Origin of the sequence: Hyphomicrobium sp. (genome assembly GCF_036833075.1) — a bacterium.
GTDB lineage: Bacteria > Pseudomonadota > Alphaproteobacteria > Rhizobiales > Hyphomicrobiaceae > Hyphomicrobium_C.
In genome coordinates, this window is record NZ_DAITQL010000021.1 from 1 (window position 1) to 56,116 (window position 56,116).

The window sequence follows — 56,116 nt, forward strand, 5'->3', positions numbered from 1 at the left end:
TCTACCTGCTGCTCGTTCCCGCCGTCGCCATGCGGCTCTGGGCCGAGGAGCGCAAAAGCGGCACCATCGAGCTCCTGATGACGCTGCCGGTCTCCCCCACCGAGGCCATCCTCGGCAAGTTCGCCGCCGCCTGGGCCTTCATCGGCCTCGCGCTGGCGCTGACGTTCCCGATCTGGATCACCGTCAACGTGCTCGGCAATCCCGACAACGGCGTCATCCTCGCGAGCTACCTCGGAAGCTTCCTCGTCGCCGGCGCCTTCCTCGCCATCGGCGCCTTCATCTCGGCGCTGACCAGGAACCAGGTCATCGCCTTCATCCTGTCGGCCACCGTCTGCTTCCTACTGGTCACGAGCGGCATGGAGCTCGTCCAGAACACGTTGCGCCTCTGGACGCCCCGCATCGTCGCCGATGCCGTATCGAGCATGAGCTTCCTCACCCATTACGAGGAGATCACGCGCGGCGTCCTTCGTCTCGACTCGATCGTCTTCTTCGTCTCCGTCATCGCCTTCGCGCTGTTCGCCAATGCGATCGCCGTCGGCCAGAGGAAATCCGCTTGAGGTCCGCGCAATGACAGAACGCCCCGCCGCCTTCCGCACTCGCGTCGCCTCCGCCTTCTCCGGCCTCGTTTCGCGCGCTTCGCGCCTTTCCCCCGCGCGCCTCGCCTGGGGCGGCCTCGCGCTGGCGGCCGTCACGCTCCTCTCCATCAATCTTATCGCCTCCGAGACGCTCGGAGGCTGGAAAGCCGACCTCACCCAGGACAAGCTCTATTCGATCTCCCCCGGCTCGGTCGCGGTCCTCCGCGCCATGGACGAGCCGATCAAGGCGCGTCTCTATTTCTCGAGCAAGCTCGGCGAGGTCGCCCCCTCCTACGCGCGCTATTTCGACCGCGTGCGCGCGCTGCTCGAGGAGTTCCAGCGCATTTCCGGCGGCAAGCTCGAGCTCGAGATCCTGGATCCCGCACCGTTCTCCGACGCCGAGGATCAGGCCGTCGCGGCCGGCTTGAGCGGGCAGCGCCTCAACGCCGAGGGCGAGATGGGATACTTCGGTCTCGTCGCCGAGAACGCCACCGACAACCGGGAGGTGATCGGCTTCTTCACTCCGAGCCGCGGCAACTTCGTCGAATACGACATCACGAAGCTCATCCACACGCTCTCCGACCCGAAGAAGCCCACCGTCGGCGTCATGACGTCCCTACCGCTCGACGGCGGCCAGAACCCGATGACGCAGCAGCAGACCCCGCCCTGGATCATGATGAGCCAGATCCGCGAGTTCTTTGACGTTGAGAGCATCGAGCAGAGCGCCAAGGAGATTCCCTCGCACATCGACGTGCTGCTCGTCGCCCAGCCGACCCAACTGACGCCGGAGGCCGCCTACGCCATCGACCAGTACGCGCTGAAGGGCGGAAAGCTGCTCGTGATGATCGACCCGATGGCCGAGGCGGCCCAGTTCGAGCTGATGCAGAAGCAGGGCGAGGGCCGCGCCGAGCTCGCGCGGCTCCTGAAAGCCTGGGGCATCGACTTCGACCCCAAGAAGACGGCGGCCGACATTCGCCACGCACGCCGCGTTCAGTTCGGACGCGGCGAGGACGGCATGGTGACGGAGTACGTGGCCTGGCTCAGCCTCGACCAGTCCAATATCGACCAGCGCGACGTTCTCTCGAGCGGCATCGAGACCCTGAACCTCGCCTCCGCCGGCATCCTCTCGCCGGTGGCCGGCGCGACGACCGCGGTGACGCCCATCCTGAGGACCTCGTCCGAGGCCATGGTGGTCGACACCTCCAAGGTCGGCATGGGCGGCGACCCCGTAGCCCTTCTACGCAACTACGTGCCGGGCGGAACGCCGCTGGTTCTCGCCGCGCGCATCGACGGCGAAGCCGGAACCGCGTTCCCGGACGGTACGCCGAAGAAAGGCGACCCGCAGGCCGGGACGACGGACGGCAAGGCCAACGGCACGTCCGCCGGCTCCGCGAAAGAGGAGGCCAAACCCGCAGAGACGCCGCCCACCGGGCAGAAGCCCGGGCCCGGCCACGTCGCTTCGGGCCGCATCAACGCCATCGTCATCGCGGACACCGATCTCATGGCCGACCGCTTTTGGGTCGAGAGCCGCGAGATGCTCGGCCAGCAGTTCGTGATGCCGTCCGCCAGCAACGGCGCCTTCGTCGTCGGTGCGCTCGAGAACCTCTCCGGCAGCGATGCGCTGATCGCGCTCCGCGGACGCGGCATCAAGGACCGCACCTTCACCCTCGTCGAGGACCTGCGCCGCGATGCCGAGCGCAAGTTCCGCGAGAAGGAGGAAGCGCTGACCGCGAGACTCAAGTCCGTCGAGCAGGAGCTCGAGAAACTGCAGACGACGAGCGCAGCCGCCGGCGGCAACGTCATCGTGTCCGATCGGGAGCGCGCGGCCATCGACGCCTTCAAGAACCAGATGCTCGAGACCCGCGGCGAGCTGCGCCAGGTGAAGCGTGCGCTGAGCCAAAGCATCGACCGGCTCGACGGCTGGCTGAAGTTCGCCAACATCGCCCTCGTTCCCCTGCTGATCGCGGCCGGCGGCATCGGCTGGACGGTCTGGCGGTCCCGCCGCACGCCCGGGAAATCGTGACCGCCGAGATCAAGACCGAGAGAGAAGAGCGATGACGCCCAAGCAGTTTGCAGCCCTCGCCACCGTAGCCGCACTCTCCCTGATCGCAGCCATCGCGGTCTATTCCCTCCGCGCGCCGTGGACCGGAGAGGCCCTCGGCACCGGCAAGCTCTTCCCGGCCCTCGCCTCCGAGGCCGCGAGCATCGACCGCATCGTCGTCACCCAGGGCGGCAAGCCGCTGACCATCGAGCGGGACGGAGAGGTGTGGCGCGTGACCAGCCAGGACGGCTACCCGGCGATGAACGAGAAAGTCCGCGCGCTTCTGCTCGCGTTGACGGACGCCAAGCTTCTCGAGCCCAAGACGCGCGTCGCCGACCGCTATGGCCTGCTCGAGGTCGACGACCCGGCCAGCAAGAGCTCCAATGCCCGTCTCATCACGCTCGAGGACGCGGCCGGGCGCACGTTGGGCGAGATCATTGCCGGCAAGCAGAGGACGGGCGCAGCACCCGCCGCCGGGCAAGGCACGGGCGGCACCTATGTGCGCAGGCCGGGCGACGAGCAGAGCTGGCTCGCGAGCACGGCCATCCCGGGAGGGTCCGCGCTCAAGGACTGGGCCAACCCGCGCGTGTTCGAGACCCAGACCGAAAGGATCAAGGACCTCACCGTCGAGGTCCGTGGCGAGCCGCCCTACACGCTGAAGCGCAACGACGACGGCAGCCACGCTCTCGCGGCCATTCCGTCCGGCAAGAAGGTCAAATACGTCAACATGATCGACAACATCGTCGAGGCGGCCTCGTTCCTCGACTTCGAGCGCGTGCGCAAGCAGCCTGCGACGCCGGAGACCGAGGCCGGAACCGTGCGCTTCGAGACCGACGGCGGCCTCAAGATCGCGCTCCACGTGCGGCGCGGCGAGGACGGCGGCACCTGGATCGCCATCGACCCCTCGGGCGAGGGCGACGCGAAGAAAGCCGCCGCCGACATCCGCGCCCGCACGGACGGCTGGGAGTTCGAGGTCCTGCCGTCGAAGGTGGACACGATGCTGAAGAAGGAAGCCGACCTGCTCGAGGACATCGAGGCATCCGCAGGAGGCGCGCCGCACCCCGGCCCCGGCGCTCCGTTCGCAATCCCCACGCCGTAGCGCCCCGGTCGGCGGCGCCCTACAGGCGCCTCAGCGCGCCTTCTCGACCACCCTGGCCCGCTCGCACTTTTCCCACGACGGCCGCGAGAACCGCTCGACGAGGAAGTCGATGAACACGCGCGACTTGGCGGCGAGGAACCGGTTCGGCGCATAGAGCGCGTGGATGGTAAGCTCCTGCGGCGGATAGTCGGGCAGCACGGTCCTGAGCCGCCCCGACACGATGTCGCCGCCGATGATGAAGCTCGGCAGACGGGCGATGCCGATGCCCTTGACCGCCGCGTCGCGCAGCGTATCGCCATTGTTGGAGCTGAGACAGGCCGTCACCGGCACCGAGACGATCGTATCGTTGTCGGTGAGCTGCCAGCGCGGGACGGTGGTCGAATGCCCGTAGTGGAGGCATTTGTGCTGCGAGAGATCGGAGGGGGCTTTCGGCGCCCCGTGGCGGGAGATGTAGTCAGGGCTTGCAGCCAGCATCATGCGGGCCGTCGCGATGCGCCGCGCGATCAGGCTCGAGTCGGCGAGCGTGCCGATGCGCACCGTGATGTCCACGCCCTCCTCGAGCGGATCGATCATTCGGTCGGTCAGCGTCAGCTCGACCTTGAGGTCGCGATAGCGGTCCATGAAGTCGGCAATGGCCGCCCCGAGATAGAGCGTGCCGAACGACATCGGCGCGTTGACCTTGAGCACGCCCTTAGGCTCATCGTGAAGGCGTGAGATCTGCGCCTCCGTCTCCGCGATCTGGGCGAGAATGCCGAGACACCGTTCGTAGTACGCAAGCCCCACCTCGGTCGGCGTGACGCGCCGTGTCGTCCTGTCGAGAAGGCGCGCACCGAGCTCATGCTCGAGCTGGGTGATGGCCTTGCTGATAGCGGAGCGAGTGACGCCGAGACGTCGGGCAGCCTCGGCGAAACTTCCGGTCGCGACCACCTTGGTCAACACGTTCATCGCATCGAGCTTGTCCATGGCGGTCCCGTCCCAACCTCAGAACAGCGTCTTTGAAGTTCGTGCAGGGCGACAACTAAACCGACTTTCATATATTGCACAATAGTTGCCTCACAAGAAATGTCAGTAATCCGCATTAGCGATGGAACGAAACCGCGCGCTATTTATTTTGAACCGCCATTGTCGGGATTGAGCTTATTAGCCGTCGATGGGCCCATGACCGTCACGTACGTGCCCGTAACCAGAACGGTGCGCCGCTCGGTATACGGAAGGGTGTCTGGACACCGGCCTTCGCCGGAGTGACGTTGAGTTTGGACTGCCGCGCCCCGCACCTATAATGGCGGAGCCCCGCTCCGCATGGGCGGGGCGGCTGGGATCCAGGCGCGCCGATTGCGCGCACGGCCGTGCTTCCGCCGAGCCGGAAAGACCCAAGGATCCAAGGTTAGCAAATTGATTTTATGGGAAGTTCTGGTGCTGCCGGCGAGGATTGAACTTGCGACCTCTCCCTTACCAAGGGAGTGCTCTACCACTGAGCTACGGCAGCTTACCCAAGAAAATCGCTTTGATCTCAGCGCAATAGGTTGATGCACCCGCGCGGGCGAAGCGACCGGCACCCGCGCTGCGTTGATCTACCCGACCCGGACGCGGAGAGCAACCTGGCTACGCCGAAAATTCCTTCACCTTCGAAACTCCCGTCACCGGCAATCGTCCGGCGGCGCGTGACCCTTGAAGCGCTGGCCGATCCAGGCCACCGCCGCCGAGGCGCTGTCGCGGCCCGCCCACATGTGCCCACCGCCCGGCATGGTGTGCAGCTTCACGTGCGCGCCGCCCCGGCAGAGAGACGAAACGTAAGCCCGCGTGACGGCGGGCCGAACGAGGTCGTCCGCCGTGCCCTGGGCGATGAAAACGGGCGTACCGGCCGGCAGCGCCCCCGGTGTGTTCCGATCCATGATCGCCCGCAGCTCCGGGGTGCGGACCGGGTCGACCTTCAGGAACGCGTGCGCCAGCGCCTTCTCGTCCTCGCTCTCCTTCATGAAGTCCGCGATGGTCTCGATGCAGTCTCCCGCGAGCGCCTCGAACCTCGGCATCGCCCGTTTTTCCACGAAGCGGTCGAGCGGAAAACCGAACACGCGCGACCAGGACAGCACCGTCATCGACGTCAGCGACCGCCCGCTCGGGGTTTCGCGGTCCGCTTCGAAAAGATCGACGAGCTCGGTGGCTGGCGCGGCGGCGGCCACGCCGACGAGCGTCAGCTCCGGCGCATAGGCCGACGCGCCGAGCCCCGTGAACAGCGCGCCATGTCCACCTTGAGAATGACCCCAGACGGCGAACCGATGCCCCGCTCCCGCGTCCTTGAGTTGCCGCGCCGCCCGCACGGAATCGATGACCGCCCGCGCCGCGCTCACCCCCACGAGATAGGGATGATGGTCCTTGGTGCCGAGCCCGACGTAATCGGTGGCGACGATCACGTAACCGGCGTCGGTCAGATCGTCGATGCCCATGATCGTGCCGGCGAGGTCCGGAATGAGAGTCGGCGCGCATCTGGAAACGACGCCGGTGGTCGGGTGCGCCCAGGCCACCACGTCCCGCGGTTTTGCAGCGGAAGCGGCGGGAAAGAGGACGGCCCCGGTCACGGCAACAGGCCGCTCGTTGTAGTCCGTCGACCGGTAGAGGACGCGATACCCTTTGTAGCCGGAGTTGACGCCGCCCTCGAGCGGCCAGACCCTGAATACCGTCCCGGGTTTGGACCCGGCGAGAAGGGCCGGCTGAACCTCGGTGTCCGCACGCGCCCCTCCGCCTCCCGAAATCACTGCGAGCACAAAAAAATTGACCAGGATCAAGGTCATCGGCCAATGGCGGCGGCATGCGAGATGGATCAAGACGGGCGACCTCCGGACGCGGCGAACGACGTCACCATACTGGAACAGCCGCAGGATATCCGGAAAGCCAAAGCGTGCCGATATCGACTAGACTGCGAAGCGAACCCCCGTCGCGGCCGCAGCGTGGATCATCGAACCGAAAGAGCGAGGCCTCATGTTCAAGCATATCCTGATCGCAACCGATGGCTCGGAGCTCGCGCAGAAAGCCGTCGCACAAGGGTTGGAAATCGCCAAGGGCCTCAGCGCGAAGGTGACGGCCATCAACGTCACCGAGCCCTGGGTCGCCGTCGCCCCGGGTGAAGTCGCCATGGCGTTTCCCATCAAGGAGTACGACGAAAGCGTCGCGGCCAACGCGGCCCAGATCCTCACCGCCGTCGCGGACACGGCCAAGGCGGCGGCCGTCGACTGCACGACGCTGCACGTCAAGGATCAGTTTCCCGCCGAAGGCATCGTCGAGACGGCGGAGAAGCACGGGTGCGACCTCATCGTCATGGCGTCCCACGGACGGCGCGGTCTGATGCGCTTCCTGCTCGGCAGCCAGGCCATCAAGGTGCTGACCCACAGCACGATCCCGGTCCTCATCTGCCGCTGAGCCCGACGCCCGCGGGAGCAAAAGCGCAGCACGGAAGCTCCGCGCCCAATGCCGTCGTCAGGACACCCGAGCCTGCCTCGGGGCTCATGTCCGACGGAAACGCTGAAGCTGCTCCTCGGCCTCCGCGACCATCCGCTGGATGACATCCCGCGCGGGCACGACGTCCGCGATCAGACCGACGGCCTCACCAACGAACGTATTGCTGCCCTCCGGGTCGTCCGCCGCCCAGGCCGCGCGGTACTTGGCAGCCTCCTCATCCGCAACCGACATCAGCTCCGCCTCGCGCCCGTGCCAGCGGGCGATATACGTGTTCTTGAGCACGCGCGCCGTGTAGCGCGGCGGCCAGTCGAGCTTGCGCGCGAGGTCCATGACCTGCGAGCGGATCGTATCGTCGCCATTCGCGGCCAGCGCCGCCGCGTGCATTCTCGGTCCCACGTTGGCCTCTTGCGTGGCCCACAGCCGCGACCCGACGAGAACACCGTCTGCCCCGAGCATGAGCGCCGCCGCGAGCCCGCGGCCGTCCCCGACGCCGCCCGCAGCACAGAGCAAGGTGTCCGGCGCCCGCTGCCGGATGAGGTCCGCCACCTCGGGCACCAGCGTGAACGTCGCCCGGATCTCCCCGTGCCCGCCGGCCTCCGCGCCCTGGGCGACGATCACGTCCGCCCCGCAATCGAGCGCGTGCGCGGCATCGCGCCGGGTCTGCACCTGGCAGATCAAGGCGGCGCCGGCCTCCTTGATCCGCGGGGCAAACGGCGCCGGATCGCCGAACGAGAGGAAAACCGCTTTAGGCCCCCGCTCGAGCACGAGATCCAGAAGTTCCGGCTGCCGCGCAAGCGACCAGGTGATGAACCCGCAGCCGAACGGCGACGAGCCGACCTGCGCCAGTTGCTCGGTGAGCCACGCCCTGTCGCCGTAGCCGCCGCCGATGAGGCCGAGCCCGCCGCTCTCGGACACAGCCGCCGCCAGACGCCCGCCGGCGGCAAACGCCATGGGCGCTGAGACGATCGGATGCGAGATCCCAAATCGCTCGGTGAGACGGGTCGAAAGAGCCATGATGCTGTCCTTGGGCCCTATCCTTGAAGATCGTGATCCGCGACGCGTCCGAATTCCCTCATGCCGCGTCGATCGCCAGCGCTTCCGCGAGCGCCTTGGGGTTTTGCACCAGGTCGGCGAGCGTCCATTGGTCGAGCGACGCCATGAAGGCGCCCAGCGCCTGATTGAGCGCGATCTTCAGCCGGCAGACGTTGGTGATGCGGCACGTGTCGCCCGTTCCGAAGCATTCCACCAGACGGAAATCCTCCTCGACCGCACGCACCACGGCTCCGAGGCGGATCTTCTCCGCCGGCCCCTTGAGCCGCAAGCCGCCGCCGCGCCCCCGCACGGTCTCGACGAACCCGTGCTGTGCCAGCCGATGCACCACTTTCATGAGATGGTTCTCGGAAATACCGTAGGCTCTGGCAATCTCCTGGATGGTCACCAGACGGCCGGGATTCGTTCCGAGATACATGAGCGCACGCATCGAAAAATCGGAAAGCTGGGTGAGCCGCATGAAACCTCCGCCGAAATGCCACATCGGCATACCTTGACCCTGCGCGCCGCGTAAGATGTATTATGAATATATCTTATTTCGCAAGAAGGCATTGCCGCAATGCAGCACGAGCCCCATCCGAAGGCCCCCGGTCTCGCCGCCGGGATCACGGAGCCGATGATCCGGGAGCTGGTCCACGCTTTCTATGCCGAGGTACGGCGCGATCCGATGCTCGGTCCGATCTTCGAGGCGCGCATCGATAACTGGCCCGAACATCTCGATAAGTTGTCAGCCTTCTGGTCCTCGGTGGTGCTGATGACGGGACGCTATAAGGGCCGCCCCATGCCGGTCCACATGGCGATTGCGGAAATCTCGCGCACGCACTTCGAGCGCTGGCTGGCGCTGTTCCGCACAACCGCCAACGCCGTCTGTCCCGGCCCCCCGGCGGCGCTCTTTATCGACCGCGCCGAACGCATCGCCGAATCCCTGCACCTCGGGATCAGCATCCAGCGCGGCGAATGCCCGCCGGGCGCGGCGGTCAAATTCGCCGAGGCCTAACCGGCACCCCTGCTCCACCGAATTGGTCGGCGCATGTTATTGGTACGAAAGTCGAATGCCGTAAAAAAATGGATGTTATGTCATCCTCTTACGGATCGAAATCCGGGATATGAAATTTCGGAAGTTCCCCAAGGAACAGCCACGCTCGCTCAAAGTTTAGGATAACGGCGAGCGCCTTACCCGATTGTCGCGTTTATTAATTAGACTTGATTGTGGCGAGGTGAAAAACTAAATCTCGGCGGAGACGTTGGAGTAATGCGTTATGGCAACCGTTTGCCAGACAGAAAATTTCGACCCAGGCATTGACGGCGGAAAGCCCTCCCAGGCGTCGAGCGATACCGGTCTCGTGCTCCAGACCGTGGCAACAGGCGAGATTCTCTTCCAGCCCGGCAATACGCGCACGCTCTATCGCATCGAGCGCGGAACCGTGTGTCATTACATGCTTTGGGCGGACGGACGCCACGACGTCATCGAGTTCGCATTCCCCGGCGACATCGTCGGCCTCGGCCATCTTGCGCACCACGTGAGCACGGCGCAGGCGATGGTCGATACGGTCGTAAGCCTCGTTCCGGAGGAGGCGTTCTCGGCGGCGCTCGACAGCGACGACCGCCTCTCGTTCCGGCTGGCATCCGCCGTCGAGCGGGAGTTCGACTACCTGCGCGACAGGGCCCTCGCCGCAGAGCCGGCCCCGGCAGCCGCGCGCGTCGCGAATTTCCTTTTGGCGCTCTCCAGCATGAACGGCCCCGAAGGCCGCGATCCGGATCTCATTTCCGACGACATTACCGCGGGCTTTGTCGCACGCCAGCTCGACATGAGCATCGACAAGCTCAGCGCGGCTCTGTTGTGCCTCAAAAGAGAAGGCGCGGTGCGAGACACCCCGGGCGGCCTCAGGATCGTCGATCCGCTGACCCTGCAGAGGCTCGCCGACGCAGCCTGACGAACGCCCGAGACCGGACACGCGAAAGGCCGCGCGGGAGATCGCGTGGCCTTTTTCCGTTTCGCTCATCCTTCCGGTTGAAAAGAGCCGGATCCCCTACCCCATCCGCGGCGAAAACCGCAGCACCGGGGGTCATTACTCGTTGGCGAGGTCCGCCAAGCGCTCGGTATCGAGGAGCATCACCGTCGTTCCGCCCTGCTCGACCTCGATCACGCCCATCTCGCGCAGCTTCGTGAAGGTCCGGCTGACCGTTTCGATCGTGAGCCCGAGCAGATCCGCGATATCGCTGCGGCGCATGGCAAGCTTGATCGCGCCCTCGGTCCCCCCCGCGCCGCGCCGGTAAAGCGCCAGCAGAAACGCCGCCATCCGCTCGACGGCGCTGCGCTGCCCGACCGTGACCAGCAGGCTGCGCGCGGCCGCCAGATCCTGGCAGACGGACTTATAGAGCTTGAGCGCCAGCGAGGCGTCGGTCTCGGCAAGGCTTTCCAGGGCGGAGGCCGACAGGCAGCGCACTCGTGCGGGGCAGGTGGCCTGGGCGCTCATGATGTGCTCGCCGAGCACGCCGAGGCCGATGAAATCTCCCGGATAGGCAAAGTCGATGATGCGACGCCGGCCGTCGAACAGCGTCTTGTAGATGGCGATCACGCCCTCCTCGACCCGATACACATGGCTGCGCTGATCGCCTTCGCAGAACACGTGCTCCTTGGGCTCGAGCCGCCGCTCGGACGCTTGCGTCAGCCGCTCTTCGAGCGACCGGCTCTCGCGGACGTCCTGTCGGGGGCTTTGCGTGCGCTGCGCATGAGGACGGGCCTCAGGGGAATGGGTCGCCAGCATCGTCTCTCCTCGACCGCATGACTGAGCGGTGCGCCTTTGGTGCGATGCCCGGATTTAAGAGGGGTTACGCACCATGCGTATGTAGGGGTCGTGACGATTTGTGAGAGTTTGTAACACTCGGAGGTCCGGTGGGATGGACATGATCCCAATCAAAGGACCCTGGAGCTGCGGCGTTATGGTCAGTCGGACTTGCGAACGAAGGTCCGGCCATGCCTCCCCCACGTGCGACACCCCCCCGGCAGACGATCGACCTCGGCCAAAGGCTTGCGGCGGATCGTCACCTCCAGGCCGAGATCGACAAGGGGTTGGCGAGCCTCGCGGAACACCCTCCGCCCGCCGTCGCCCAGCGCATCGCGCGCGTGCTGAATGTCGTCCTTGAGCCGAGCTGGTCCGAGCACGCCGACTTCCAGGACGAAGCCCTGTTTCCGATTCTCACCAAGAGCAAGGACGCGACGCTGGACACCCGTGCCCTGCTCAATCGGCTGAGCCGCGAGCATGCCGAGATCGGCGAGCGCCATCGCGGGGTTACGATCATCCTGAGCGGTTTCATCGCCGGCCGGATGACGCCCGCCGACGGTGTCGCGGCCACATTGACGGAGGTGGTCGGCCTGAGGGGCCGCCATCACGCGACGGAATCGGCATTGGACGGGATGCTTCCCAATGTCCTCGAGACAGCCGACCGTCACGCCCTCGACCGCTGGGCCGCAACCCGCGACGCGCCGTCGTTTCCCGTCAACCTCATCCTCGATCTCTGGGATTGAGGATGAGGTTGCGGACTCATGATTGGATGGGACATTGATGAGCCAAGACAAGCCAAGGGCCAGGAAAATCGCGCAGCTCGATGCTTATGCATCGGGCAAGCGGTTTGACGCCGCCATTGGCTTGTCTTGGTTCACCCCGTAGGGGCGCGGTCCTTTCGCGCTCCCGGTTCGTCGCGAAAGCTTGCAAACCATGGAGGTTTGCTGCGCTTTCGCTCCTGCCGGCAGCACGAAAGTCCTCGCGTCAATGCCCACCCAATCATGAGTCCGCAACCTAGCACACCGCCGGCGAGCAGACCTCGAGCGAGAACTTCTGGTGCTTGGCCTTGCGCGTGAAGTTGAACTCGCGCCCGTCGAAGCAGGACACGCGGCCGTCGACGCCGACATCGGTGCCGAGCGGAATCTCCTGGTAGGTCAAAACCTCGTTCAAGTCGCACGCTTTCTCGTTCTTGAGCTGATCTCTGAGAATGATCCGCCAGGGCCCTTCGTTGGGCACCGGCGGCTCGTCCTCCGCAAGCGCGGGAGAAAGAACGAACGCGGCAAGAAGGGATATCAGGGCGGCGTTGCGCATGGCGTCGTCGGTCCGAAGGGCGGGATTGCTCTTGAAAACTATGTCGCCGAGCGCCCGATCCCCGCTTTGACCTGGGTCAAACCGAAGGGGACTGGCGCCGCTAGGCTGTGGCTCAAGAGAGGGATGGCATTAACGCGCGGGCGTTCGCGGGGCTGGCAGGAGCGCAAGGCTGCAAAACCTCCACGGTTTGATGGCGCCATCAAACCGCTTGCGCAATACATGAGGCAAGCGCTACGCGATTTCTCTGGCCCTTGACCCGGCTGTCGCCTCTCGATGCTCCGTCTGCCACGAGGTCACGGCCCCGCGCACCACGAAAACAGGAGGGGAAGGCATGACCGGCTATCTCATCGATCTCCTTTTTTCGTTGAAAGGCCGGGCGAGCCGCAGAGAATGGCTGCTCGGCACGGCCGCGATCTCCGCAGCCGCGCTCGTCGGCATCGGTCTCTTCAACGACGGAAGCTTCGATGAGAGCATGAACGCCGCCCCCGAAATCCCGACCATGGCCGCGGTTCTATGGGCGCTCATCTGTCTCTATGCCTTCACGGCACTGAGCGCGAAGCGGCTGAATGCCACCGGCCGCCGGCGCTGGACCGTCGCAGCCCTCGCCGCCCCGGTTTTCCTCCTCATCTGCGGATGGGGCTCCGGCTACTTCCTGGCGCCGTTCGCTTCCGATCCGGATACGCTCGTTTTCTGGACGCTCGTTGCCGCGGCCATCCCCGCGCTTCTGGCGTGCATCCGCAGCCCCGAGACGGCATGAGCCCATGGACCCCAACGGCCTTCTCCTCACCGCCGGTTTTGGTCTCGGGCTCGCGAGCACCCTTCACTGCGCGGGCATGTGTGCGGGCGTGTCCGTCGGATTGCTCCACTTCGGCGCCCCGCGGAGCGCCGCCGAAGGCGCCCGCATCGCGGCGCTGACGCACGCCGGCCGCATCCTGTCCTACACCCTGGCCGGCGCCCTGGTCGGAGCGCTCGGCGCGCCCGCCATCGCCTGGCTCGACCGCGAGATCGCCTTCCGCCTCGTGCAGTGGGCGGGCGCCGTTGCGCTCATGTGGATCGGCCTCTCGACGGCGGGCCTGCTTCCGCCGCTGTCGCTGCTCGACCGTGCCCTCGCGCCCCTGGCCGACCGCCTCGCCCGCACCGCGGTGCCGCGGCTCGGCCGCTATCCGACCGCGCTGATGGGCGGTCTCGCGTGGGGCATGATGCCGTGCGCGATGGTCTACGGCGCACTCTTCACGGCCATGCTCAGCGGATCCGCCGCCGGCGGTGCCTCGGTCATGACGGCGTTCGGCGCCGGGACGCTGCCCGGTCTCCTGGCGGCAACCGCCGGCTTCGGCGCGCTCACCGTCCTGGGATCGCGCCAGAGCATGCGGCGCATCGCCGGAATCTCGATTGGGATACTCGGCTTTATGACGGTCTGGACTCCCCACAGCATAATTGATGCCCTCTGCGCACCCGGCGAGCGCGCGGCGTTGACCCACGCTGGCGGTGCCCCATGATCGGCGGGGAGAGTGATCCAGTCATCGGAGAACGTTTCATGCGCATGGCACGGATTGTCTTGATGTCGATGGCGCTGTCGGCGCCGGCTGCGGTTCACGCCGGGGAGATCGGCAACGCTACGGAAGGTCTCGCCTACGCACGCGCGCATTGCGCCGAATGCCACCGCGTCGAAACCCCGGCCGAGGACACCCTGCCCACCGAGGATGCGCCGGACTTCGTGACGATAGCCAACACGCCCGGCATGACCGAGCGCGCGTTGATCGTCTGGCTGCAGACGTCCCATCCGACCATGCCCAACCTCATCATTCCGGCCGAGGAGCGCGACGATGTCGTCGCTTACATCATGAGCCTCAGGCAGAAATAGCGGACGCGCGCGATGGTGCTTAAGGCCAGATCCCGAGCTCGGACCTCTGTCGCCCTCCTTTGCCTCGTCGCGGCGACGCCGGCCCCGGCAGAGCCCACGGCGATCGACAAGGGCCGTCACGCCCTCGAGTCCCGGTGCAGCCGGTGCCATGCGATCGGCCCGGACGGCACGAGCCCGCACGCCGAGGCTCCACCCTTCCGCGACGTCGTGAAACGATACCCTCCTGAAAGCCTTGAAGAATCCCTCGCCGAAGGCATCACCTCCGGACATGCCGACATGCCGGAGTTCGTCCTTTCGCCGGACGAGATTGCCGGCGTGGTAGCCTACCTCCACACGCTCGAGCAGAAGAACCCTCCCGCGGGCGACTGAGACGCCGCCCCTCGCGTAGGGGCCCCTCCCGGATCGGATGCGCATCCCGGCACGGCACGGCGCCGTCGGAGGAAAACCGAAGCGACTCATGGCCTGCGCGCCCGTGAGATCCTTGTTCGCTTTTCGACGATGATCTAGGCTGCGACCCCATAATCGGATGGGCATTGACGCGAGGACTTTCGCGCGGCCGAGAGGAGCGGAAGCGCAGTAGACCTCTCTTGCTCTGCAAGCTTTCGCGACGAACCGGCAGCGGGAAAGGACCGCGTCCCTCCAGGGTAGCAGGCTCGGCCAAGGGCGGCGTCAAACCGTGTGCGAGGCATGCGTCGCGTCCGACGATTGTCCGGCCCTTGGCGAGCCTTGGCCCAATCGATGCTCCATCGAATAACGAGGCTGCAACCCAAGGCTCAACAGATGAGAGCCCTGGCACGGTCCTCGTCGACCCAGGTGATCATACGGCATGGCCAAGGACGCACCCTCTTCGCACCCGGCTTCGAGCAATGCGGAGCTGGCCCAGGCTCAGGTTTCGGCCTTTCTCGCCATTGCCGCAGACGCCATCATTTCGCTCGACGACAGGCTCCGCATAACCCTGTTCAACGAGGGCGCGGCGACGATGTTCGGCTACCGCCCCTCCGAGATCATGGGCCAGCCGCTCGACATCCTGATCCCCGAGCGCATGCGATCCAGGCACACCCGCCACGTCGCTGATTTCTCCGCTTCACCGATCGCCGCCCGCAAGATGGCCGAGCGCCAGGAGATCTTCGCGCGCCGCAAGGACGGATCGGAGTTTCCGGCCGAAGCCTCCATCGCAAAGCAGATGATCGACGGCCGCAAGTCCTACATGGTCGTTCTGCGCGATGTGACGGACCGCAAGCTCGCCGAGGTGGCCCTCGCCGCCGCCAACACCGAACTCGAGGCGCGCGTCGCCGACCGCACGCGGGCGCTCGAGGCCGAGATCCGCCGCCGCGAGGAAGCGCACGCGGCCCTGATCCAGGCCCAGCGCATGGAGGCGTTCGGCCAGTTGACCGGCGGCGTGGCGCACGACTTCAACAACCTGCTGACCATCATCACAGGAAATCTGGAGCTGCTCGGCGCCGATCCCGAGCTGGGGCCGAAGGCGGCGTTCCTGAAACGCGCCGCCGACGCGGCGGACATGGGCGCCGCGCTGACCAAGCGGCTTCTCACCTTCGCCCGTCGCCGCCGTCTCACGCCGCAGGTTCTGGACGTCAACGAGATGATCCTCAACCTGACCGAGATCCTGCAGCGCTCGCTTGGCGAGCCCATCGCCCTCACCACCATGCTGGCCGGCAACGTTGGCCGCACGCGCGCCGACGCGAGCGAGCTCGAGAATGCCATCCTCAATCTGGCCATCAACGCGCGCGACGCCATGCCGGAAGGCGGAAACCTCGTCATCGAGAGTCGTAACGCGACGGCCAGGGATGCGGGCATTCCCGGCAACGGCGAGTTCGTGCTGATCTCGGTGAGCGATACCGGCCACGGCATGTCGCCGGCGGTGCTCGAACGCGCTTTCGAGCCGTTTTTCACCACCAAGGAGCCTGGACGCGGAACGGGTCTCGGCCTCAGCACGGTCTACGGCTTCGCCGAGCAGTCGGGGGGACACGCGTCCATCGAAAGCGCCCCGGGCCGCGGCACGACCGTCAACCTCTACCTCCCGCGCACGGAGGAAACCACCGAGACCAAAGCCGGCCCCGCCGAAACCGTCCCGCTCTCGAAGAACAGTGAGGTCGTGCTGGTCGTCGAGGACAATCCCGAGGTCCGCGAGCTCACGTTGCAGCGCGTGGAGGGGTTGGGCTACGTCGCCCTCGAAGCCGAGAACGGAGCCGCCGCCATCCGCATCCTGCAATCGGAAGACGACATACAGGTCGTCCTGAGCGACATCGTCATGGCGGGTGGCGTATCGGGCTATGACGTCGCCCACTGGGTCCGCGAGCACGCGCCGCGCATCAGAGTTCTCCTGACCACGGGCTATGCGGCCGAGGAGACGCAGCCCGGCACGGCCGACGTCGCCATTCTGCGCAAGCCCTATAAGCGTGCGGATCTCGCCCTGGCGCTGCATGAAGCGCTGCAGGAGTGAGCGGCGGACGCATCCGCCCCTGCACGTCGCCCCTGCCCTAAACCCGCTTCACGGTGCCCGCAAACACGTAGCCGACCCCCCGCACGGTCTTGACGAGCTGCGGGCGCTCGTTGCCGGGCTCGATCTTCTTGCGCAACCGCGCGACGAGGCCGTCGATCGAGCGGTCCATCGGTGTCCAGTCATGCCCCTTGAGAAGGTCCATCAGCTCGTCGCGCGACAGCACCCGGCCGGGGCGCTGGACCAGGATCTGGAGCAGGTTGAACTCGGCCGTCGTGAGGTCGCAGGGCGTGCCGTCCGGCATCACCACCTCCCGCCGCCGCGTGTCCATGGTCCAGCCCTCGAAGGCATGGCGCGAGCCGTCGCAAGCGGCCGGCTCGAGAGCCATACCCGGGTCACCGGCCTGATAGCGCCTGAGCACGGCCCGCACGCGCGCGACGACCTCCCGCATCAGGAACGGCTTGGCGATGTAATCGTCCGCCCCAAGCTCAAGTCCCACCACGCGATCGATGGGGTCGCCCTTGCCCGTGATCATGACGATCGGGGTATTGCGTTTCGCGCGCAGGTCGCGCGCGAGCTTGAGCCCGTCCTCGCCCCCGAGCTTGAGGTCGAGCGTCAGCAGGCTGATGGGCTGGGCGGCGAGCTGGCTCTCGGCCTCGGCGCCGTTACCGGCCTCGACCACGGAGAAGCCCTCGGCCTCGAGCCCCGTGCGCAACAGCGTGCGCACCCCGGGCTCGTCATCGACGATGAGAATCGTATCGGGCATGGGTCGGAAAGCCTTGGGGACACCGGCAGTTGCCACTTAGCAGCCGTATACCGCACCGCCGCTGTCACATCATGTCACACAATCTCACAATTGCAGCATACGCGGCATACGCCCGGAGGGCTTACTACGACACCAAAGATTGCAATTTCGGCTTGCACCGAGGCTCTCGGGCGGCCGAATGAGGGGCTGTGCCCGGATGAGATCGACACCGCGCGACGATATCGGCCGGAAAAGCGCCAGATCGCCCTCCGCTGCCGATCTCTCGCCAGAGTTGTATGGGGGTGAACCGACGGACGAATCCGTCCGGGACCGCTTCGTCATCGGAATATTCGACCAGCCGCCGGGGGCTTATGCGGTACTGGGGAAGCTGCAGCCCGATTCCTGCGACGTGCTCGTCATGCAGGACGGCGCACCGGGCGAAACGAGGACCGGGACCGTAACGGACGGGCGGTTGACCATCCATTACCTCGAGAGCCCCGGCGCGCTCGCAGCGAAGCTTGCGACGGCATTGGCGAAGTTCGCGCCGTTTGCAGCCCTGACGCTGAACGGGAGGATCCCGCACGGCGGGGAGGGCATCACGCCCGGCCTCCTGCAGAGGCTGTTCCAGAACCTCGTGCATCATCTGGCCGCCGGCGCCGCGGTCGTCATCATTCACGCCCCCGACCCCGAGCGCCAGCGCCAGGTCTCCCGCGCCCTGCTCGAGGCGAAATGCGACGTTCTGCTGACACACGACGTCTTGCAGGCCACGGGATCGCCGCCCGACACGCTCACCGACGACCGCTACGCCAACGGCGCATTAGAGGCGCGCCCCAGCGCAGGCCCCTCGTCGTAACGGCACGGCACACCCGAAAAAACGACGGCCGGCATGGGCGCGATGGTGCAAGTGCGCTATTCCGAAGCCATGGCCCGATCGCGCGAAGGATCCCCGGATGACCGTTCGAAACCTTGAGTTCATGTTCTCGCCGGCCTCCATCGCTCTCGTTGGGGCGAGCGAGAAGAGAGGCAGCGTCGGACGCATCGTCGCTTCGAACTTGAGGACCGGCGGCTTTACGGGCGACATTCAGCTGATCAATCCGCGTCACGCCACGATCGACGGCGTCCCTTGTCATCCATCTGTGGCGGCCCTTCCGCACGCTCCGGATCTCGCGGTCGTCGCCACGCCGCCCGACACGGTCCCGGGGGTGATTGCGGATCTCGCACGCCACGGCACGCGCGCCGCCGTCGTCATCACTGCCGGCCTCGACGCCGATTTGCGCCAGCGCATGCTGGAGGCGGCGCGTCCGGCCTGCCTGCGCGTTCTCGGCCCCAACTGCATCGGCCTCATTCTGCCCCACCTCGGCGTCAATGCGAGCTTCGCCCACTGCATGCCCTCCAAGGGGGACCTCGCCTTCCTCTCCCAGTCCGGTGCGCTGGTGACGGCCGTCATCGACTGGGCGCAAGGCCGCGGAATCGGCTTCTCGAAGGTCGTGTCGATGGGCGAGATGGCCGACGTCGACTTCGGCGACACGCTGGACTATCTCGCCGGCGATCCGGAAAGCCGCGCCATCCTCCTCTATGTCGAGCAGGTGACGCACGCCCAGAAGTTCATGTCGGCCGCCCGCCGCGCGGCCCGCGCCAAGCCGGTCATCGTGCTGAAGTCCGGACGCCACGAGGCCGGCGCCAAGGCGGCCCACTCCCATACCGGCGCGCTCTCAGGCTCCGACGCCGTCTACGATGCCGCCTTTCGCCGCGCGGGCCTCGTCCGCGTGCAGGATCTCGACAGCCTGTTCAAGGCCGCGGAGATGCTCTCCTTCACGCCGCGCCTCGAGGGAGAGCGCCTCGCCATCCTGACCAATGGCGGCGGTGCCGGGGTGCTCGCGGCCGACCGCCTGGAAGATTACGACGGCAAGCTCGCGGAGCTCTCGCCGGAGACGATCGAAGCCCTCGACGCAGCGCTCCCCGCCACGTGGTCGAAAGGCAATCCCATCGACATCATCGGCGACGCCGGTGCCGACCGCTACGAGGCCGCGATGAACGCGCTCCTCAACGACCCCGCCTCCGACGCCGTGCTGGTGATCAACTGTCCGACCGCGCTCGCGTCGAGCGACGAAGGCGCCGCCGCCGTGCTCAAAGCCATCTCCGCCGCGGCGGCGAGGCCGCGCGCCAAACCGGTGCTGACCAACTGGCTCGGCGAAAGCGCGGCCGCGAAGAGCCGGGCGATGTTCACCGAAGCGCGGATTCCGACATTCGAGACGCCGACCGCTGCCATCGACGGCTTCATGCAGCTCGTGCGCTACCGCCGCTCGCAGGACGAGCTGATGCGAACGCCCCCCGCCTGCCCCGGCGAAGTCGTGTTCGACCGCGAGCGGGCGCACGAGATCATGCTGGCCGCGCTGGCCCGCGGCGAAAGCATGCTGACGGAGTTCGAGGCCAAGGCGGTGCTCCAGGCGTACGGCATTCCCGTGGCCCAGACGATCCGCTGCGCCGATCCCGACAGCGTCGCCGCGACCGCCGCCGAGATCCTGAAATCCCACCGCGCCTGCGTGATCAAGATCCATTCCGACGATATCTCGCACAAGTCGGACGTCGGCGGCGTGCGCCTCGGCATCACCAGCGCCGACGAGGCGCGCGAGACGGCGCGCGCCATGGCCGCCGACATCGCGCGGCTGCGGCCCGACGCGCACCTCGAAGGCTGGGTCGTCCAGCCGATGATCGAGCGGCCCGATGCCCATGAGCTCATCGTCGGCATGAGCGAGGATGAGACCTTCGGCCCGACGCTGCTGTTCGGCGCCGGCGGCACGGCGGTCGAGGTGATGAACGACACGGCCCACGCCTTGCCGCCGCTGGATCGCGGGCTCGCCCGCGACATGATGCGCCAGACCCGCATCAACAAGCTGCTCGAAGGCTACCGGAACCGCCCGGCGGCCGATCTCGACGCCATTGCCGACGTGCTTGTGCGCGTCAGCACGCTCATCTCCGATCATCCGGAGCTGCGCGAGCTCGATATCAACCCGCTGCTCGCCGACAATAACGGATGCATCGCGCTAGACGCACGCATGCGCGTCGCCGACCCGAAGGTCGCGCCGCGTCGCCCGATGGCCATCCGCCCTTACCCGACCGCCTGGGAGAAAAGCGTGGTCGTGCCGAAGATCGGCCCCGTGCACGTGCGCCCCATCCGGCCGGAGGACGAGCCCCTCTACGAGCACTTCTTCGCCAATATGTCGCCCGAAGACATGCGCATGCGCTTTTTCACAGCGAAGCCGCACCGCGCCCACCGCTTCGTGGCGCGGTTCACGCAGATCGATTACGCACGCGAGATGGCCTTCGTCGCTCTTTCGGGCGGCGAGTTGCTCGGCGTCTCGCGGCTTGCGGCCGATCCGGACTACACGCGCGCCGAGTACGCCATCCTCGTCCGCTCCGATCTCAAGGGGAAGGGCCTCGGCTGGATGCTCATGCAGCACCTCATCGCCTACGCGCGCGCGGAGGGCCTCGGCACGCTCTTCGGCGAGGTGCTGGCGACCAACACGACCATGCTCGAGATGTGCAAATCGCTCGGGTTCGTCATCGAGCCCGATGCCTCGGACACGACCGTGCGCCACGCAACCCTGACGCTCAAGTGATCGCTCCTGTCGGTGCGAAGCCTGACGCATCGGTCCCGGCACAAGCTGAAAGCGCGGCTCCGATCGAGGATCTAGCGTTCGGGCGGCAGGGGCTCGTCGCCGTCGTCCTGAATGGCGCGCCACCCTGCGCCGTCGAGATCTTTGAACTGCCCCGAGTTCAGCGCCCACAGGAACGCGATGAGCCCCATCCCGCTGAGCACAAGCGCGCAAGGGATGAGCCAGCCGAGCGCACTCATGACGACCTCCTTGCCGGAACCAGGTTGAGCCGTCGGCTTCTCAAGCGCAGCGCGTTGACCGTGACTGCGATCGAGGACAACGACATGGCGAGCGCCGCGATCAGCGGCGTCACGTGGCCGGCAACCGCAAGCGGAACGAACACTATATTATAGCCGATGGCGATGGCAAAATTCTCAAGCGACATGCGCTGGCTGGCGCCGGCGACGCGCATCGTCTCGAGGATCGGCGCCAGCGCCTTGCCCTGGAACACCGCGTCGGCCGCCGTCTGGCTGACGTCCGCGGCCGTGGAGGGCGAGATCGACGCGTTGGCCGCCGCGAGCGCCGGGGCGTCGTTGAGGCCATCACCAACCATCAGCACGTTCCGCCCGCGCGCCTTCAGATGCTCGACGAAGGCGATCTTCCCGTCCGGCTGCACGCCCGCCCGCCACGCGGCGATACCGACCGCCTCGGCCACCTTTGCCACGGCCGGCTGGCGGTCGCCCGAAACCAGGAACACCTCATAGCCCGCGGCCGCGAGCCTGCGCACCACGTCGGCAGCGTCAGGCCGCACGGTATCCTCGAAATCGAGCGCGATCGCCGGTCCCTCGCCGTCCGAGAACCACAACGACCCGGTCTGTCCCCCGCATGCCGCCGCCTCACCCGGGCCCGATGCCTCCGAAACCCAGGCCTCCGAGCCGAGCCGCAACGCCCCGCCGCCGGGGCGCGCCCCGACGAGACCGGACCCCGGCACCTCGCGGACTCCGGCCGCGGCGACGATCGCAACGCCGCGCTCGCGCGCCGCATGGACGACGGCCTTCGAATAGGGATGGCGGCTGGCGACGGCGAGCGATGCCGCGGCCGCGAGCGCCGTCTCCGCGATGTCGTCCCCGTTGCGCAGCACCGGCTCGCCGCGCGTGAGCGTGCCGGTCTTGTCGAACACGACCGTATCGACGTGCGCGAGCCGCTCGAGCCCATCGCCCGCCTTGACGATGACACCCTTGCCGAACAGGCGGCTGGTCGCCGCGACCTGCACGGCCGGGACCGCAAGCGCGAGCGCGCACGGACAGGTGATGATCAGCACCGCGATCGCGTAGGTCAGTGACGTCTCCCAGCCGGCGCCCGCGAGCATCCAGCCGACGAACGTCGAGGCCCCGAGTACGTGAACGACCGGCGCGTAGAGCCGCGCGGCCCGGTCGGCGAGGCGCACGTACTGCCCGCGTCCCTGCTCCGCCGCCTGCATGAGCCGCGCGATTTCCGCGAGCAGCGTGTTGTCGTCCGTCGCCGTCGCCTCGATCGTGATCGGGGCCGCCATATTCACGGTGCCGGCATGCACGAGGCTCCCCGCAGCTGCCACGCGCGGCAGCGTCTCGCCCGTGATCAGGCTCTCGTCGATGTCCGTCGTCCCCGCGACGACCCGCCCGTCGACGGGGATGCGCTCGCCGGCGGCGACCTGAACCCGCATGCCCGGGGCGAGCGCGCGCGCCGGCATCCGCTCCGCGCGGCCGTCCGCACTCACCACCGTCGCCGTGAGCGCCTTGAGCCCGATGAGGTTCTCCGCCGCGCCGCGCGCCTTGAGGCGCACCTGCTCGTCGAGATAGCGCCCGATCAGCAGAAGGAAGGTCAGCATGATCGCGGCGTCGAAATAGACCTGATGGCTGCCGCGGAAGGTCTGGAACAGGCTCATGGCCGTGGCCAGCGTAATGCCGAGCGAGATCGGCACGTCCATGTTGAGCCGGCGTGCCTTGAGCGCCGCGCCCGCCGAGCGGAAGAACGGCTGTCCCGCATACACGATCGACGGCATGGCGATGAGCGCCGAGAGCCAGTGGAAGAGGGATGCGACCGTCTGGTCCATGTCGCTTACGGCCCCGGCCCAGACCGAAACCGAGAGCAGCATGACGTTCGCGGCCGCAAAGCCTGCGACGCCGAGGCGGCGGAGAAGGTCGTCCGCGCGGCGCCGATCGAGCTCGCTCGTCGTCTCGACCGATTCCGCCGCCGGGTAGCCCTCGCGTGCGAGCGCGTCGATGAGGGGCTGCACGCCGGTCTCGGCCTCGTCGTACGTGACGCTCACGCGCCGCGCCGAGAGATTGACACGCGCATCCTTGACGCCCGCCGTGCGCCGCAAGGTCCGCTCGACGGTCGCGATGCAAGCCCCGCAATGCATGCTGTCGACGACCAGCGAGACCGTCTCGCACGACGGCGCGCGCCCGAGCGGGCGAGAGCGATCCGCTGTCGCGAGCGGAGCCGTCAGGGCGCGACCCATAGGCGCCTCCGCACCTGGTAGAGCGGATCGGACGCAGCCTCATCGGCGGCATAGGCGCGCGCCGTGACGATCCAGGCGCCCGTCCCCGGCGCGGTCTCCAACGGCGCCTCGAACACTCCCGGGCCGACCTCGGCAAGGCGCAGGGCGATGTCCGAGACATTGGTGGCGGGGCGGCCGAGCGTCGCTTCGACCCGGAGGCCCGGAGGCACGGTGCCGCCCGCATCCTTGAGCGAGATCCTGAGCCGCGCCGGGTTGGCCAGAAGCTCGACCGTCTCGCTCCAGCCGAGCTGGGCCTGCTTGGCCTCGCGCGCAATGCGTTCGTTGTAAGCGAGGCCGTCCCGATAGGCGTTGGCGTTGTCGACGCCGCCGAACGTCGAGACGGCTTTGTAGATCAGGGTCGCATCCGCGACGACGATGAGACCGAAGAAGACGAGTATCCCCGCGAGCACTTGCCGGCCGGAGAGCCCCCGGCTCGGCCCGGGCGGCATCCTGGACGCCGTCATGGCCCCGGACTCCGGAAGGCCGCGTCGCGGATCACCTGCGCGCCGCTCTCGAGATCCGTCACGACGAAGCTGAGCGGCGTCGAGCCCCCCGAGAGGCCGGCCTTCGCGCCCAGCGGCACGGTGACGTAGACCTTGAGCGCACGGACGGCGTCGGCATCGACGACGATATCGGACTCGGGCCCGTTGCGCGCCTCATGGCCGACGATCGCGACCTCCGTCCCCGCGATGCCGTCGACGCTCACCGAGAACCTCTGCGCCGCGTGGCGCTTGTTGAGGATCTTGAGCGTGTATCCGTTGCGGATCCCGCCGTCGGACAGCTTGACGAACAGGGGATTGCGATCCGCGATCACGCTGACCTCGACGGCGGAGCGCGTCATCCACGCCCAGCCCATGATCCCGAGCACGATCGCGATCAGGGTCGAGTAGAGCACCGTGCGCGGCCTGACGAAGCGCACAGGGCGCCGCTCGCTCGCATCCGTCGCATCGAGATTGCGGAACGTGTCATACGCGATCAGCCCCCTCGGCCGATCGACTTTCCCCATGATATCGTTGCAGGCATCGATGCAGAGGGCGCACTGGATGCATTCGAGCTGGACGCCGTCGCGGATATCGATGCCCATAGGGCACACCGCCACACACGCCTTGCAGTCGACGCAATCGCCGCGATTGTCCCACGTCTGCCCCTTCTTGTGCGGTCCGCGCGGCTCTCCGCGATAGCCCTTGTAGGAGACGATCAGCGAGTCCGCATCGAACATCGCCGCCTGGATGCGCGGCCACGGGCACATGTAGATGCAGACCTGCTCGCGCGCGATGCCGCCCAGGAGATAGGTCGTGAACGCGAAGAGTCCCATGAACACGTAGGCGACGACGGGCGCCTCGCCGGTCAGGAGCTCGCGGGCGAGTGTCGGCGCATCGCGGAAGTAGAAGACGAGCACGCCGCCGGTAGCGAGACCGATCGCTAGCCAGGTGGCGTGGGTCGCCGTCTTCTTCCAGATCTTCTCGAACGTCCAGGACGAGTGGTCGAGACGCATGCGCGCGTTGCGGTCGCCCTGCCAGAACCGCTCGACGGCGATCATGAGATCGGTCCACACCGTCTGCGGGCAGGTATACCCGCACCACATGCGGCCGGCGAGCGACGTGACGAGGAACAGGCCGAGCGCCGACACGATCAGGATGCCGGTGATGAAATAGAGCTCCTGCGGCCAGATCTCGATCGGCCCGAAGTACAGCCGTTGATTGGCGAAATCGAGCAGGAACGCCTGGTCCGGCAGCCCCGGTCCCCGATGCCAGCGGATCCACGGCAGGAGGTAGTAGATGCCGAGCGTCACCGCCATCACTATCCACTTGACCGAACGGAACGTGCCGTGCGCCCGCTTGGGATAGATGGGCTGGCGCGACGCGTAGTAGGACCGCAGCTCCTTCGACGAGACCGCATCCACATCGATGCGCTGAACGCCGGGCGCTGCCTCGCCGGAATGCGCCTCGTGGATGAACTTCGATACGGGCTCCATCGGTGTCACGGGCCGCCTCCGCCGGCTACTTCCTCGACGGTTACTTGCCGCCGCCCAGCGCGTGCACGTAGATTGCAAGCATCTTGATGGTCACGGGATCGAGCTTTCCGTCCCACGCCGGCATCACGCCGCCGCGCCCGGTGCGGATCGTCTCCTCGATATCGGCTTTCGTGCCGCCGAAGAGCCAGATGCCGTCGGTGAGGTTCGGCGCACCCATTTCGCGCATGCCCTTGCCTTCGGGTCCGTGACAGGCGGCGCACTGTTCGTCGAAGATCGCCTTTCCGCGCTCGACGGCAGCCGCATCGCCCGGCGTACCCGAGAGCGACAACACGAAGGTTGCAGCATCCGAGATCTGGGCGGTCGTCAGCACCTGATCGATCCCGAACCGCGGCATGGCGCTCTCGTGGCTGTCCGAGTGGCCCGACCGGATGCCGTTGCGGATCGTCTGCTCGATCTCCTCGAGCGTTCCGCCCCACAGCCAGTCGTCGTCGTTGAGGTTCGGATAGCCCTTGAAGCCCTGGGCGCCACGGCCGTGGCAGGGCGCGCAGTTGTTGGCGAATTGCGCACCGCCGCCCCGCAACGCAAACTCCATGAGACTGGAATCCTTCTCGATCTCGGCCGGCGTGCGCTCGGCAATGGCAGCGAGGTACGTCGCTTGCGACTCCTTGGCGGCTGCCAAGTCCTTTGCCACCTCATTGCGCTGGCTGTAGCCGATCACCCCTCTCGTATAGCCGTCGAGGAACGGCCACGCGGGAAACGCGATCCAGTAGCCGATAGCCCAGACGATGCACGCGTAAAGGACGTACAGCCACCACCTGGGCAGCGGCTTGTTCAGCTCCTTGAGATCGCCATCCCAGACGTGCCCCGTCGTTTCGGTGCCCGTGACGGCGTCGATCTCCTTATGTCCGGCCATTTGGCTGCCCCTCTTCGTCCTCGTCGCGCAGGATGGAGAGCCCTTTGGCCCGTCCTCCGGGTTCGTCGTCGTCGAGCGCGAGCGGAACCCGCGCCGCCGCGTCGAACCTCGCCCTGTTGCCGGGCCGCAGCGCGTAGACGAGCACGCCCGCCATCACCGCTCCGAAAATCACCATGGCAACGATCTGCGAGCAGCCGGCCACGTCCTGGTAGCTCATCGCGCCCTCATCGCAAGTTGGGACCCGCGGCATCGAAAGTCGTGAAATCGACCAGCGTGCCGAGCATCTGCAGGTAGGCGATCAGCGCATCCATCTCGGTCAGAGCCCCTTCCGGGTTGCCGTCGAACTTGCGCACCTGCGCCTTGGGGTAGCGCTCGAGCACGGCCTTTCCAGCCTTCGTATCGGGATTGACCTGCCCGGCAAGGTCGGCGCTCGCATTGGCGATCATCTCGTCGGTATAGGGCACGCCCGCGATGCGGAGCGCCTTCATGTCCTCGGCGATGGAGGCGCCGTCGAGCTTGCGCTCGGCAAGGAACGGATACCCCGGCATCACCGACGCCGGCACCACCTCGCGCGGCGCCTTCATATGGTCCACATGCCAGGCGTCGGAGTATTTTCCGCCGACGCGGGCGATATCCGGCCCCGTGCGCTTCGAGCCCCACTGGAACGGGTGATCGTACATGCTCTCCGCGGCGAGGCTGTAATGCCCGTAGCGCTCCACCTCGTCACGCAGCGAGCGGATCATCTGGCTGTGACAGTTGTAGCACCCCTCTCGGATGTAGATGTTGCGGCCGGCAAGCTCGAGCGGCGAGTAGGGCCGCATGCCTTGCACCTTCTCGATGGTCGAGCTGAGGAAGAACAGCGGCGTGATCTGCACCAGACCGCCGATGGAGACGACGATCAGGATGCCGATGAGCAGCACCAAGGAGTTCTTCTCGAAGAACGCGTGCGAAAGTCTCATGTGTCCGTTCTCCGTCACTCGGCCGGGGCTGCGAGCGGCGCCCCGCGCAGCTCGGGTGCCGCTGCGACGCGCGGCTGGTCCTTGATGTCCACCGGCTTGTCGCCGCGCACGGTTTTCCAGGTGTTCCAGGCCATCAGCAGCGAGCCGATCACGAACAGGAGCCCGCCGACGGCGCGTATGACGTAAGGCCAGTGCATTGCCTCGACCGTCTCGACGAACGAGTAGGTGAGGAAGCCCTGCGCATCGGTGGCGCGCCACATGAGGCCCTGCGTGATGCCCGACACCCACATCGACGTGATGTAGAGCACGATGCCGATCGTCGCGATCCAGAAATGCCACTCGACGAGGCGCAGCGAATAAAGCCCCTCGCGCTTCCACAGCCACGGAAGCATGCAGTAGATGGCGCCGAACGACACCATGCCGACCCAGCCCAGCGCACCCGAATGCACGTGTCCGATGGTCCAGTCCGTATAGTGGCTGAGCGAGTTCACCGCCTTGATGGACATGAGCGGCCCTTCGAAGGTCGACATGCCGTAGAACGCCACCGACACCACGAGGAGGCGCACGACGGGGTCCGTGCGCAGGCGGTCCCAGGCGCCGGACAGCGTCATGAGGCCGTTGATCATGCCGCCCCAGGACGGCATCCACAGCATGATCGAGAACGTCATGCCGAGCGTTTGCGCCCAGTCGGGCAGGGCCGTGTAGTGCAGATGGTGCGGACCCGCCCAGATATAGAGGAAGATGAGGCTCCAGAAGTGGATGATGGAGAGACGATACGAATAGACCGGCCGCTCCACCCGCTTCGGAATGAAATAGTACATGATGCCGAGGAAGCCCGCGGTCAGGAAGAAGCCCACCGCGTTATGTCCGTACCACCACTGCGTCATCGCGTCCTGGACGCCCGAGAACAGCACGTAGCTCTTCGAGCCGAGGAACGACACCGGCACGGCCAGGTTGTTGACGATGTGCAGCATCGCGATGGTGACGATGAACGCCAGATAGAACCAGTTCGCGACGTAGATGTGCGGCTCCTTGCGCTTCCACAGCGTGCCGAGAAACACCAGCAGGTAGGCAACCCACACGATCGTGAGCCAGATGTCGACGTACCATTCCGGCTCCGCATACTCCTTGCTCTGGGTGGCGCCCAGCACGTAGCCGGTTGCGGCGAGCACGATGAACACCTGATAGCCGTAAACCACGAACCAGGGCGTCCAGTAGCCGGCGAGGCGGGCACGGCACGTGCGCTGCACGACGTAGAGCGAAGTCGCGATCAGCACGTTGCCGCCGAACGCGAAAATGACCGCTGAGGTATGAAGCGGCCGGAGCCGGCCGAAGTTCGTCCACGGCAGATTGAAATTGAGATCCGGGAAGGCGAGCTGCCAGGCGATGATGTCGCCGACGAGGAACCCGACGACGCCCCAGCATACCGCGGCAATGGTCGCGAACTTGATCGGCCCGTCCATGTACTGCGCCTGCTCGGCAACGCCGCCCTGGCGGGGGTTCGAGAGGACGTAGAGGCCGCCTCCCACGCACGCAGCGAGAATGAGCAGGCCGTGAAAACGGATGGCCTCGTCGAGCCCCGCGAACGCCAGCAGCCCGCCGACCGACACGCCGATCGCCGCGGCCAACAGCGCTCCGGCGCCCGAGACCGCGATTACCTCTTCGCTGGTTGCTTTCATTGCCCCTCGCCCGTCGCAAAATGCGGAAAAATAATTCAGCGACACTGTGCGTAGTGCCGCCGGCAATCCTTGATCAAGATCAATCTGCCACGAAACGGACGGCGTTAGGAAGAGTTTGACGACGCCAGCGCATCCAATCGACGAGCGAGCCTGGAACGATCCATGCGCCCCATCACCCTCAAGACGTTGGCTCAGCGTTATGCCGCGCCCGTGCCACGCTACACGAGCTACCCAACCGCGCCGCACTTCACCACCGCGATCGGCCCGCGCGATACCGAAGCATGGATCAGCGGGCTTCCCGCCGACGCCCCGATCTCACTCTATTTCCACATTCCGTTCTGTCGCTCGCTGTGTTGGTACTGCGGGTGCGCGACCACCGTCGTCAACAGCCCCCAGCCGGTGTCCGCGTACCTGGAAACCTTGTGCGAGGAGATGGCGCACGTCGCCGCACTCGTTCCCGCCTCCAACCGGGTCACGCATCTGCATTGGGGCGGCGGCTCACCCAACGCACTCTCGGCCGGTGAGATCGCGGTCCTTGCGGAGCGCACGCGCGACGCGTTCAACATCGACGCAACCAGCGAGTTCGCGGTCGAGATCGATCCGCGGTTCATGGACCAGGAGCGCGTGAAGGCCTTCCTCGGGGCGGGCGTCAACCGCGTTTCCATCGGCGTCCAGGATTTCGATCCGGCCGTGCAGCGCGCCATCAACCGGCACCAGTCCTACGAGTTGACGGCCGATGTCGCAGCCCGCCTGCGCGACGCGGGGCTTACCTCCCTGAACGTCGACCTCGTCTACGGCCTTCCCGGCCAGACCCAGGCAAGCGTGGAGCGCACGGTCGATCAGGTTCTGACCCTCGATCCCGATCGCATCGCCGTCTTTGGTTATGCTCATTTGCCTGATAAGATGCGCCATCAGCGCCTGATCGACACCAACGCGCTCGCGGGCCCCGTCGACCGGCTCGGCCAGGCCAATCGCATCGCCCGCCGGATCCTGGCGCACGGCTATGTGCGCATCGGCCTCGATCATTTCGCGAAGCCAGATGATCCCATCGCCGTCGGCCCGGTCAATCGCAACTTCCAGGGCTACACGACCGACACGGCCGCCGCCCTGATCGGGCTCGGCGCCTCGTCCATAAGCCGCTTTCCCCAGGGCTATACGCAGAACGCCGTCCGCGTCCCCGACTATCAGGAGCGCGTCGCCAAGCAGCGCCTCGGCACGGCGCGCGGCCTCGCCTTCTCCGGCGACGACCGTATCCGCGCCCACGTCATCGAGCGCCTGATGTGCGATCTCACGTTCTCGGAGAGGGACCTACGCGCACGCTTCGGCGCGGCCGCCGAGCCGCTGATCGAGGAAGGCGCCCTCGTCCTCGAAGCGGACCACGACGGCATCACGGAGCCGACGGACGACGGGTTCCGCATCACCGAGCACGGCCGCGCGTTCGTGCGCAGCGTCTGCGCCTGCTTCGACATCTATCTCGACCAATCGACCGCCCGCCACGCCGCCGGCGTATGACCCGCGGGCGAAACCAGGATACGCGGATCTGACGGCCAACCGGCTTCAACCTCTAAAATTTCGACGCCGTTCGCATCTCCCGCTTCCCGCAGTTTGGACCCTTGCCGTCCGGGTCCGCTCGTGCGATGCCCGCAATCGCCTCACCCACGGAACCGTTTCCTGTGGGAGAGCCGCCGCCGGCTGCCAGAAACATTCTTGCCCTTGCCGTCTCCCCTCGCCTAGGGTCCGCTCCGCCCCGGAGCCAGGGCGCGCCGTCAGCATCCACCCCGGCCTCAACACCGCAGCAAAGGACCGGACGCTGTTTCATTCGACGAGATGACGGCGCCTGCGCCGCCAGCCGTCCTCGCGACCGAATGGTCCAGCCGGAGATCGGAGCATGGAGATTGCAGTTCGCGAGCTTGCTGAAACCGCTCGCAACCTTCGGGTTCCGATCCATTTCGCCATAAGCGACACGAAGGCGCGATATCGGAGAAGCGCCCTCGGCCCGCTTTGGCTTACGCTTGGAACCGCCATCGGCGTCGCCGGACTGGGCTTCGTATGGAGCGAGCTTTTCAAACTCGAAAAATCACATGTCCTTCCGCCGCTGACCATCGGCCTCGTGACCTGGCAGCTCATCGCCGGCTGCCTAACCGAGGCACCGGCGGTTTTCTACCGGCAGGAATCGCTGATCAAAAACCAGCGGATTCCCACATTCTCCCTCAGCCTTCAGCTCGTCCTCCGTCAGGTCGTCAATTTCGCGCACAATTCAATCGTGATCCTGGCCATTGTCGCGTTCTATGAGCCGGCAGGCCTTCTTTACCTTCCGCTCGCGCTACTCGGAGCCGTTCTGGTCGCCCTGACGCTCTGGGGACTTGCGCAAGCGGTGGGCTACCTCGGAGCCCGATACCGCGATATCGAGCCGCTCGTGATCTCCTTCCTCCCGATCCTGTTCTTCCTTAGTCCCGTCCTCTATACGCCGCAGCAAATCGGCGCCCGATCGAGCATCATTCTTTTTAATCCGGCCGCTTACTGGATCAGCGTCATCCGCGATCCCCTGCTTGGAAAGATTCCGCCGTTGAGCACGTATGTCTGGGTCGCGCTGATAGCGGCCGCCATCTGGCTCATCGCCCTCCAGGCCACACAGATCGGGCGCAGAAAGCTCCCCTATTGGATCTGACGAGCGCATCCCATGGCCTACATTCACTTCGACGCTGTCACCATCGACTATCCCATCCTGAATGCCGGCAGCATGAGCCTGCGCAAGGAGCTGGTCGCAATCAGCACCGGCGGCAAATTCCTTCGCGAGCCGGGCGCCAAGGTGACGGTGCGTGCGCTCGATTCCATATCGTTTCATATCGCCGACGGCGAGCGCGTCGGCATCACGGGGCACAACGGATCCGGAAAAACGACGCTCCTGCGCACCATGGCCGGCATCTTCTACCCGAACGTCGGCACCGTCACGGTCGAGGGACGCATCTCGACATTGTTCCAGCTTGGCGCCGGCATGGATCCGGAGCTGACCGGCTACGACAACATCATCCGCATGGCCATCCTGAACGGCGCGAGCTTCGCCGAGGCGGAGCGCGCGATCCCGGACATCGAATCCTTCACCGAGCTTGGACAGTTCCTTTCGGTACCGGTGCGAACCTATTCGGCCGGCATGATGACGCGGCTGCTGTTTGCGGTCTCGACCGCCATTCACCCGCAGATCCTCCTGATCGACGAGATCATCGGCGCTGGCGACACGAGCTTCCAGGAACGCGCACGCAAGCGCATTACCGCATTCATGGAGCAGGCAAGCATCGTGGTGATCGCCAGCCACTCCGCCGACCTCCTGTCGAGCTTCTGCCGGCGACGGCTGAGGCTCGAGCACGGCAAACTGCTCGAGGAATGACGGGGCCGCAGCCGGGGCGTCTAGTCCTGACCTAAAGGGAAACAGGAAAGTGCGGGTCCTTCACGTCTACAAGACCTATTGGCCCGATACGTTCGGCGGAGTCGAACGGACGATTCACGCCTTGGCCAAAGGGTGCGCCGCCCGCGGCATACGAAGCGACGTCCTCTCGCTCAGCCGCAAGCCCGCCGAGAGCGCGGCCGAGACCGACGGACACCGGGCCGTCAAGGCGAAGCTGAGCCTCGAGCTCGCTTCGACGGGCCTGTCGCTCGACTTCTTCTCCAAGTTTCGCCGGCTCGGGGCGGAAGCGGACGTCATCCATTATCACTTCCCCTGGCCGTTGATGGATCTTGCGCATTTCACGATCCCGCGCCGCGCGAGAACCGTCGTGACCTATCACTCCGACATCGTAAAGCAGCGAGTCCTTCTGCGGCTTTACGGCCCCGTGATGCATCGCTTCCTGTCGAGCGTCGATCACATCGTCGCGACGTCGCCGAACTACGCCTCGTCGAGCCCCGTTCTCCGACGCCATGCGCACTCCGTCTCCGTCATTCCCCTGGGCCTGGACGAGAGGGATTACCCCCGCGCGGGCGAAGCGGAGACAGCACGCTGGCGCACGCGCTTTCCGCGCCCGTTCTTCCTGTTCGTCGGGGTCTTGCGATACTACAAGGGCCTCCACGCCCTGATCGATGCGGCCCCGAATATCGAGGCCGATGTCGTCATCGCGGGCAGCGGCCCCCTCGAAGCGCACTTGACGGACCAGGCCCGGCGGATCGGCGCAGGGAATGTGCACCTCGTCGGAGCGGTGCCGGACGAGGCGAAAGCGGCCCTCCTCGATCTCTGCACGGCCTTCGTGTTCCCGTCGCATCTGAGATCGGAGGCCTTCGGCCTCTCGCTGATCGAGGCCGCCATGTTCGGCAAGCCGATGGTGACGTGCGAGATCGGCACCGGCACCTCGTTCGTCAACATCGACCGCAGGACGGGCCTCGTCGTACCACCGGACAACCCCGAGGCGCTCGCAGCCGCGATGCGCGCCTTGCTAAGCGACGGTGATCTCACACGCGACCTCGGCCGCGGCGCCCGTGCCCGCTACGAGAGCGAGCTCACCGCCACCGGCATGGTCGACCGCTACGTCGCTCTCTACGAGGCCCCGCTCCGTCGCGCCCGCATCTGAGCCCGTCGTCCCACGGCCCGGCTTCAGCGTGCCTCACGCAGCCGTCCCGAGCAGCCGCGCCGCAACCATCGTCCCGATCGGCAGGGCCGATGTCGCAGCCGGCGACGGAGCGTTGCAGACATGCAGCATGCGCGGCGTCGACAGAAACAGGAAATCCTCCACCGCCTCCCCGTTCCGAAGAACGGCCTGGGCCCGCACGCCGGCGCGGAAAGGAAGCAGATCGGCAAGCGTCAGGCTCGGACAGTATTTGCGGCACTCCTCGAGATAGGCGGCGCGCGAGAGCGAGCCGCGCAGCTCGCGCAGCACATGCCGCCGGTGCCTCCACACGAGCGTCCAGAAACCGGGAAAGCCGGCAAAGCTCAGCGTGTCGCGCAGGTCGAACGAGAGCTTGGGATAGCCCTCGCGCGCGAACCCGATCACCGCGTTGGGACCGACCGTCACGCTGCCGTCGATCATGCGCGTCAGATGCACGCCGAGGAACGGCAGCGTCGGATCCGGCGCGGGATAGATGAGATGGCGGATGAGGCCGCTCTTCTCTGCCGGAAGCCTGAAGTACTCGCCGCGGAACGGCACGATCCTGAAATCGACCGCGAGACCTGCGAGCCGCGCCATGCGGTCGGACTGAAGCCCCGCACAGACGACGAGCCGGCGCGCCGACCAGCGCCTCTCCCCGGAGCCGATCTCCACCTCGCTGCCCGTCTCCCGGACGAGATCCACGGCGGTATCGAGAACGATCGTGCCCCCGGCCGCCTCCACGCGCCGCGCCATCGTCTCGCAGACCTTGACGAAATCGACGATGCTGGTTTCCGGACTGAGGAGGGCGGCCGTCCCGCGGATCGCAGGTTCGCGCTCGCGAAGCTCCGCCGCGCCCACACGCTCGAGCTTGAGCCCGTTTGCCGTGGCGCGCTCGAAGAGCTCGGCGATCCGCCGTTCCTCGAGCGGGTTCGTCGCCACGATCAGCTTGCCGCACATCTCGAACGGAATGCGATGCTCCGCGCAGAACGCGCGCATGGCAACGGCACCGGCCACGCAATACTTGGCTTTGGCGCTGCCGGGCTTGTAGTAGATGCCGGCGTGGATGACCCCTGAATTGTGCCCGGTCTGGTGCACGCCGACGCGCGCCTCCTTCTCGAGCAGCAGGAGGCTTGCGCCCGGCCGCATCTCGAGAAGCTTCATGGCCGTCGCGAGCCCGACGATCCCGCCGCCGATGACGCAAAAGTCGTATGTCATGGCTGATCCGTGCCGAAGTCTCTCACGCCTGCGCTCTCGCCCGAATGTACGGAAGGACGGCAAGCGGGCGGGCAGTCTCCAAGTCCCGCACGCAAGAATTGGAGCTTGGTAGGCTAGCACGTCCAATAGCTTAAGCGCGAGTGGCGAAGGTGAGACCGCGTCGTCATCCCTGACCGACGGGGGCCGGCCTGCGACGCGCGTGGCTCCGCGAATCATCTCAGTGCACGAAATAATTTCGTGCGCCTCTCTCTTGTAGATATCCGACTCGCATTAAGGCTTTGCACTCTCTCGGCGAGGGCCTTCAATGCCTGGAAAGGCTGCAAAGCACCAGACGCGAACCGGACTGTCGAGCGCCGCCGCGCTACTCAAGTGCGGGATTGTTTGTTGGGCAGTGTCTGCCGGCGGGTGTGCGGTCGGCCCCGATTACATTCGTCCCGATCTTGGCCTCCCCGCAGGCTACCTCCCCGGCAATGAGGCGCCAGCCGTCAAAAACGATGCGCAACGTTTCGTCGAGTCCCACGACGTGCCGGCCCAATGGTGGCTGGTGTACGGCTCCAGCAAGATCAACAACCTGGTCGATATGGCCTTTGCGCAGAACCCCTCTGTCGGCGAGGCCATCGCCGCGTTGGAGCAGGCCAAATGGAACGTTCGCGCTCAGGAAGGAGCCTTTTTTCCGCAGGTCGGCGGAGAGTGGGCCTCAACACGCCAGAAGCTGGCAGCCCCCGAGACCGCGCCGTCGCGATACAAAGGTGAAATCTTCACGCTCCATACGCCGCAGGTGAATGTCGGGTTCGTCCCTGACGTGTGGGGGAAGAACCGCCGCGCCGTCGAAGCTCTGATGTCCGTCGCGGATGCGCAATACTACGAGCTGGAAGCCACCTATCTCACGCTTGCAACGAACGTCGTCCTGGCCGTTATCGAAGAAGCCGCCCTTGCCGATCAGATCGCGGCCACGCGCGACATCGTGAGCATCAACAAGCGCATTTTCGGTGTGCTCGACAAAGAGTTCAAAGCGGGCACGGCATCGGGTCTCGACGTCGCGTCTCAGGAAGCCCAGCTCGCACAGGCGCAAGCGCTCCTGCCGCCCCTCGAAAAGGCCTATGCGCAGCAACGCAATCTGATTGCGGTATTGACCGGGAATTTTCCCGCTGACGCGGATTGGGCTCCGACGAGCCTGAATGATATCCGTCTCGCGCGCACCCTGCCGGTCGTCGTGCCCTCACAGCTCATCGAGCAGCGTCCCGACGTGCGGGGTGCGGAAGCGCAGGTCCACGCCGCAAGCGCGGAGATCGGCGTCGCAACCGCGAACCTTCTGCCGCAGTTCGGCATCAGCGGCCATGTCGGATCCTCGGCGCGGTTGCTGTCAGATCTGTTTACGCCCCAATCTCTCGTGTGGTCGCTGACGGGGAGCGTCATGCAGCCGATCTTCGAGGGCGGCACGCTGCGAGCGCAGAAACACGCCTCTGAGGCCGCCTTCCTCGAGGCGGCATCCGTCTATCACTCAACCGTTCTGACGGCCGTGCAGAACGTGGCCGATGTGCTGCGCGCAATCGAAGCGGACAACAATGCCGTTCGGACCGCGCTCGCCTACGAGAAAGCATCCGAGAAAGCGCTCAACATGGTGGAGACGGAGTTGCGCGCGGGCCAGGTCGCAATCTCCGTTCTGCTTACGTCGCAGCAGAATTACCAGCAGGCGCGGCTTTCCGTCATTCAAGCGCGCGCACTCCTGCTCGCGGATACGGCCGCGCTTTTCCAGGCCCTCGGTGGCGGCTGGTGGGATCGCGAACCGAGCGTTATCGCGGCCGCGGAGTGAGCCGGAGCTTCTCCCTGCCGGAGGCGCGCAGCGTGGGCAGGCGGCCGGTTGCTCGTACAATGACATTAGCATTAGGGCAGGCAATACCGTCCCGGACCTGTACGGAGCATCGTGAATAGCCTACGCTCGGGTCGCTTGACGTGATCACGAGCTGCGGTTTGCCATGGAATGCGATCTGTCGTTGCCGTCGGTTGCCAGGTTCGCACATTTCGCCGCTCACGCTCCAAACATCGCTGTCCGCAAAAGGCCCGGCAGGGCCATCCTCCTGGCCGCAACGTTGGCCATGGGGGGCTGCGGTCAAAGCAACACGTATGTGCCCCCGCCTCCGCCGAAGGTCGACCTCGCCTTTCCGCTGAAGCAGACCGTCGAGCAGTACCTGCTGGCTACCGGCAGCACGGCCGCTGTTAACTCCACCACGCTCGTTGCCCGCGTGCCCGGCTTCCTTCAGGCGATCAACTACAAGGACGGCGACGCGGTCAAAGCCGGCACGGTCTTGTTCGTCATAGAGCAGAAGCCCTACCAGCTCGCGTTCGAGCAGGCCCAGGCGGGACAGGCGAGCGCCGTGGCGTCGACGAAGCAGGCGGAGGCGGACTACGCGCGCCAGTCGGAGCTCGCGGCGCAGAAGATCACGAGCCAGGCAACCCTCGATCAAGCCACCGCCTCCAAGGAATCCGCAGTCGCGAAGCAGAAGCAGGCGGATGTGGACGTCGAGCAGGCCCGGCTCAACCTCGACTACACGGAAATAAAGGCGCCATTCGACGGGATCGTCACGGCGCGAGAGGTCTCTCTCGGCCAGTACGTCGGGGCCGGCTCGGCGACGACGCTGGCCACGATCGTGCAGCTCAACCCGATCTACGTCAATTTTTCGGTCAGCGAAACCGAGGTGCAGCGCATTCGCGCCAACTTCCAGGCGCGCGGCGTCACCGCTGAGGACCTGAAGAAAATTCCCGTCGAGGTCGGCCTGCAGACGGAGACGGGATTTCCGCATCGCGGAACGCTCGACTATGCGACGCCCGGCGTCACCTCGACAACGGGCACATTGCTGGTTCGCGGCATCCTGGAGAATGCCAAGCGCCAGCTTTTGCCTGGCTATTTCGTGCGTGTGCGCGTGCCCCTCGAGAGCCAGCCTGATGCGCTTCTCGTACCGGATCACATCATCGGCAGCGACCAGGGCGGGCGCTACGTGCTCGTTGCCGGCGCCGACGACGTCGTCGCTCAGCGGAAGGTCGAGCTCGGGCAAAAGGTGGGAGACCTGCGTGTCATCACAAAGGGCCTGGAGATCACCGACCGCGTCCTGCTGACCGGCTTGATGAGCGCGGTGGCGGGACAGAAGATCGAGCCGGTAATGCGGGAAATATCCGGCGCCAAGCAAGGCGCGCCGCCATGATCTCGAAATTCTTCATCGAGCGCCCCGTCCTTGCGAACGTGATTGCGATTCTGATGGTCGTCATCGGTGCGGTGGCCGTGTTCCGCCTGCCCGTTGCGCAATACCCCAACGTCGTTCCGCCGACGGTGCAGGTGACCGCCCGCTATCCCGGCGCGAGCGCGCGCACGGTCATCGACACCGTTGCGTTGCCGATCGAACAGCAGGTGAACGGTGTCGAGGGCATGCTCTACATGCAGTCCTTCGCGACGTCGGACGGCACCTACGCCCTCACCGTCACCTTCGCGATCGGCACGGATCTCAACGCGGCGCAGGTTCTCGTGCAGAACCGCGTGTCGTCGGCCATGGCGTCGCTGCCGCAATCCGTGCAGGCGCAGGGCGTGGTGGTTCAGAAGAAGTCGACGGCCATCCTGCAAATCATCACGCTCACCTCGCCGGACGACAGTCTCGACAGCCTTTATCTCAGCAACTACGGCACGATCAAACTGAAGGACGAGCTCGCGCGCCTGCCGGGCGTGGGCAACGTCAACGTCTTCGGCGCCGGTCAGTATTCGATGCGGGTCTGGCTCGACCCCGAGCGCATGCAAGCGCGCAATCTCAACGCGCAGGACGTCATACAGGCGCTGCAACAGCAGAGCGAGCAGGTGACGGCGGGCCAGCTTGGGATGCCTCCCGTGCCGTCGACCCAATCGTTTCAATACACGATCGATGTGGTGAGCCGGTTCGACGAGCCTGCCCAGTTCGCGAACGTCGTCGTCAAAACCGGCGCCAACGGTGATCTCACGCGCCTGCGTGACGTGGGACGGGTCGAGTTGGGTGCGCAGACTTACAGTCAGGTTTTCAATCTCGACGGCAAGCAGGCGGCAGGGCTTGCCATCTTCCAGACGCCCGGGGCCAACGCTCTCGACGTGGCGCAGCGCGTCGCCGACAAGATCCGGACCCTGTCGCGGGAGTTCCCGCAGGGGATGGCCTATTCCATTCCCTTCGATACGACCCTGTTCGTGCAGGCCGCGATATCGGAAGTGTATAGAACGCTGTTCGAGGCCGCGGTTCTGGTCCTGATCGTCATTCTCGTGTTCCTGCAGGACTGGCGCGCGACACTGGTTCCGGCAACCACCGTGCCGGTGACGATTATCGGCGCCTTCGCAGCAATGGCTGCCCTCGGCTTCTCGATCAACCTGTCGACGCTCTTCGCCATTGTGCTGGCCATCGGCATCGTCGTCGACGACGCCATCGTCGTCGTCGAGGGCGCCGCGCACAAGATCGAGAACGGTCTGACGGGCCATGACGCGGCGATCGGGGCCATGAACGAGCTGATGGGGCCGATCATCGGCATTACGCTGGTTCTGATGGCGGTATTTCTACCGGCTTCGTTCCTGCCCGGCCTGACAGGCCAGATGTACGCCCAGTTCGCCCTCGTGATTGCCGCCACCGCCCTCATCAGCGCCATCAACGCCGCGACGCTGAAACCCACGCAATGCGCACTCTGGCTGCGACGACCGGTTCCGCCCGAGAAACGCAATTTCCTCTATCGGGGCTTCAATGCGGTCTACGACCGCGCCGAGCGCGGCTACGGGCGGCTCATCGGGTCCATGGTCCGGCGCAGCGGCGTGATGGCCCTCATTGCGGCCGCGATTGTCGGCGCGGCGATCTATGGAATGTCGCGCGCGCCGACCGGCTTCCTGCCGATCGAAGACCAAGGCTATTTGCTGGCTGCCGTGCAGCTTCCGGATGGCGCAAGCCTCGACCGCACGCAGAAGGCCCTGCAGCAGGTGCAGCAGATCGTCAGCACGGTTGAAGGTGTCGAGCGGGTCATAACGATCGCGGGCATTTCGGTGCTCGACAACAGCGCCTCGCTTGCAAACGGCGGCGTCGCCTACATCATGCTCAAGGACTGGAGCGTGCGCGGCAAGGGGCAAGACCTCGCCTCTCTCTACAAGACGCTGAACGACAAGCTGACCAACCTGAGCGACGGCAACATTCTTGTTCTGCCGCCACCGCCCATCCAGGGCATCGGCAATGCGGGCGGCTTCACGCTTCAGATCGAGCTGCGCGACGGCAGCTTTGATCTTGCGAAGCTCGGAAGCGCGACCAACGCCGTTGTCGCCGCCGCCAGCACGCAATCGGGCATTCAGCGCATTTCGACATCCTTCCGGGCCAGCGCACCGCAGTACAAGGTCACGATCGATCGGGAGAAGGTGCAAGCCCTCCTCCTGACGACCGATCAGGTATTCTCGACGATGGCCGCGTACATGGGCTCGAGCTACGTGAGCCAGTTCAATAAATTCGGGCGCGTGCTCCAGATCTACGTCCAGGGCGATGCGAGCTTTCGCATGAACCCGGAAGATGTCCTTGCCCTCAGAGTTCGTAATCAGAACGGCGACATGATTCCGCTCGGAACGGTTCTCACCATTGAGCCGAGCCTCGGACCATCCTTGATCAGCCTCTACAATCTTTACCCGTCCGCAGCGGTCGTCGGCGTGCCGGCGAAGGGATTCTCATCCGGCGATGCGATCGCGCTCATGGATGAGATCACGACGCACACGCTGCCGAGGGGGGTCGGCTCGTCCTGGACGGCGCTGTCCTATCAGGAAATGCTGGTCGGCGGCCAAATCTACTTCGTCTTCGCGCTGGCGATGCTGCTCGTGTATCTCGTGCTCGCAGGCCAGTACGAGAGCTGGTTCGCGCCGATGACGGTCCTCTTCGCCGTGCCTCTCTCGCTGGTTGGACCTGTTCTGGTCTTCCTGCTCCTGCGCATCGAGATCAATCTGTACGCGCAGATCGGTCTCGTGCTCCTGATCGCGCTCTCCGCCAAGAACGCCATTCTGATCGTCGAAGTCGCCCGCGACTTGCGGAAGGCAGGAAAGCCCGTCATCGATGCCGCCGTCGAGGCGGCACGCGCCCGGTTTCGTCCGATCCTGATGACATCGTTCACGTTTGCGCTTGGCGTTCTACCGCTCGTGCTCGCGGAAGGCGCAGGGGCTTCGGCCCGCAAATCCATCGGCATCACGGTTTTCTCCGGCATGCTCGCGTCCACATGCCTTGCCGTTCTGTTCGTTCCCTCGCTGTTCGTCGTGGTTCAGAAATTTGAAGAATGGCGGAGCGCGAAAAAAGGCGCTTCGAAGATCGAGGCACCTCAGCCGGGATGACGGTCGCGCGATGGACCTCACGCGCTGGATGACGCGGAAAATGGGAAAGAAAAACGAGATTCCCCAGCCATATCATGGCGGTCCCTACGGGAGTCGAACCCGTCTTTTCAGATTGAAAATCTGACGTCCTAACCGATAGACGAAGGGACCTGGCCCGGCGTCGGAGACGTCCGGAGCGGCAGCGACGTATAAGAAGGTTTGCCCCGGGACGCAAGCGGACGGGTCTCAAGGCCGCGCCGGGGCGCGCCATTTTTGCTGTGCCCGCCCAAGGCCTCAGGGGCTGCGCGGATCGGCCGCGTCCTCGATCTGGAGCTCGATCCTGTTGCGCCCGCCCCAGGTGTCGCGCCGGATCTGCCCCGCCACATGCAGCGGCAGCCCCGAGGACGCGCCCATGAGCATGTCGCCGAGCGGCTGCCCCACCGCCCGGAAGGCAACCGCATCGAGCCGCGAGCCGTCACCCGCCTCCAGCACGCAGCGGATGTGCGACGCACCGACCGGCTTGGCGAACTTCACGCGATGCGCCGGAAACGCGAACCGCGGCTGCGGGTTGCCCTGGCCGTAGGGGCCGGCGCGTTCCAGGAGGTCGATGAGCCCGTCGTTCACCGCCGACGGCGTGAGCGCCCCGTCGATGGCGAGCGTGGCCCGCGCCGCAAGCCGCGCCGCCGCATCCGCCAGCGTCGCGGAAAAAAAGCGCGCGAGGTCATCGAGCCGCGCCTTGTCGACGGTCAGCCCCGCGGCCATGGCGTGCCCGCCCCCTTTGATGAGGTGCCCGGCCGCCACCGCCTGGCGCACGGCGGCACCGATATCGATGCCGGCGACCGACCGCAGCGACGCCGTGCCGGCCAGGACGCCGCCCGCGGCCTCCCGGTCCCACGAAATGACGCACGACGGCCGCTTGAACCGCTCTGTGAGGCGGCTCGCGATGAGGCCGACCACGCCGCGGTGCCAGTCGGGCGAGCCGACCATGAGCACGCTCGTATCCGGCGCCTCGCCGAGCGTCCGGTCGGCGATGGCCACGGCCTCCTCGAGCGCCGCCTGCTCGATCTCCTTGCGCTCCTTGTTGAGGCGATCGAGCAGCACGGCGATGCGCACCGCCTCGCCCTCGTCCTCGGTCGAGAGCAGCTTCGCTCCCAGCGCCGCGTCCCCGATGCGCCCGCCCGCGTTGATGCGCGGGCCCAGAATGAAGCCCAGATGATAGGCATTCGCCGGCTCGGCGAGGCCGGCCGCATCCTGCAGCGCCCGCAGGCCGACGTTCTCCCGCCCGCGCATGACCTGCAGCCCTTTCGTCACGTAGGCGCGGTTGAGGCCCTTGAGCGGAACCACGTCCGCAACGGTGGCGAGCGCCACGAGATCGAGATCGCCGATCAACTGCGGCTCGGACACGCCGGCTCCGTAGAAGCCGCGCCGGCGCAGTTCGCGCGCGGTCGCGACCAGCACGAGGAACGTCACGCCCGCCGCGCAGAGATACCCCTGCCCCGAGATGTCGTCGAGGCGGTTGGGATTGACGAGCGCATGCACGTCCGGCAGCACCTCGTCAGCCTGGTGGTGATCGACGACCACCACGTCCACTCCACGCCTGCGCACACTCCCGAGCACGTCGATGCTCGTCGTGCCGCAGTCGACCGTGACGAGCAGCTTCGCGCCTTCGGCCACGAGCTGGTCGATGGCCGCCGCGTTCGGGCCGTATCCCTCCGTCAGCCGATCCGGGATATAGATCCGGCTCGGCACGCCGTGATGGGCGAGGAAGCGCGCAAGGAGCGCGGACGAGCAGGCCCCGTCCACGTCGTAGTCGCCGAAGATTGCCGTGCGCTCGCGCCGCTCGACGGCATCCGCGAGCCGCCGCGCGGCCGTGTCCATGCCCGTGAGCGTCGACGGGTCCGGCATCAACGCCCTGAGCGTCGGATCGAGAAAGACGGGGACCTGATCGAGCCCGATCCCTCGGGCGGCCAGCACGCGCCCCAGGAGCTCGGGCAGCCCATGCTGCTGGCTGATGGCGATGGCCTCGTTGAGGCGGCCCGGCTGCAGCATCTCGCACCAGCGGTAGCCCTTCGCGGAGCGCATCACGCCGAGAAACGCCCCGTCGTCCGATATTGACGCCGGAGCGCGCACCTTCCTGAGTGCCGTCATGTCCGCGTTGCCCCCGCCTGATTCGCTAAACGGTAAGCGTTTCAGGAGATGGCGGCAGGAGCGACTCCCGCAGCCGCTTGTCCACAAGTTGCAGAGGCTTGTCGACACACGGTACCTGTGGCAGGGGTGCGGAGCAGACACAGAAAGAGGCGCCAATGGACCCCAAGAACCTGCTCATCCTGCTGCTGCTGATCGCCGTCGCCGTTCTCGGCTATCTCTATTACGACAGCCAGCGGACCCAGGTGCGCATCGACGTGCCGGGTTTCAAGCTGGAAGCGAAGTAGCGGAAAGACACCAGCTTCGATACACGTGCGTCGGAAGCACGGAAGCTGGCCGAGACGGCCGTCTGCGCGGCCGTGACGGAATGCGTAGCCGAAATCGCGCGACGACGCGGATGGAACGCCGGCGCTGGCCCTAAAGTGTTTTCAAGCGAAGTGGACACCACTTCGCGTTAAGAAAACGCGTCAAACCAAAAACATAGAGTCTCGCCTCTGAGTCTATCAGAGGCGAACAGTCTCTAGAGAGTTTTCGTTTCAGATGGAAACAGCGGTTCGACATGCGCAAGCCCGTCTGGGCTCCGGCCTTCGCCGGAGTGACGTTGAGTTTGCGTAGCCCGCCTGCATACAAATGACGTCATCCCGGCATCATGGCGGAGCCATGCTCCGCATGGACGGCCGGGATCCAGACACGCCAATTGCTCGCATGACCATGTTTCCACCTAAGTCGGAACGACTCTAGTCGCGGGTCTCGGCGAGCAGGTGCTTGCCGACGTCGCGGAAACGGCTCTTGATCCGCCGCACGGTGCCGGTCTTCGAGCGCATGATAAGCGTCTCGGTCTCCGCCGTCTCGCCGCGGAATTTCACGCCTTCGAGCAGCGATCCGCTCGTAACGCCCGTGGCCGCGAAGATGACGTCGGACGAGGCCATGTCCTCGAGCGTGAATTTCTTCCGGATGTCGGCGATGCCCATCTTCCGCGCCCGCGCGGCCTCCTCGTCGTTGGAGGGCATGAGCCGCCCCTGGATCTGCCCGCCGATACAGCGCAACGCGGCGGCCGCCAGCACGCCTTCCGGCGCCCCACCCGAGCCGAGGTAGATGTCGATCCCCGTCTCCTCGGGGTCGGTGGTCCAGATGACGCCCGCGATGTCGCCGTCGGGGATGAGCTGCACGCCGGCTCCCGCCTCGCGCACCGCGCGGATGATCTCCGCATGGCGCGCGCGGTCGAGCACGCACGCCGTGATGGCGCTGACGGGCACGCCCTTGGCCTTCGCCAGCGCCGCGAGATTATCGGCCACCGGCGCGTCGAGATCGATGACGCCCTCGGGATAGCCGGGTCCCACGGCGATCTTGTTCATGTACATGTCGGGAGCGTGCAGAAGCCCGCCGCGCTCCGAGATGGCGAGCACCGCGAGCGCGTTCGGCATCCGCTTGGCACAGATGGTCGTCCCCTCCAGCGGATCGACGGCGATGTCAACCTCCGGGCCGGTGCCGTTGCCGACCTCCTCGCCGATGTAGAGCATCGGCGCCTCGTCCATCTCGCCCTCGCCGATGACGACCGTGCCGCGCAGGGAGACGCGCGAGAGCTCGTAGCGCATGGCATCGACGGCCGCCTTGTCGGCCGCCTTCTCGTTGCCCCGGCCGCAGAAGCGCGCCGCCGCGAGCGCCGCCGCCTCCGTGACGCGCGCGACCTCGAGCACCAGCATCCGGTCCAGCCCGGTCTCGCCATTATCCTTCGCCATGGCGTCCTCGCCCTTTTCCTAAAGGTCCTCGATGCGGATCATCTGCGGACGCTCCGCAACATGACCATCGGCCTCGATGGCCCAGAGCGCGTTGCGCATCGCGTCCTCGGTGGTGTCGTGCGTGATGAGTATCACATTGACCGCCCGTTCGCCCGTGCCGGGCGGCGGCTCTGCGGCCTGGCCGGGATGCACCGGCCCACGCCGCTTCTGCACGATGCTTTCGAGCGAGACGTTCTCGTCGCTCATGCGGCGCGTGATGGCCGCCATGGCGCCGGGCCGGTCGTAGACGGAGAGGCGCACGTAATAGTTGCCGAGCCGAGACTTGAGATCCATGCCGCGTGCCGGCTCGAGCACCTTGGTCGAGTGGATGAACGGCGGCATGACGAGCCCGCGCGCGATGTCGACGATATCGCTCGCAACCGCAGAGGCGGTGGGCTTGGCGCCCGCGCCGGGGCCGACCAGCAGCAGGTTGCCGGCGAAATCGCCGTCGATGCCGACGCAGTTGGTCACGCCCGACACCTCGGCCAGCGCCGATTCCTCGGCCACCAGCACCGGGGTGACGCGCGCCTCGATGCCCTTGTCCGTCTCGGTCGCAACCCCGAGCAGCTTGATGCAGTAGCCGAGCTCCGTCGCCGCCTCGATATCCGCCTTCGTGATCGTCTCGATGCCCTCGACGTGGATCTGGTCGAACGCGATCGTCGTGCCGAAGGCGAGGCAGACGAGCAGCGAGAGCTTATGCGCCGCATCGAACCCGCCGATGTCGAACGACGGGTCGGCCTCCGCGTAGCCCAGCTCCTGCGCCTCCTTGAGCGCCTCGCCGAAGGCGCGGTTCTCGTCCGTCATCTTGGTGAGAATGAAATTGCAGGTGCCGTTCAGGATGCCGTAGACGCGCTTGACGCCGTTGGCGGCGAGCGCCTCGCGCAACATCTTGATGATCGGGATGCCGCCTGCCACGGCGGCCTCGAAATTGAGCGCGACCCCGTTCTCCTCGGCAAGCCGCGCCAGCGCGACGCCGTGCTTGGCGAGCAGCGCCTTGTTGGCGGTCACCACATGCTTGCCGGCCGCGAGCGCGGCCTCGATGGCGGCCTTGGCAGGCCCGTCCTCCCCGCCCATCAGCTCGACGAACACCTGATTGGAGGGATCCTTGGCCAGCGCCACCGGATCGTCGAACCAGCGCGCCGCCCCGAACCCCTCACCGCGCGCCTTGTCGCGGTTGCGCGCCGAAACGCCGGTCACGCGCACCGGGCGGCCGAGCATCTTCTCGAGGCGCGACGCATGCGCCGACAGCAGTTGAATGAGACCCATGCCGACGGTGCCGAGTCCGGCGACGCCGAGGGTCAAAGGCTCTGACATGGCTGACAAATTTGAGCTGGAGCGGGCCTATCGGCTGGCTTTCTGCGGGATGGGGATGACGTTATGCATCGTTTCCGGAGACTGGGCCAGGAACTTCTTGATGGAGCGGGCCGCCTGCCGGATGCGATGCTCGTTCTCGACCAGCGCGATGCGCACGAAACCCTCGCCGTACTCGCCGAACCCGAGCCCCGGCGAGACGGCAACATCCGCTTTTTCGATCAAGAGCTTAGAGAATTCCACGGAGCCGAGCGCACGAAACGGCTCGGGGATCGGGCACCAGGCGAACATGGTGGCCGGCGGCGCCGGCACGGGGAAACCTGCCCGCCCGAAGCTCTCGACCAGGCAGTCGCGCCGGCTCTTATAGGTCCTGCGGATCTCCTCGACGCAGTCCTGCGGGCCGTTGAGCGCCGCGGCGGCCGCCACCTGGATCGGCGTGAACGCGCCGTAGTCGAGGTACGACTTGACCCGGGCGAGCGCCCCGATCAGCTGCTCGTTGCCGACAGCAAAGCCCATGCGCCAGCCCGGCATGTTGTAGGTCTTGGAGAGCGAGGTGAACTCGACCGTGATGTCGATGGCGCCCGGCACCTCGAGCACCGACGGCGGCGGGTTGTCGTCGAAATAGATCTCCGAATAGGCGAGATCCGACAGAATGATGAGATCGAGCTTCTTCGCCAGCGCCACCGCTTCTTTGTAGAAGTCGAGATCGGCGGTCATCGCCGTCGGATTCGAGGGATAGGACAGCACCATCGCGATCGGCTTCGGAATCGAATGGCGCACCGCATGGGCCACGCCACTCAGGAAATCCTCGCCGTTTCCGGCTTTGACGTGCCCCATGGCCGCCCCGGAGATCAGGAAGCCGAACTCATGGATGGGATAGGTCGGATTGGGCACCAGGATCACGTCGCCGGGCGCCGTGATCGCTTGCGCCATGTTCGCAAAGCCCTCCTTGGAGCCGAGCGTCGCCACGACCTGCGTCTCGGGGTCGAGCTTCACGCCGAACCGGCGCGCGTAATACGCCGCCTGCGCGCGGCGGAGCCCCGGGATGCCCTTCGAGGCCGAGTAGCGGTGCGTCCGCGGCTTCGAGACCGTCTCGACCAGCTTGTCGACGATGTGCTGTGGCGTCGGCAGGTCGGGGTTGCCCATGCCGAGGTCGATGATGTCGGCGCCCTTCGCCCGCGCGGCCGCCTTGAGACGGTTAACCTCGGCAAACACATAAGGCGGCAAGCGCTTGATGCGGTGAAAATCGTCGATCACGATCGTCTCTTTATTAGTATGATGCGGCCTGCATGGCGCATGCGTGCGGGGTAGCGCCCAGTCGGGAAAAAGGCCCGGAACGGAGCCGCTCACAACGGCCTCGTTCGGAATTCGGCAGCAAAACCGGGCCCTTTGCCCCCTCATGTTTACGCTATGCGACGCGGGCGCGTCCAGGGGTGCTCCCGGGCCGTCCGTGGGCTTCTGTGCACAGTCCCGCCGTCGGAGCCGCTTTCTCCTATCCTCCTACTAGGCGTTATCACGCGAAGGGCCTATCTTCGAGCCATGAACGATCAATCCCGCCCCCCCGTCACCCCCTACCGCATCGAGAATCCCGAGGAGTTCGCCCAGAACCTCCTCCGCTTCTTTGAGGAAGGCGGACGCGTCCTCTCCGGGCTGCTGGAGCGCCCGGACGCCAAGATCAGCCCGTATTCCACCGCGAGCGAGGTCAGCCAGGCCGCCGGCACGATGGCCGACATCGCCCGCCTCTGGTTTGCCGAGCCGGCCAAGCTCGCCGAGGCGCAGGGCACGCTCGTCAGCTCCTATGTCGATCTCTGGAACACGTCGATCCGACGCATGCTCGGAGAGGAGGTCGAGCCGGTCATCGAGCCCGAGCCGTCGGACAACCGGTTCAAGGACCCCGAGTGGTCGTCGAACCTCTACTTCGATTTCTGGAAGCAGGCGTATCTCGTGACCACGCACTGGGCCGAGGACGTGCTGAAACAGACCGAGGGTCTCGACGAGCCGGCGCGCCAGAAGGCCGAGTTCTATCTGCGCCAGTTTTCGAGCGCGCTCTCGCCGTCCAACTTCCCGCTCACCAACCCCGAGGTCGTCCGCGAAACCTTCGCGACCAACGCCCGGAACCTCGTGCAGGGCATGAGCCATCTCGTGCATGACATGGAGAAGTCGGGAGACCTCCTGAAGATCAGCCAGACCGACACGGAAGCGTTCGAGGTCGGCAGGAACCTCGCGACGACACCGGGCAAGGTCATCTTCGAGAACGAGGTCTTCCAGCTCATCCAGTACACGCCCTCGACGGATAAGGTCCGCGAGGTCCCCCTGCTCGTCGTCCCGCCCTGGATCAACAAGTACTACATTCTCGATCTGACGCCGCCGAAGAGCTTCATAAAGTACGCCGTCGATCAGGGCTTCACGGTGTTCATCGTCTCCTGGGTGAACCCCGACGAGCGCCTGTCGCACAAGTCCTTCGAGGACTACATGCTCGAAGGCATCCTGACGGCTGCCGACGCCGTCCGGCGCGAGACCGGCGTCGAGAAATGCAACGCCGTCGGCTACTGCGTGGGCGGCACGCTGCTCGGCGCCACGCTCGCCTATCTCGCCGCGCGCGGCGACGAGCCGTTCCGTTCCATCACCTTCCTCACCACCCAGCTCGATTTCTCGAAGGCGGGCGACCTGCTCCTGTTCACGACCGACAGTCAGCTCGACTCGCTCAAGGAGATGATGGCCGAGCGCGGCTATCTCGACGGCTCGCGCATGGCGAACGTGTTCAACATGATGCGCCCGCGCGACCTCATCTGGCCGTACATCGTCAACAACTACATGCTCGGCAAGAAGCCGTTCCCGTTCGACCTGCTCTTCTGGAACCAGGATTCGACACGGATGCCCGCGGTCAATCACGGCTTCTATCTCAAAGAGTTCTACAACGAGAACAAGCTCGCCAAGGGCGAGATGACGCTCGCCGGCGTCAAGCTGGACCTCAAGAAGGTCAAGCTGCCGGTGTTCGAGCTGGCGACGAAGGAGGACCATATCGCGCCGGCGAAGTCGGTCTTCATCGGATCGAAGCTGCTGGGCGGCCCGATCGAGTTCGTGCTGGCGGGGTCGGGACACATCGCTGGCGTCGTCAATCCGCCGGACAAGATGAAATATCAGTATTGGACTGCCAGCAGAGCGGCCGCCGACACCCTCGACGAGTGGATGGGCATGGCCAAGGAGCACCCGGGCTCCTGGTGGCCGTACTGGGTGGAATGGCTCTCCGCGTATTCGGGTGAGTGGACCAGTCCGCGCGAGCCGGGCGAGACGCTCGGCGTCATCGAGGATGCACCCGGCAGCTACGTCAGGACCAAGTCGTAGGCGCCCTGTCCGGGGCCCATTGAATAAGCCTGTCCGGTCCTGCGCGACGCCCGGCGCCCGTGCTTGACCACTCAGGCTCTTATTCAGGGCTGCCGGAGAAGGCCGGAAGAGCGGAAAATAATATCGAGCCCATGACTGCCAAAGCCACGGCAAGCCCGTCCGCATCCCCGACAGCGCCCACGCCGAAGCCGGCGCCGAAGGTCGGCTTCGTCTCGCTCGGCTGCCCGAAGGCGCTGGTCGACAGCGAGCGCATCATCACCAAGCTGCGCGCCGAAGGCTACCGGATCGCCCCCGACTACGCCGGCGCCGACGTCGTGGTCGTGAATACCTGCGGCTTCCTCGACAGCGCCAAGCAGGAAAGCCTCGATGCCATCGGCGAGGCGCTGGCCGAGAACGGCCGCGTCATCGTCACCGGATGCATGGGCGTCGAGGAAGATCGCATCCGCGAGACGCACCCGGGCGTGCTCGCCGTCACCGGTCCGCACCAGTACGAGCAGGTCGTCACCGCCGTGCACGATGCGGTGCCGCCGCTGCACGACCCCTACCTCGACCTCGTGCCGCCGGAGGGCCTGCGCCTCACGCCGCGCCACTACGCCTATCTGAAGATCTCGGAGGGCTGCAACAACCGCTGCAGCTTCTGCATCATTCCGCACCTGCGCGGAGACCTTGCGAGCCGTCCCGCAAACCAAGTGATGGCCGAGGCCGAGCGCCTCGTCAAAGCGGGCGTCAAGGAGCTGCTCGTCATCAGCCAGGACACCAGCGCCTACGGCCTCGATATCGGATATACCGAAAGCCCCTGGAAGGGGGTGCCGCTGAAGGCGCGCTTCCTCGACCTCACGCGCGCACTCGGCGCGCTCGGCGTCTGGACGCGCCTGCACTACGTCTACCCGTACCCGCACGTCGACGGCGTGATCCCGCTGATGGCCGAGGGGAGGATCCTTCCCTACCTCGACATCCCCTTCCAGCACGCTTCGCCTGCGGTTCTGAAGGCGATGCGCCGACCCGCGCATCAGGAGAGGACGGCCGAGCGCATCGCGAGCTGGCGCAGGACCTGCCCCGATCTCGCCATCCGCTCGACGTTCATCGTCGGCTTCCCGGGCGAGACCGAGGCGGACTTCGCGCTCCTGCTCGACTGGCTGCGCGAGACGAAGCTCAACCGCGTCGGCTGCTTCAAATACGAGGCCGTGGCCGGCGCCAGGGCGAACGAGCTGGCAGGCGCCGTGCCCGAGGCCGTCAAGGAGGAGCGCTGGCACCGCTTCATGGCCGTGCAGCAGGAGGTCTCACGCGAGATCCTGGCCGCACGCATCGGCACGACCATCGACGTCATCGTCGACGAGGTGGGCGAGGACGGCGCCGTCGGCCGCTCGAAGTGGGACGCGCCCGAGATCGACGGCAGCGTGGTCCTCGACGGCGCGCGGTCCCTGAAGCCCGGCGACATCGTGAAGGCGCGTGTCGAGGCCACCGACGACTACGACCTCCGGGCAAGCGTGGCAGGGAATCCCTGAGGCGCACCGTTCGTTGCTTCCCCGCCGCGGCTCGCATTGACAGTCCGCGGAAGCCGGTGCGACAGTCCGCCTGAAAGACCAGGGGAGCAGCTCGCAATGGTTTCGCCGGATCAGGCAACGGGAGCCGCGCCCTCGGCGTCGGCCAACCAGGAAATCCGCATCTACGCCCATTCGCCCATCATCTATTGGTGGGTCATCTGGGCCTACGGCTTCTTCTGTGCGGCCCTCACCTACGTCCAGGGCGACAAGCTCACCATCGGCGAGGCTGCCAAGCCGCTCTTCGTCCACCCGAGCCCCTGGGTCGGCCTCTCCTTCACGCTGCTCCTTCTGCTCGTCATCGTCGCCACCTCCGTGCGGGCCCGCGGCATCAACGCCCTGCTCCTCCTCCTGCTCCTCGGCGGCGCGGCGGCAGCCACGTATTTCGTCATGACCACGCCGGGCCTGTGGACCTCTCCGCCCTCGCTGCTGATGCACATGAACCTGGCGTTCTACCTGCTGCTCTCGACCGTCCTGTTTCTGGTCTGGTTCGTGATCGTCTTCATCGTCGACCGGCTGAGCTACTGGCGCGTGCGCGGCACGCAGGTGGAGAAGGTGCAGCTCTTCGGCAGCGTGCTCGGCCGCGCGCCCGAAAGCTGGTCGGTGCTCCACGTCCGCCTCACCCGCTACAGCGACGACCTGATCGCCCACAAAGTCCTAGCGCTCGGCTTCCTCGGCCTCGGCACGAGCGACGTCGACGTGAAGCTCTCGATCTTCGGCGGCGGTCATGAGCAGTTCCGCATCGAGAACGTCTGGAAGGCCGCCCGGCCCCTCAAGGCCATCCAGGCCGCCATGGGCCAGAAAGCCACCGTCGTGATTTGAGGCGCACACCGCCGACATCCGGGGTTGAATGCCGCTCATTGGTGGCCGCCCTCGGAGTCGAGAGCAATGAGCACCTTTCTGACGTTGCACGCTCGGCAGATTGGCATAGATCCCGGACGTCCATGCGGAGCATGGCTTTGCCCGTCCATGCGGAGCATGGCTTCGCCCGTCCATGCGGAGCATGGCTTCGCCATGACGCCGGGATGACGTCAGTTTAGAGGCTGGCCGTCAATTTCGCCGTCATGCCGGCGGAGGCCGGCATCCAGATACGTCGAAGAAAAGACGCGACGTTGGCCCCCAATGGCGGACTTCGTCGAGTGTCCCGATTCCGAAGTTCGTTTGAGTTTGCGGCCAGGTCCCATAGCGAACTTCGGAATCATAAGGGACACTAGGATCATGGACTTGCTAGTGTGATTCAGATCGACAAATTCGCTTGGGAGCAGTCCGCTCGATATGGCGAATTTCTCGATCATCACACGAGCTTCCACACATGAGCCGGTGGGCAATGACTCTCCGACGCCCCTCCCTCTACCTGATCGTCACCGCCGCCGTTCTCGCGCTGGCGGTGGCGCTGCGCATCCTCGACCCGAGCCCGGTCGCGCGCCTGCGCCTCTCCATCTTCGATACCTACCTGAACCTGAAGCCGCGGGAGGCGGACCCGGCTTTCCCAGTCCGCATCGTCGACATCGACGAAGCCTCCCTCGAGAAGGTCGGGCAATGGCCCTGGCCGCGTTCGGAGCTCGCGCGCATCGTCGAGCGCCTCGCAGAGTCCGGTGCGAGGACGGTCGCCATCGACCTCATCCTCGCCGAGCCGGACCGCCTGTCGCCCGAGGCGCTCGCCCGCGAGGCCCGGATCCGCAGCGAGCTCGCGCCCATCGTGGCGGAGCTCTCCGCGCTCCCGTCGAACGACACGCTCCTCGCCCGCGCCATGGCCCGGCTGCCGGTGGTGCTGGGCCTCGCCGGAGACGCATCGGGCAGACGCGAGCCGAGCCCGCCCAAGGCGCGCTTCGCCATCGCCGGCGACGACCCGCGTCTGTTCGTGCCGCATTTCCGGGGCGCCATCGAGCCGCTCCCCGTGCTCGCCGGCGCGTCCGCAGGCAACGGCGCGGTGAACTGGCTCCCCGCCGCCGATCAGATCGTGCGCCAGGTGCCGCTGCTTGTCGCGGTCGAGGACACGCTCGTCCCGACACTCTCGCTCGAAGCCTTGCGCACCGGCATGGGTGAAACAACCGCCTTCGTTCGCGCCTCGGGCGGCAGCGGTGTGCGGGCCTTCGGCCGCGAGACCGGCATCGAGACGGTCCGCGTCGGCGAGACGGTGCTGCCGACCGCAAGCGACGGCCAGCTCTGGCTCAACTTCGCACCCCATGACCCGCGCCGCTCCATCTCCGCCTACCGGATTCTCGACGGCGCGTTCGAGCCGAAGGATTTCGCGGGCCGGCACATCCTGATCGGCGCCAGCGCGACGGGCCTCCTCGACCTCAGGGCAACGCCCCTCGCGGCATCCGTGCCCGGAGTCGAGGTGCACGCGCAGGCGATCGAGCAGATGCTGTCCGGCGCGCATCTCGTCCGCCCTGCATTCGCAACCGGCGCCGAGGTGCTGTTCCTCGCCGCCGTCGGCGCGCTCGTTGCCGGCCTGATCCGCCGCGCGGGCCCCCTTGTCGCCGCTGCCATCGGCATCGCCGCCATCGTGGCGGTGGCGGCCGGATCCTGGCTCGCCTTCGCGAACGCGGGTCTGCTGTTCGACCCGGTCTATCCATCGCTTGCCGTGCTCGCCGTCTACCTCTCGGGCTCGCTCCTCTCCTTCGTCCGGACGGAAACCGACCGCATCCGCATCAAGCGCGCCTTCGGCCACTATCTCGCAGCCCCCCTGGTCGAGGAGCTGGCCGCCGACCCATCACGCCTGAAGCTCGGCGGCGAGACGCGCGACGTGACGCTGCTGTTCGCCGACGTGCGCGGCTTTTCGGGCCTCTCCGAGGGCATGGACGCCGAGACCCTGATCCGCTTCGTCAACCGGATCTTCACGCCCCTCTCCGAGACCATCCTCGGCCACCGCGGCACCATCGACAAGTTCATGGGTGACGCCGTCATGGCGTTCTGGAACGCTCCGATCCCCGACCCCGCGCACGCGTCGAACGCCTGCCGCGCGGCGCTTGCCATGCAGGCCGAGATGGATCGGCTGAACCGCGAGGACGCGGCAGCGAAAGCCGCCGCCGGCGCGCCGCACCGGCCAGTCCGGATCGGCATCGGCCTCAACACCGGCCCCTGCTGCGTCGGCAATGTCGGCTCGCCGCAGCGCTTCGACTATTCCGTGCTCGGCGATGCGGTCAACGTCGCCTCCCGCATCGAGGGAACGACCAAGATCTACGGCGTCCCGATCGTCGCCGGAGAGCGGACGGTCCGCGAGGCTCCTGCCTTCGCCTTCCTCGAGATCGACACCGCGGCCCGCCTGCGCGGCAAGGAGCGGCTGGAACGGCTGTTCGCGCTCTTGGGCAACGAGACTACGGCCGCTTCCCCGCTCTTTGCGCAACTGTCCGGGCACTATGCATCGCTGCGCGCCGCCCTCGCCATAGGCGACGCAGCGGCCGTCTCAACCGAGCAGGACACCTGCCGCACGCTCGCGCGTGCGCTCACGACACTGCCGCTCGACGGCCTGTTCACGTCCGAGCCGAGCCTCATCGGGGAGACGGACCGCCCGCGCGACTAGGCCCGATCCGGCGTTCTAGTACTTCTGCCGGCCGGTGCTCGTTCCGCCGCCGCGGTGCTTGCCGCCACCGCCGCTGCCGATCTTGCCGATCCCGATGCCAATCCCGATCCCGATCGCGGTGCCGACACCGCGCGCCACCGCATCATCGTCCGAGCTGCGCGTCTTGGCGGTCCGCGTCTTCTTGGGTTTGGTCCCCTGCGCCTTCTTGGTCGGTTTGGCAGGCTTGGTCGTCTCGGTCCGCCGCTTGGGCTTGTCGACCTCTTTCGGCTTGTCGTCGTCCGGCAGCTTGCCGAGCACGATCACCTCGCGCGTCAGGATCGGCGTCGGATCGATGCTCGGCGCCTTGACGACGAACGGGAACGCGTCGTCGAAGGATGCCGTGCTCTTGTCCGGCAGCGACGCCCATTTGACCGGAGATCCCACGCTTCCGTCATTGGTGATGCGGATGAGCTTGCCGGGCTCCGTGTGATCGCGACATTGGGTGCCGCGCACGTTGCAGACCCGGATCGCGCCCTCGATGAGAAGCAGCCACGACGGCCCGTTCTCCTGAATGAACACGTCGAAGATCGTGCCGCGCACCGTGATCGCGGCGGACGGCGTCTTGATGACGTAGGTGGGCTTCGCCGCCACCCCCGTCACGAAGCGGAAGGTGCCCTTGACGAGGTCGAGAACGATCGAGCCGTTGGTTTTGGCTGGATCATAGACGAACTTGTCGAGCTTGAGATGCGACCCCGGCCCGAGCGCCAGCTTCGTTTCGTCATCGAGCTTGAGCTCGCTCGAGGCGTCGCTGCCGACCTCGATGGTCTCGTCCTGATGCACCCTGTCGCCGTCCTGCAGCGTGCGCGTGTCGCGATTGAACTCGGCCGTGACCAGGTTGACCACGACGAGCGCGGAGCCGATGGGCTCCTGGGGCGCCGCCCGGACGGCCGAGGCCGAGAGCAGGACGAGACAGGAGCCCGCAAGGACCATGGGCCATATCGAGGCGGGGAATACCGAAGGCGATACCATGACGAGCCATCCTTCCTTTGCGGGTTCCCGGCAACGCCGGGCCCGACCGGTGCGGCATGACGCGAACGGGCCCGAGCCTGCTGAATATAGCAGACCACGGATCGCGCCCCTAGCCATGAACGATCAGGCGGTTGTCCATTAGGGGCGCGTCGCGCCGGCGGCGACCGGGGCCGGCGCGCACGGAGCCGATGTGAGGACAGCACGGACGGGAACAGGGATCTGTTCCCCATGGAACAGGGCTCGGCTAGGTCATGACCTAGGCTCCGTACTCAATTAGGATTCCGCGATCGAGCAAATCGTGATTCAAGCTT

At 66.2% G+C, this 56,116-nt stretch carries 47 protein-coding genes and 2 tRNA genes; 26 read left to right on the forward strand and 23 right to left on the reverse strand.

The genetic code is table 11. The annotated features are described in order from the left end of the window. The 3 genes from V7082_RS08445 to V7082_RS08455 form a co-directional block, all read left to right on the forward strand. A partial coding sequence (locus V7082_RS08445) for an ABC transporter permease (protein ID WP_334147640.1) occupies positions 1-557 on the forward strand: 557 nt, incomplete at its 5' end. A 10-nt stretch (positions 558-567) separates the two neighbouring features. Further along, positions 568-2,598, forward strand: a complete 2,031-nt coding sequence (locus V7082_RS08450) for a Gldg family protein (protein ID WP_334147642.1) — start codon at positions 568-570, stop codon at positions 2,596-2,598. Between the two features lie 31 nt (positions 2,599-2,629). Then, positions 2,630-3,715, forward strand: a complete 1,086-nt coding sequence (locus V7082_RS08455) for a DUF4340 domain-containing protein (protein ID WP_334147644.1) — start codon at positions 2,630-2,632, stop codon at positions 3,713-3,715. A gap of 30 nt (positions 3,716-3,745) precedes the next feature. Here V7082_RS08455 and V7082_RS08460 read toward each other — a convergent pair whose 3' ends face one another. The 3 genes from V7082_RS08460 to V7082_RS08470 all read right to left on the reverse strand — a co-directional run bounded on the left by V7082_RS08460 (position 3,746) and on the right by V7082_RS08470 (position 6,537). Further along, a complete protein-coding gene (locus V7082_RS08460) occupies positions 3,746-4,678 on the reverse strand; it encodes a LysR family transcriptional regulator (RefSeq protein WP_334147646.1) in 933 nt (310 codons plus the stop codon). A gap of 448 nt (positions 4,679-5,126) precedes the next feature. Then, positions 5,127-5,201 (reverse strand) — tRNA-Thr (locus V7082_RS08465). A gap of 151 nt (positions 5,202-5,352) precedes the next feature. Next, positions 5,353-6,537 (reverse strand): lipase family protein, encoded by a 1,185-nt coding sequence (locus V7082_RS08470; RefSeq protein WP_334147648.1) that lies wholly within the window; start codon positions 6,535-6,537, stop codon positions 5,353-5,355. Positions 6,538-6,691: 154 nt separating this feature from the next. On the opposite strand from V7082_RS08470, the gene V7082_RS08475 reads away from it, so the two are divergent. Next, positions 6,692-7,129: a universal stress protein gene (locus tag V7082_RS08475; protein ID WP_334147650.1), complete on the forward strand. Its 438-nt coding sequence runs from the start codon at positions 6,692-6,694 to the stop codon at positions 7,127-7,129. Positions 7,130-7,213: 84 nt separating this feature from the next. On the opposite strand, the gene V7082_RS08480 is transcribed toward V7082_RS08475, so the two are convergent. Both V7082_RS08480 and V7082_RS08485 read right to left on the reverse strand, forming a co-directional pair. Then, positions 7,214-8,182: an NAD(P)H-dependent flavin oxidoreductase gene (locus V7082_RS08480; RefSeq protein WP_334147652.1), complete on the reverse strand. Its 969-nt coding sequence runs from the start codon at positions 8,180-8,182 to the stop codon at positions 7,214-7,216. A 58-nt stretch (positions 8,183-8,240) separates the two neighbouring features. Further along, positions 8,241-8,678: an Rrf2 family transcriptional regulator gene (locus V7082_RS08485; RefSeq protein WP_334147654.1), complete on the reverse strand. Its 438-nt coding sequence runs from the start codon at positions 8,676-8,678 to the stop codon at positions 8,241-8,243. 156 nt (positions 8,679-8,834) lie between these two features. On the opposite strand from V7082_RS08485, the gene V7082_RS08490 reads away from it, so the two are divergent. Together V7082_RS08490 and V7082_RS08495 are read left to right on the forward strand one after the other, a co-directional pair. After that, positions 8,835-9,215 (forward strand): group III truncated hemoglobin, encoded by a 381-nt coding sequence (locus V7082_RS08490; protein ID WP_334147656.1) that lies wholly within the window; start codon positions 8,835-8,837, stop codon positions 9,213-9,215. Positions 9,216-9,477: 262 nt separating this feature from the next. Continuing rightward, entirely contained in the window at positions 9,478-10,152 is a 675-nt protein-coding gene (locus tag V7082_RS08495) for a Crp/Fnr family transcriptional regulator (RefSeq protein WP_334147658.1), read from the forward strand. Between the two features lie 135 nt (positions 10,153-10,287). Here the strand turns inward: V7082_RS08495 and V7082_RS08500 are convergent, their stop codons facing one another. After that, a complete protein-coding gene (locus tag V7082_RS08500; RefSeq protein WP_334147660.1) occupies positions 10,288-10,986 on the reverse strand; it encodes a Crp/Fnr family transcriptional regulator in 699 nt (232 codons plus the stop codon). Between the two features lie 209 nt (positions 10,987-11,195). Between V7082_RS08500 and V7082_RS08505 the strand changes: the two genes are divergently transcribed. Then, positions 11,196-11,747, forward strand: a complete 552-nt coding sequence (locus V7082_RS08505) for a hypothetical protein (protein WP_334147662.1) — start codon at positions 11,196-11,198, stop codon at positions 11,745-11,747. Between the two features lie 271 nt (positions 11,748-12,018). Here V7082_RS08505 and V7082_RS08510 read toward each other — a convergent pair whose 3' ends face one another. Then, positions 12,019-12,315 carry a hypothetical protein gene (locus V7082_RS08510; RefSeq protein ID WP_334147663.1) on the reverse strand — a complete coding sequence of 99 codons (297 nt, stop codon included), beginning with the start codon at positions 12,313-12,315 and terminating at the stop codon, positions 12,019-12,021. 331 nt (positions 12,316-12,646) lie between these two features. On the opposite strand from V7082_RS08510, the gene V7082_RS08515 reads away from it, so the two are divergent. The 5 genes from V7082_RS08515 (at position 12,647) to V7082_RS08535 (ending at position 16,637) form a co-directional block, all read left to right on the forward strand. Beyond that, positions 12,647-13,072 carry a DUF805 domain-containing protein gene (locus tag V7082_RS08515; protein ID WP_334147664.1) on the forward strand — a complete coding sequence of 142 codons (426 nt, stop codon included), beginning with the start codon at positions 12,647-12,649 and terminating at the stop codon, positions 13,070-13,072. Positions 13,073-13,076: 4 nt separating this feature from the next. Then, positions 13,077-13,811: a sulfite exporter TauE/SafE family protein gene (locus tag V7082_RS08520; protein ID WP_334147665.1), complete on the forward strand. Its 735-nt coding sequence runs from the start codon at positions 13,077-13,079 to the stop codon at positions 13,809-13,811. Between the two features lie 44 nt (positions 13,812-13,855). Continuing rightward, positions 13,856-14,176 carry a c-type cytochrome gene (locus V7082_RS08525; protein ID WP_334147666.1) on the forward strand — a complete coding sequence of 107 codons (321 nt, stop codon included), beginning with the start codon at positions 13,856-13,858 and terminating at the stop codon, positions 14,174-14,176. A 12-nt stretch (positions 14,177-14,188) separates the two neighbouring features. After that, positions 14,189-14,545: a c-type cytochrome gene (locus V7082_RS08530; protein WP_334147667.1), complete on the forward strand. Its 357-nt coding sequence runs from the start codon at positions 14,189-14,191 to the stop codon at positions 14,543-14,545. A gap of 457 nt (positions 14,546-15,002) precedes the next feature. Next, on the forward strand, positions 15,003-16,637 hold the full coding sequence (locus tag V7082_RS08535; RefSeq protein ID WP_334147668.1) for a hybrid sensor histidine kinase/response regulator: 1,635 nt from the start codon (positions 15,003-15,005) through the stop codon (positions 16,635-16,637). Positions 16,638-16,674: 37 nt separating this feature from the next. On the opposite strand, the gene V7082_RS08540 is transcribed toward V7082_RS08535, so the two are convergent. Continuing rightward, positions 16,675-17,400 carry a response regulator transcription factor gene (locus V7082_RS08540; RefSeq protein ID WP_334147669.1) on the reverse strand — a complete coding sequence of 242 codons (726 nt, stop codon included), beginning with the start codon at positions 17,398-17,400 and terminating at the stop codon, positions 16,675-16,677. A 196-nt stretch (positions 17,401-17,596) separates the two neighbouring features. Between V7082_RS08540 and V7082_RS08545 the strand changes: the two genes are divergently transcribed. Then, complete coding sequence (locus V7082_RS08545) at positions 17,597-18,232, forward strand: hypothetical protein (protein ID WP_334147670.1); 636 nt, start codon at positions 17,597-17,599, stop codon at positions 18,230-18,232. 97 nt (positions 18,233-18,329) lie between these two features. Further along, complete coding sequence (locus V7082_RS08550; RefSeq protein ID WP_334147671.1) at positions 18,330-20,999, forward strand: bifunctional acetate--CoA ligase family protein/GNAT family N-acetyltransferase; 2,670 nt, start codon at positions 18,330-18,332, stop codon at positions 20,997-20,999. 71 nt (positions 21,000-21,070) lie between these two features. Here V7082_RS08550 and ccoS read toward each other — a convergent pair whose 3' ends face one another. From ccoS to ccoN, 8 genes are read right to left on the reverse strand one after another with little or no spacing between them, the layout of a single operon-like run. Next, the gene (ccoS, locus tag V7082_RS08555) at positions 21,071-21,235 is read right to left on the reverse strand and encodes a cbb3-type cytochrome oxidase assembly protein CcoS (protein ID WP_334147672.1); all 165 of its coding nucleotides are present in this window, start codon (positions 21,233-21,235) and stop codon (positions 21,071-21,073) included. Beyond that, positions 21,232-23,475, reverse strand: coding sequence for a heavy metal translocating P-type ATPase (locus tag V7082_RS08560; protein WP_334147673.1), 2,244 nt, complete (start codon positions 23,473-23,475; stop codon positions 21,232-21,234). The genes ccoS and V7082_RS08560 overlap by 4 nt, the downstream gene beginning before the upstream one ends. Further along, positions 23,460-23,978: a FixH family protein gene (locus V7082_RS08565; protein WP_334147674.1), complete on the reverse strand. Its 519-nt coding sequence runs from the start codon at positions 23,976-23,978 to the stop codon at positions 23,460-23,462. Before V7082_RS08565 ends, V7082_RS08560 begins: the two co-directional genes overlap by 16 nt. Then, complete coding sequence (gene ccoG, locus V7082_RS08570) at positions 23,975-25,489, reverse strand: cytochrome c oxidase accessory protein CcoG (RefSeq protein WP_334147704.1); 1,515 nt, start codon at positions 25,487-25,489, stop codon at positions 23,975-23,977. The genes V7082_RS08565 and ccoG overlap by 4 nt, the downstream gene beginning before the upstream one ends. A 40-nt stretch (positions 25,490-25,529) precedes the next feature. After that, entirely contained in the window at positions 25,530-26,402 is an 873-nt protein-coding gene (gene ccoP, locus V7082_RS08575) for a cytochrome-c oxidase, cbb3-type subunit III (RefSeq protein WP_334147675.1), read from the reverse strand. Beyond that, a complete protein-coding gene (locus tag V7082_RS08580; protein ID WP_334147676.1) occupies positions 26,389-26,619 on the reverse strand; it encodes a cbb3-type cytochrome c oxidase subunit 3 in 231 nt (76 codons plus the stop codon). Before V7082_RS08580 ends, ccoP begins: the two co-directional genes overlap by 14 nt. A 7-nt stretch (positions 26,620-26,626) precedes the next feature. Further along, positions 26,627-27,361 carry a cytochrome-c oxidase, cbb3-type subunit II gene (gene ccoO, locus V7082_RS08585; RefSeq protein ID WP_334147677.1) on the reverse strand — a complete coding sequence of 245 codons (735 nt, stop codon included), beginning with the start codon at positions 27,359-27,361 and terminating at the stop codon, positions 26,627-26,629. A gap of 14 nt (positions 27,362-27,375) precedes the next feature. After that, entirely contained in the window at positions 27,376-29,040 is a 1,665-nt protein-coding gene (gene ccoN, locus V7082_RS08590) for a cytochrome-c oxidase, cbb3-type subunit I (protein WP_334147678.1), read from the reverse strand. Between the two features lie 162 nt (positions 29,041-29,202). Between ccoN and hemN the strand changes: the two genes are divergently transcribed. The 4 genes from hemN to V7082_RS08610 all read left to right on the forward strand — a co-directional run bounded on the left by hemN (position 29,203) and on the right by V7082_RS08610 (position 33,596). After that, positions 29,203-30,552, forward strand: a complete 1,350-nt coding sequence (gene hemN, locus V7082_RS08595) for an oxygen-independent coproporphyrinogen III oxidase (protein WP_334147679.1) — start codon at positions 29,203-29,205, stop codon at positions 30,550-30,552. A gap of 376 nt (positions 30,553-30,928) precedes the next feature. Next, the gene (locus tag V7082_RS08600; protein WP_334147680.1) at positions 30,929-31,708 is read left to right on the forward strand and encodes an ABC transporter permease; all 780 of its coding nucleotides are present in this window, start codon (positions 30,929-30,931) and stop codon (positions 31,706-31,708) included. Between the two features lie 12 nt (positions 31,709-31,720). After that, a complete protein-coding gene (locus V7082_RS08605) occupies positions 31,721-32,425 on the forward strand; it encodes an ABC transporter ATP-binding protein (protein ID WP_334147681.1) in 705 nt (234 codons plus the stop codon). A gap of 49 nt (positions 32,426-32,474) precedes the next feature. Further along, positions 32,475-33,596: a glycosyltransferase gene (locus V7082_RS08610; RefSeq protein WP_334147682.1), complete on the forward strand. Its 1,122-nt coding sequence runs from the start codon at positions 32,475-32,477 to the stop codon at positions 33,594-33,596. Between the two features lie 33 nt (positions 33,597-33,629). Here V7082_RS08610 and lhgO read toward each other — a convergent pair whose 3' ends face one another. Continuing rightward, positions 33,630-34,826 (reverse strand): L-2-hydroxyglutarate oxidase, encoded by a 1,197-nt coding sequence (gene lhgO / locus V7082_RS08615; RefSeq protein ID WP_334147683.1) that lies wholly within the window; start codon positions 34,824-34,826, stop codon positions 33,630-33,632. A gap of 304 nt (positions 34,827-35,130) precedes the next feature. Here lhgO and V7082_RS08620 point away from each other — a divergent pair, with 304 nt between their 5' ends. The 3 genes from V7082_RS08620 to V7082_RS08630 all read left to right on the forward strand — a co-directional run bounded on the left by V7082_RS08620 (position 35,131) and on the right by V7082_RS08630 (position 41,172). After that, positions 35,131-36,639 (forward strand): efflux transporter outer membrane subunit, encoded by a 1,509-nt coding sequence (locus V7082_RS08620; protein ID WP_334147684.1) that lies wholly within the window; start codon positions 35,131-35,133, stop codon positions 36,637-36,639. 283 nt (positions 36,640-36,922) lie between these two features. After that, the gene (locus V7082_RS08625) at positions 36,923-38,026 is read left to right on the forward strand and encodes an efflux RND transporter periplasmic adaptor subunit (protein WP_334147685.1); all 1,104 of its coding nucleotides are present in this window, start codon (positions 36,923-36,925) and stop codon (positions 38,024-38,026) included. Continuing rightward, the gene (locus V7082_RS08630; RefSeq protein WP_334147688.1) at positions 38,023-41,172 is read left to right on the forward strand and encodes an efflux RND transporter permease subunit; all 3,150 of its coding nucleotides are present in this window, start codon (positions 38,023-38,025) and stop codon (positions 41,170-41,172) included. Before V7082_RS08625 ends, V7082_RS08630 begins: the two co-directional genes overlap by 4 nt. Positions 41,173-41,247: 75 nt before the next feature. On the opposite strand, the gene V7082_RS08635 is transcribed toward V7082_RS08630, so the two are convergent. Together V7082_RS08635 and recJ are read right to left on the reverse strand one after the other, a co-directional pair. Then, positions 41,248-41,322 (reverse strand) — tRNA-Glu (locus V7082_RS08635). A 123-nt stretch (positions 41,323-41,445) separates the two neighbouring features. Continuing rightward, positions 41,446-43,299, reverse strand: coding sequence for a single-stranded-DNA-specific exonuclease RecJ (gene recJ / locus V7082_RS08640; protein WP_334147690.1), 1,854 nt, complete (start codon positions 43,297-43,299; stop codon positions 41,446-41,448). Between the two features lie 155 nt (positions 43,300-43,454). On the opposite strand from recJ, the gene V7082_RS08645 reads away from it, so the two are divergent. Further along, positions 43,455-43,583, forward strand: coding sequence for a hypothetical protein (locus V7082_RS08645; protein WP_334147691.1), 129 nt, complete (start codon positions 43,455-43,457; stop codon positions 43,581-43,583). 450 nt (positions 43,584-44,033) lie between these two features. Here V7082_RS08645 and glpX read toward each other — a convergent pair whose 3' ends face one another. The 3 genes from glpX to V7082_RS08660 are packed head-to-tail and all read right to left on the reverse strand — an operon-like array spanning position 44,034 to position 47,642. Next, positions 44,034-45,035, reverse strand: coding sequence for a class II fructose-bisphosphatase (gene glpX / locus V7082_RS08650; protein WP_334147692.1), 1,002 nt, complete (start codon positions 45,033-45,035; stop codon positions 44,034-44,036). A gap of 18 nt (positions 45,036-45,053) precedes the next feature. Next, positions 45,054-46,388 carry a homoserine dehydrogenase gene (locus V7082_RS08655; RefSeq protein WP_334147694.1) on the reverse strand — a complete coding sequence of 445 codons (1,335 nt, stop codon included), beginning with the start codon at positions 46,386-46,388 and terminating at the stop codon, positions 45,054-45,056. A gap of 27 nt (positions 46,389-46,415) precedes the next feature. After that, positions 46,416-47,642 (reverse strand): LL-diaminopimelate aminotransferase, encoded by a 1,227-nt coding sequence (locus V7082_RS08660; RefSeq protein ID WP_442909770.1) that lies wholly within the window; start codon positions 47,640-47,642, stop codon positions 46,416-46,418. 282 nt (positions 47,643-47,924) lie between these two features. On the opposite strand from V7082_RS08660, the gene V7082_RS08665 reads away from it, so the two are divergent. The 4 genes from V7082_RS08665 (at position 47,925) to V7082_RS08680 (ending at position 54,797) form a co-directional block, all read left to right on the forward strand. Beyond that, positions 47,925-49,730: a PHA/PHB synthase family protein gene (locus V7082_RS08665; protein WP_334147696.1), complete on the forward strand. Its 1,806-nt coding sequence runs from the start codon at positions 47,925-47,927 to the stop codon at positions 49,728-49,730. A gap of 131 nt (positions 49,731-49,861) precedes the next feature. Continuing rightward, positions 49,862-51,235 carry a 30S ribosomal protein S12 methylthiotransferase RimO gene (gene rimO / locus V7082_RS08670; protein ID WP_334147698.1) on the forward strand — a complete coding sequence of 458 codons (1,374 nt, stop codon included), beginning with the start codon at positions 49,862-49,864 and terminating at the stop codon, positions 51,233-51,235. Positions 51,236-51,331: 96 nt separating this feature from the next. After that, positions 51,332-52,093, forward strand: a complete 762-nt coding sequence (locus V7082_RS08675; protein WP_334147700.1) for a hypothetical protein — start codon at positions 51,332-51,334, stop codon at positions 52,091-52,093. Between the two features lie 505 nt (positions 52,094-52,598). Then, a complete protein-coding gene (locus V7082_RS08680) occupies positions 52,599-54,797 on the forward strand; it encodes a CHASE2 domain-containing protein (protein WP_334147702.1) in 2,199 nt (732 codons plus the stop codon). A 15-nt stretch (positions 54,798-54,812) separates the two neighbouring features. Here the strand turns inward: V7082_RS08680 and V7082_RS08685 are convergent, their stop codons facing one another. Continuing rightward, positions 54,813-55,805: a FecR family protein gene (locus tag V7082_RS08685; RefSeq protein WP_334147703.1), complete on the reverse strand. Its 993-nt coding sequence runs from the start codon at positions 55,803-55,805 to the stop codon at positions 54,813-54,815. Between the last annotated feature and the right edge of the window lie 311 nt (positions 55,806-56,116).

What these genes read in the sequence shown, in the direction of transcription:
- V7082_RS08450 (WP_334147642.1), top strand. Translation starts at nt 568, where the DNA reads ATGACAGAACGCCCCGCCGCCTTCCGCACTCGCGTCGCCTCCGCCTTC.
- V7082_RS08455 (WP_334147644.1), top strand. Translation starts at nt 2,630, where the DNA reads ATGACGCCCAAGCAGTTTGCAGCCCTCGCCACCGTAGCCGCACTCTCC.
- V7082_RS08460 (WP_334147646.1), bottom strand. Translation starts at nt 4,678, where the DNA reads ATGGACAAGCTCGATGCGATGAACGTGTTGACCAAGGTGGTCGCGACC.
- V7082_RS08475 (WP_334147650.1), top strand. Translation starts at nt 6,692, where the DNA reads ATGTTCAAGCATATCCTGATCGCAACCGATGGCTCGGAGCTCGCGCAG.
- V7082_RS08480 (WP_334147652.1), bottom strand. Translation starts at nt 8,182, where the DNA reads ATGGCTCTTTCGACCCGTCTCACCGAGCGATTTGGGATCTCGCATCCG.
- V7082_RS08485 (WP_334147654.1), bottom strand. Translation starts at nt 8,678, where the DNA reads ATGCGGCTCACCCAGCTTTCCGATTTTTCGATGCGTGCGCTCATGTAT.
- V7082_RS08490 (WP_334147656.1), top strand. Translation starts at nt 8,835, where the DNA reads ATGATCCGGGAGCTGGTCCACGCTTTCTATGCCGAGGTACGGCGCGAT.
- V7082_RS08495 (WP_334147658.1), top strand. Translation starts at nt 9,478, where the DNA reads ATGGCAACCGTTTGCCAGACAGAAAATTTCGACCCAGGCATTGACGGC.
- V7082_RS08500 (WP_334147660.1), bottom strand. Translation starts at nt 10,986, where the DNA reads ATGCTGGCGACCCATTCCCCTGAGGCCCGTCCTCATGCGCAGCGCACG.
- V7082_RS08505 (WP_334147662.1), top strand. Translation starts at nt 11,196, where the DNA reads ATGCCTCCCCCACGTGCGACACCCCCCCGGCAGACGATCGACCTCGGC.
- V7082_RS08510 (WP_334147663.1), bottom strand. Translation starts at nt 12,315, where the DNA reads ATGCGCAACGCCGCCCTGATATCCCTTCTTGCCGCGTTCGTTCTTTCT.
- V7082_RS08515 (WP_334147664.1), top strand. Translation starts at nt 12,647, where the DNA reads ATGACCGGCTATCTCATCGATCTCCTTTTTTCGTTGAAAGGCCGGGCG.
- V7082_RS08520 (WP_334147665.1), top strand. Translation starts at nt 13,077, where the DNA reads ATGGACCCCAACGGCCTTCTCCTCACCGCCGGTTTTGGTCTCGGGCTC.
- V7082_RS08525 (WP_334147666.1), top strand. Translation starts at nt 13,856, where the DNA reads ATGGCACGGATTGTCTTGATGTCGATGGCGCTGTCGGCGCCGGCTGCG.
- V7082_RS08530 (WP_334147667.1), top strand. Translation starts at nt 14,189, where the DNA reads ATGGTGCTTAAGGCCAGATCCCGAGCTCGGACCTCTGTCGCCCTCCTT.
- V7082_RS08535 (WP_334147668.1), top strand. Translation starts at nt 15,003, where the DNA reads ATGGCCAAGGACGCACCCTCTTCGCACCCGGCTTCGAGCAATGCGGAG.
- V7082_RS08540 (WP_334147669.1), bottom strand. Translation starts at nt 17,400, where the DNA reads ATGCCCGATACGATTCTCATCGTCGATGACGAGCCCGGGGTGCGCACG.
- V7082_RS08545 (WP_334147670.1), top strand. Translation starts at nt 17,597, where the DNA reads ATGAGATCGACACCGCGCGACGATATCGGCCGGAAAAGCGCCAGATCG.
- V7082_RS08550 (WP_334147671.1), top strand. Translation starts at nt 18,330, where the DNA reads ATGACCGTTCGAAACCTTGAGTTCATGTTCTCGCCGGCCTCCATCGCT.
- ccoS (WP_334147672.1), bottom strand. Translation starts at nt 21,235, where the DNA reads ATGAGTGCGCTCGGCTGGCTCATCCCTTGCGCGCTTGTGCTCAGCGGG.
- V7082_RS08560 (WP_334147673.1), bottom strand. Translation starts at nt 23,475, where the DNA reads ATGGGTCGCGCCCTGACGGCTCCGCTCGCGACAGCGGATCGCTCTCGC.
- V7082_RS08565 (WP_334147674.1), bottom strand. Translation starts at nt 23,978, where the DNA reads ATGACGGCGTCCAGGATGCCGCCCGGGCCGAGCCGGGGGCTCTCCGGC.
- ccoG (WP_334147704.1), bottom strand. Translation starts at nt 25,489, where the DNA reads ATGGAGCCCGTATCGAAGTTCATCCACGAGGCGCATTCCGGCGAGGCA.
- ccoP (WP_334147675.1), bottom strand. Translation starts at nt 26,402, where the DNA reads ATGGCCGGACATAAGGAGATCGACGCCGTCACGGGCACCGAAACGACG.
- V7082_RS08580 (WP_334147676.1), bottom strand. Translation starts at nt 26,619, where the DNA reads ATGAGCTACCAGGACGTGGCCGGCTGCTCGCAGATCGTTGCCATGGTG.
- ccoO (WP_334147677.1), bottom strand. Translation starts at nt 27,361, where the DNA reads ATGAGACTTTCGCACGCGTTCTTCGAGAAGAACTCCTTGGTGCTGCTC.
- ccoN (WP_334147678.1), bottom strand. Translation starts at nt 29,040, where the DNA reads ATGAAAGCAACCAGCGAAGAGGTAATCGCGGTCTCGGGCGCCGGAGCG.
- hemN (WP_334147679.1), top strand. Translation starts at nt 29,203, where the DNA reads ATGCGCCCCATCACCCTCAAGACGTTGGCTCAGCGTTATGCCGCGCCC.
- V7082_RS08600 (WP_334147680.1), top strand. Translation starts at nt 30,929, where the DNA reads ATGGAGATTGCAGTTCGCGAGCTTGCTGAAACCGCTCGCAACCTTCGG.
- V7082_RS08605 (WP_334147681.1), top strand. Translation starts at nt 31,721, where the DNA reads ATGGCCTACATTCACTTCGACGCTGTCACCATCGACTATCCCATCCTG.
- lhgO (WP_334147683.1), bottom strand. Translation starts at nt 34,826, where the DNA reads ATGACATACGACTTTTGCGTCATCGGCGGCGGGATCGTCGGGCTCGCG.
- V7082_RS08620 (WP_334147684.1), top strand. Translation starts at nt 35,131, where the DNA reads ATGCCTGGAAAGGCTGCAAAGCACCAGACGCGAACCGGACTGTCGAGC.
- V7082_RS08625 (WP_334147685.1), top strand. Translation starts at nt 36,923, where the DNA reads ATGGGGGGCTGCGGTCAAAGCAACACGTATGTGCCCCCGCCTCCGCCG.
- V7082_RS08630 (WP_334147688.1), top strand. Translation starts at nt 38,023, where the DNA reads ATGATCTCGAAATTCTTCATCGAGCGCCCCGTCCTTGCGAACGTGATT.
- recJ (WP_334147690.1), bottom strand. Translation starts at nt 43,299, where the DNA reads ATGACGGCACTCAGGAAGGTGCGCGCTCCGGCGTCAATATCGGACGAC.
- V7082_RS08645 (WP_334147691.1), top strand. Translation starts at nt 43,455, where the DNA reads ATGGACCCCAAGAACCTGCTCATCCTGCTGCTGCTGATCGCCGTCGCC.
- glpX (WP_334147692.1), bottom strand. Translation starts at nt 45,035, where the DNA reads ATGGCGAAGGATAATGGCGAGACCGGGCTGGACCGGATGCTGGTGCTC.
- V7082_RS08655 (WP_334147694.1), bottom strand. Translation starts at nt 46,388, where the DNA reads ATGTCAGAGCCTTTGACCCTCGGCGTCGCCGGACTCGGCACCGTCGGC.
- V7082_RS08665 (WP_334147696.1), top strand. Translation starts at nt 47,925, where the DNA reads ATGAACGATCAATCCCGCCCCCCCGTCACCCCCTACCGCATCGAGAAT.
- rimO (WP_334147698.1), top strand. Translation starts at nt 49,862, where the DNA reads ATGACTGCCAAAGCCACGGCAAGCCCGTCCGCATCCCCGACAGCGCCC.
- V7082_RS08675 (WP_334147700.1), top strand. Translation starts at nt 51,332, where the DNA reads ATGGTTTCGCCGGATCAGGCAACGGGAGCCGCGCCCTCGGCGTCGGCC.
- V7082_RS08680 (WP_334147702.1), top strand. Translation starts at nt 52,599, where the DNA reads ATGACTCTCCGACGCCCCTCCCTCTACCTGATCGTCACCGCCGCCGTT.
- V7082_RS08685 (WP_334147703.1), bottom strand. Translation starts at nt 55,805, where the DNA reads ATGGTATCGCCTTCGGTATTCCCCGCCTCGATATGGCCCATGGTCCTT.